The organism is Tenacibaculum sp. AWR4_210 (assembly GCF_056160945.1).
The window spans coordinates 230,687-288,357 of record NZ_JBSWYF010000004.1; the positions used below are offsets into that span (position 1 = coordinate 230,687).

A 57,671-nucleotide genomic window follows, 5' to 3' on the forward strand; every position below is an offset into this window, starting at 1 on the left:
CAGGGGCACCTATCTACACCTATGACGAGCGGGATTTCTCTGATTTTGAAATTCCCACAGGAACCTCCGCTATCGAAGAAATTTCGAACCACATTGAGCAACACGTAGGAAACATTGATCAGGTATTTCACGAAATTATTTCTGACCAAGTCCACATCGACGTTCATTGGATTAAAGCAACTCCCACCCGACCTTTTCACACCTTTGTCACGTCAGGAATGAGTGACCTTCCTATGAACACACCGGATGGTCTGGAAGAGTACGCCTTTGCCGAACTGAGTATTTGTTTACCTCAAGACTGGAAAGTTTCTGAAGAGGACTTTAAAGACGAAACCAACTATTGGCCAATACGCTGGTTAAAATACTTAGCTCGATTTCCACACAAGTACAATACATGGCTGGGATATGGACATACGATTCCCAATGGAGATCCAGCAAAACCCTTTGCTGAAAACACCGCGTTAAATACCATGGTTTTGTTACCCACCATCGTATTTGAAGAATCCTTCCATCAGTTAGAACTCCCAGAAAAAACCATCAATTTCTACAGTTTGATACCACTCTACGAGCAAGAAGTTAAACAAAAAATGAACAAGGGTATTGAATCGTTATTTCCCGGATTTGACACTTATGAAGTCACGGATATTTTAACGCTTAATCGCCCAAATACCATTCGTAAAAAACGATTTTTAGGCTTGTTCTAAAATCCTTACAACTCCTCTTACTAAGAGGAGTTTTTTTGGCCTTACCCAATGCGTATCAAGCTCATTTAGAAGCTGAATTACAATCCCTTTCCCTTTTAAAAAAATCACCTTCAAGTTGGGTTCCTAAAAAAATCCGTATCTTGAAGGCTCCTTAAATACATCATAAATCCCCTTTTACAATGAGTTACTCCGATTTACAATCCGCGAGTTTAGGACTCCGTAAAGCCAAACACCTATTAAGAAGAACTTCTTTTTCCTACACCAAAGAACTCCTCCTTAGCTTTGCTGACCTTACTCCAGAACAGGCTGTTGAACAACTGGTAAACACTACAACTAATTCATGGCCTGCCCCATATGACCCGCTCCCTACAGGGAATCCGGACGGACATTGGACTTCTTCGGCGGCTACTTTTAGTGGTCAAACGAGAAAAAAGAGAATTGTCACTGCTTGGTGGTGGTACAACGCACTCCAACAAAATTCACTAAAACAAAAAGCGAGCTTTTTCTTACACAGCTGTTTTACGGTTTCAAAATCCGTCGGTGGAACGGCTAGCGCGTCGTATTTTTTTGATTATGTCCGTTTGTTAGACCACTATGCCTTAGGAAACCTCAAAGACTTGGCTAAAAAAATCACTTTTGACAACGCCATGCTGATTTACCTTAACAATACTCGTAACAACGCTCGTAACCCCAATGAAAATTACGCTCGTGAATACTTAGAATTGTTTACCATACTGAAAGGACAACAGATTGGCCCGGAAGATTACACTACCTATACTGAAAAAGACGTTCAAATAGCCGCAAAAGTTTTTTCAGGGATTAAAATCCAGCCCAAGCGTGATGTGATTGATACCGACACCGGAATCCCGAGAGGAAAAGTCTTCGTAAACCAACACGATAAAACAGATAAAACCTTTAGTACTGCCTTTAACGAAACCAAAATTATTGCCGGTACTACGGAAGCAGCTATTGAAAAAGAACACGACGACTTTGTTGACATGGTTTTTCAGCAAGAAGCCACTGCACTTTCTTATTGCAAAAAGCTCTATCGATTTTTTATACGAAGTACTTGGGACCCGGAAACTGAAGAACAGTTTATTAAGCCCCTGGCACAAGATCTCATCACCGAAAACTTCGAGCTTTTACCCATTTTAAAAAAGCTCTTAACCTCAAAGCATTTCTACGATCAGGATGATGCCAAAGACAGTGATGAAATCATTGGAAGTATCGTCAAAAGCCCCTTAAATCTCCTCAGCGAAATTGTCTCTTTTTTCAAATTAGAAATTCCTCATCCAGAAAACAACGCTTTGGAATTCTATCGCTTTTTTAATTTCGTCCACAACTCATGTTTCACCAAGGCTGGAATGCCCTTTTGGGAACCCAATACCGTAGCTGGATATCCTGCCTATTATCAAGAACCAGATTTTGATCGACATTGGTATTCTTCCAATACCATTTTACCCCGATTTAACATCATACAAAGTTTGCTCGCAGGTAGAGACCGAAGTAATAACAACGCTCGAATTTACGTGACTTTGGACATTACTTCTTTTGTTGAACAAAACATGACCAACCCGTCATCCTCGTCGGACTTAATTACTGAATTTACCGATTTACTCTATCCCGAGGCCGTTTCGGAAGAACGCAAACGCTACTTCTCGAAAATTCTACTCGGTGATTTCCCAAGTGGATACTGGACTAGCGCATGGATTAACTACACGAGTACACGTGATAATACCATTGTAAAAACACGATTAGAAGCGCTAATTACCGTCCTTATTAACGCACCTGAATTTCAACTCATGTAACCTTCCCCTTAAATCGAACTCCCATGAAAAGAAGACATTTTATAAAACTCGCCACCGCTACCACAGCCATTGGATTGCTCCCCTCCGACGTGAAAGCCATGTTTTCAGCATTTGATCTCGCCTCAAACTGTGGCGATTTATCCAACAGAAAACTAGTACTTATCAATCTCATCGGTGGCAATGACGGCCTGAATACTGTGATTCCTCTCAACAACTACGATCAATACCGAAACCTCCGTCCTAATATTGGGATTCAAGATACTGGTTCACAAGCTTATATTAAACTCGATTCTACGCTCCCCGACAATCAACAAGTAGGTTTACACCCTGCTTTAACAGGCTTAAAGGCACTCTATGACAGTGATCAATTACGCATCATACAGTCTGTAGGCTATCCGTCTCAAAACGGAAGTCACTTTGCGTCCAAAGATATTTACTCCACTGGAAATGATGGAAAAAGCTGGAGTAACGGAAAAAACTCGGGATGGATAGGTCGATTTCTTGAAAACCACTATATCGATGATTTGACCAAAAGCTATCCGCTGGCGATACAAATGGGATCGAGCAAAACGGAGTTAGGCTTCCACGGAGCCAAAGAGCACGGGTTGTCTATCAACCTTACCGGACAAGATCCCAAAGGATTTTACACCCAGCTTTCTGCTCTTTCTGACAATGCCCTTACGCAAACTACTATCGATACGCATTTCTTAAAAGAGCTGCAATACATTATTGATACCACCAAAAAATCGAATACCTACTCCAAAGCAATTTCTGAAGCTTTTGACAAAGGTAAAAACGCTCTTAGCTACCCCGACAACAAGCTCTCAGATCAGTTAAAAACTGTTGCTCGTTTAATCAGTGGTGGACTCGAATCAAAAATTTATTTTGTGAGCATCGGTGGTTTTGACACCCATGACCAGCAAATAGAATCGGCCAATGATATTAACGGAACACACAACAAATTACTCACGCAAGTGTCTACTGCCATCACGGCCTTTATGAAAGACTTGCGTCAGCAGGCGCTCGACGATGATGTGGTAGGATTAACTTTTTCAGAATTTGGTAGAAAAATCAAAGAAAACGGAAATCTGGGGACTGATCACGGAAAGGCAGCTCCGATGTTCGTATTTGGAAAACCCATACGAGGTGGTGTTTCTGGTACCAATGTTAATCTTGCCGAGGCTACCGATGCCAATAACTATCAACTAGAAACGGTTCAGTTTGACTATCGTCAGACCTTTGCTACCCTATTACAAGATTTTATGGGATCGAGCAACAGCACTCTGGATAAGACGTTCTACAATCACTCCAGTAACCAGAGTTTTGCCGACTTAAAAGTAGCGCCACTCGTGAAAGGAGCTTTTTCTGTCGCCGCCGGATGTATCCCTGATTCCTCTGAAAGCGACACTACTTCAGGATCAGCGCAGCACTGGAATCTCTTTCCGAATCCGTTCAAATCTCGACTACTGCTATCAGCCGATGAAGAAGTGGCGCAGCTCTATTATCGCGTGTATACTGCCGAAGGTAGTTTGCTATTTGAAAGCAGTAAAGAAGTAGTAAATCAACGAACGGCATTAGAATGGCCTTCCCTAGCACCTGGCATCTACTTTTTACAAATTGAAAGTGCCTTAGGAACTGAAACCCACAAACTCATAAAAGAATAAACACCAAAAAAACTCCTCAAGATTGAGGAGTTTTTTACTTATCAAAAGGCCAGTCCGTTTCTAATTAAAGAAGTTCGTTTTTTGGAGACAACGGTTCTTGTATCGTTCCAACCAACCATCAAAATCAACTATAATTCAAGGGAAAAGGAAATCTCAGTTGATTTTATTTTGAACACCGTTATCATGTAAAGAATTAAAGCCTAAAGCCCAATACTACTTTTAAGCGCTTCCTTTACACCAATAGACTTCTTCATTCCAACGAACTGACCACACTCTTACACTTTTTAGTTATTCTGGATAGCGAACTTGATAAATCGCGAGGGGGGGGCACTAAATGGCAAGCGTTGTTTTCGTTCGTCGACAAATGTAGGAGCTCTTTGGGGAAACCACCTAAAAAAGAGCATTACAAAATATGTATGTCACTCAATAATTGACTTACAATACCGATACAAATAAGTACAAAAAACTAGCGATCAATATTTTGTAAAAAAGAGCACAAAGAGTCTTCTTTGGTCAACTGCAACTTCGATTTTAATCGCGTTTTACCAACATTGACGGTATTGGGTGTTTTTTTCGTAATTTCTGAAATTTCTCGTGTACTAAAATTGAGGCGCACCAGTGCAGCGAGCTTCATTTCATTACTCGTTAACACAAAACCTTTTTCTTGAATTTTACTAAAAAAATTGGGATGTGTTTTCCCGAACACCACCTCAAATTCCTTTTCGAGATGCTCCTGACGGTTCATCTGAATTTCTTTATACAGAGATTGCAAAAACTCTTTCTCTCGCTGTCCTTTAGCCAAACGCATTTGCTCTTTTAACTTCTCTAACAAGGACTTCAAAAAAGACTGTTTTTCACTGATAACAATACTCTTTAACAGTAATTCGTGAGTAATTTGCTTACTCTCATCTATTAACTCCACGACATCTGATGACAGTTCGTTATTTTTTTTCTCCATGTCGAGCACCTCTTCTTTTTTGCGCTGTTTAAAATGTATAAAAAACAATACTCCCAACAGCATACCTATCAGAAGACTCGCTATCGCAATCGGTAAAAACTTTCTGTTTTTATGTTGTCGTACACGTTGGTTCTCTAATAATTTCTGATAGCTTTTCAACAGAGGAATCCCTTGTTCCACCACTAATTTTCGCTGTTTTTTTTGTGTACTTCCCAACTGTAAAAAGGCCTTAGAAGTACCATATGCCTTTTTGTAATCTCCAACTTTCACATATGCTTGTTCTAAAACCTCATAGGCTTTCTTTAATTGGGCATAATCTTTTCGCTGTTCAAAAAAAGGAAGTTCTTTTTCAATTTTCTCTATCCCTGAAACAAGGGTACCTTTACGAACCTCCCAGTAGCCTCGATACATATCTACTTCGTGTAAATAAGCTTCTTGACCATTGTTTTTTGCGCTGCGTTTTGACAAGGTCAGTAGGCTATCAGCGGCCTGCAGATTTCCTGCATCCGTTTCTATCACTCCTAAATTCAACCAACAGAGTGTCATCATCAAACTGTCGTTCTTGGCCACTACATGATCCAAGGCTCTTTTGGTATAATAGTACGACGAATCTCTACTGAGCAGTAAATGTCCTAAATTAAAAAGGCAGCCTACTGCGGGTTGCTGATGCGCGTCTCCTAGATTAATGCCCTTTTTATAATAGGCATAAGCACTATCACGGAGGTTTGCATCTTCGTATAAATTTCCGAGGTTGTTATACACGCTGGCAATATCACTAATAGAATCAGCGTGTTTCTTTTGCATAATAGCCAAGGCTTTTCGGTACTTTTCTTCGGCGATGGTTGTTTGATGGTACTCTTTAAAAATCACCCCAATACCATTATAGGCATTTGCTTGGGTATAACTGGCTATGGCTTCATTTTCCAAGGCCAGGTAAAAATTGCGAAAAGCGGCCTCATTATCTCGCTTTACTACATAATAAAAATTACCGAGTTCGGTATACAACTCGGCCTTTAAAGAATCGGACAGTACTGCAACTCCTTGCAGTTCTGCATCTATTTGGGTTTGGGTAATACTGCTATCAAAACTCTTTAATCTGAATAAAAAGTCTTCTATCGCTGTCTGTTGCGCCCATAGCTGGCTGCAGCACAAACAGCAAACAATCCAATACAATACTTTTTTCATTTCACGAATATTAGGGGACATCTACTCAAACTACGAAACACTAGGAAATCTGAAGTATTGAGTAGGTCGATAAAATTAACAAACTCCTATTAAAAACAGGAAGATATCCCATGTGATTTTAGCGGTATCTGAAGCTTCCCTATACTCCATACACCTCTTAAAATCAGGGATATTTACAGCTGTACTAGCTGGCAACACTCAGAAACAAGAAATCTGTCCAAACATAAAATTTAGACAGATTCTTCGTTACCCGAATGATCGATGTTAATTCAATCTTTTATCTATTAGTTTAATTTTGTAAATTCTTCTTCCGAAATTTCCCCGTTGTTAATTTCCTGTAACTCGGTAATTTTGGTCATGATATACTCATGGATTTCTTTACTGATTCCAGCAGGTTTTTCAGCTCCAGATGGCGCTTTCCCTTTTCCAGGTAATACGTAAGAATTGTAATAATAAAAGAAATTATAGTCTAGGCGTTGGTTGGTTAAATCGTATTGACCTAATAACCAACCCAATCTCAATGCAGATCTACGCTGTGCAGGTGTTCCGTGTGAAGAACCGTTAGCACCACCAATCGTTTGAGAAAAATTATAAGCGGCAGATACGTTGCTCCAAGTAGAAGTATAACGCTTACGTAAGTAGTATCCAGCAAATCCATCTGCTTCTAACTCGGTGTTTGAGTTTCCGCGTACTGAAGGATATCCTTGTCTGAACTGTACTTGGTGCGCTACTTCGTGTGCAGCGATATAAGCTACTGCAGGTCTACCATACTCTAATCCTTTGCGCATCATGTCTTCACCCCAGATAATAAAATTGTTAGGAGGTCCGTATGATAAGGCATTAAATGTTCCCGGTCCACCAGCGAAATATAACGGTACATTAGCTAATCCAAATAAATTAGATGCACTGTTGTTTTGCTGGATTAAAAAATTAGTTTCTGCAGTGTTTACTAGGGTTTCTGTCCAGTATGAATTTGGACCAAACTGAGAAACGGTTGCACAGTCGTGGTTGTCACCTTTGAAGTCACTAGGTGTCAATCCTGCTTTTGGCGACAGGAGATCTTTACCTACTGCTTCAGTTTCGTTACTATCACAGCTCTGTGCCATTAATAACACGGCTAGTCCCGCTAGTTTAATAAAATGTCTCATAATTTTGAAGGGTTTTAGTGTGATCATTCGAGCTAATCAATGCTTTTTAAAAACGATTCCATATCTTAAACTTAAACCAATGATACAATCTATAAAAGATCGATACGAATCATTTTCAAAAAGCGAGGTCAAATATAGATGCTAAACTGAAAATCCTGTAAAATATTTGCTTACAAAATCGTTACAGCTATAATTCTGTACTTACAGAAGCTTTACAAACCAACATAAACACCTAATAACAAAACATTTAAACATCAAATATTAATTTTACTGAATCTGCAGAATTTTTTATTCCGTTTTCTGCTACCAGTAAAAAATTGTCCTTATTTCAGGTTTTAGGCATTCAATCGATACATTTTTTTCTCTTTTAAAAACGCATAAACGTTCATCAAGCTCTGCAACAAGGAAAATAAATTCGTAAAATTATTGAATCTCCCCTATTCCACAGTTCGATTTTAACTTCGATGTTTGGTCTCTTTACGAATACCCAACCAGTAATTCATATATGTCTGCAGAATTTCTATTAAACTCCCCTGTTCCCCTGAGAAATAAACCTTAAACAACAGAACATCAGTACTTATTAACAATGAATGAACGTTTTACATGAAATTTCAAGGCTAGACAAGCTCACAAAGCTCCGATATTCACAAAAAATGAGCTATTCACAAAAAAACAGATCAAAACTCACAAGCGATACTGCTTTTAACCACAAAGACCACCCTAAACCACAGAAGTTCAACACTTATTATCAATAAATACACGTTTCCAGAAAATTTTTTTTGGCTTGGCAGGCTTACAAGGCCAGGAAATCCAAAAAATGCTGAGCTATTCACAGTTCTAACTTAGCAAAACCCACAAATTAATCCACTTTTAACCATTAAAACCAACCTAAACTCCAGAAGTTCAACACTTATTAACAATAAATACACGTTTCCAGAAAAATTTTTAGGCTTGGCAGGCTTACAAGGCCAGGAAATCCAAAAAATGCTGAGCTATTTACAACTCAAACTCATCAAAATTCACAAAGGACTTCACTTTTAGCCACAGAAGCCAACCTAAACTACAGAAGTTCAACACTTATCAACAATACATACCAGTTTCCAGAAAAATTTTGAGGCTAGGAAGGCTTACAAGGCTAGGATATTCACAAAATACTGAGCTATTAACTGAAAAAACTCAGTAAAACTCGCGAGCGACACCGCTTTTAACCATAAAAACCATCCTAAACCACAGAAGTTCAACACTTATTAACAATAAACACCAATTTCAAGAAAAATTTTGAGACTAGGAATGTCTACAAGACAGGGATATTCACAAAAGATCTTGCCATTCATAGAAAAAACTCAGTAAAACTGACAAGCGACACTGATTTTAACCACAAAAACCATCTTAACAAACAGAACCTCAATACTTATTAACAATACATACCAGTTTCTAGAAATTTTTTTAGGCTAGGCATACTTAAATCACTCGGATATTCACAAATTACTGAGCTATTCATAGAAAAAACTCAGTAAAACTCGTAAGTGACCACACTTTCAACCACTAAGAATACCCTAAACCTCAGAAGTTCAACACTTATTAACAATAAACACCAATTTTTAGAAAAATTTCGAGACTAGGAACGTCTACAAGCCAGGGATATTCGCAAAAGATATTGCTATCCACAGAAAAAACTGATCAGAACTCACAAGCAACACCACTTTTAAACACAGAGACTAACCTAAATAACAGAACCTCAATACTTATTAACAATAAACACCAATTTCTAGAAAAATTTCGAGACTAGGCACGTCTACAAGACAGGGATATTCACAAAAAATCTTGCTATTCACAGAAGAAACTCAGCAAAACTCGCGAGCGACACCGCTTTTAACCATAAAAATCACCCTAAAACACAGAATATCAACACTTATCAACAATACATACCAGTTTCCAGAAAAATTTTGAGGCTAGGCATGCCTAAAAGACAGGGATATTCACAAAAGATCTTGTTATTCACAGAAAAAACTCATCAGAACTCACAAGCGACACCACTTTTAACAACAGAAATCACTCTAAACCACAGAAGTTCAAGACTTATCAACAATAAATACCGATCTCCAGAAAAATTTTGAGACTAGGTACGCCTACAAGACCGGGATATTCACAAAAGATATTGCTATTCACAGAAAAAAATCAGCAAAACTCGCGAGCGACACCGCTTTTAACCATAAAAATCACCCTAAACACCAGAACCTCAACACTTATTAACAATACACACCAGTATCTAGAAAAATTTTCAGGCTAGGCATACTTAAATCACTAGGATATTCACAAATTACTGAGCTATTCACAGAAAAAACACATCAGAACCCAAAAACAAGTTCACTTTTAACCACTAAGACTAACCTAAATCACAGAACTTCAACACTTATTAACAATAAACACCAATTTCCCAAAAAATTTTCAGGCTAGGCATACTTAAACCACTCGGATATTCACAAAAGATCTTGCTATTCACAAGAAAAACTCAGCAAAACCCAAAAACAAGTCCACTTTTAACCACTAACACCACACTAAATCACAGAACCTCAACACTTATTAACAATAAATTCAGTTCTCACATAAAATTTTTAGGCTAGGCATACTTAAATCACTGGGATATTCACAAATTACTGAGCTATTCGCAGAAAAACTCCGCAAAACTCACAAATGAGTCTATATTTAACTACAAAAACCATCTTAACAAACAGAAGTTCAGCACTTATCAACAATCAATACAGTTCTCACATAAAATTTTGATGCTAGGCATACTTAAACCTCTAGGATATTCACAAAAGACCTTGTTATTAACAATAAAATCAATAAAATGGCTCTATAGACCACCTGATGACTGCAAAAAAAATTGGCACTATAATCGATAATTAACACTCAACAGCACCACCCTAGGCATCACAAAAGTTTTAGTATCGACCACCAGATAATCAGAAAAACTATTGCTTCGCTTAAAAGCTGCATTCCATAAGTTTTTGGCGCTAATCTTAAAGGTCCATGGACTATCTTCTTGCTGATATAACAGACCTGTATTAGCCAACTGATACGTATTACGAACGCCTAATGCTACATTTCTATACTGATGATAGGTATAGTCAAAATTCCATTGAAGACTCTTCAAAAAATCATAGGTTACTTCAATAAATGGCTCATACGAACTAAAACTATTTACTTGGTTGCTCGACAAATACTTGCCATGTACACCCCTATATCCAAACTCAATACTGGGGAATTTTTCAAACAGCGTTTCGATTCCCAATTCATACGAATAGTTATGACTTTTATTCTTCACCAGTGATTGGTCTATTTTCTGAACAAACTCGGTTCCAAAATAATCAGCAGAAACCTTGTATTTTAATTTCCCTATAGTTTTTTCCAAATTAGCTCCCATACTCCAGTGTTCACTAACATTCGACAAAAGCTCAACCGTAGTAAACCTATTCACCGAATTAAAAGCCACCGTATTCGTAAATCCACGAAGTTTATTCAAATAGCTCGCATTCATAGCGAGTAAGACCCCGCGATAAAGACTGAATTGAGAATAATTAACCGACAGGTCATGGTAGAGCTCATTTTCCAAAACAGTATTTCCTCTAAAAACTGCATTATAAGTTTGTAAGTAATAATTGCCAGCCATTTTAGCAATTTCAGGCAGATTTGATTTTAGTTGATATTTCATATTCAAACTTCTCGTTTTGGTAAATGCTACTTTCATCAAGAAATCAGGTAGCAACAGCCAGTTACTTCGTTCCGATGGTTCATTTTGAGTAGTATTCCACGCATACCGATGCAGGTATGCTCCTTGCTTAATAGTAAACTTCCCCGATCGCAGTTTATAATGCATTCCCATATAAACATCGCTAAAATCCAGCATGAAATTATTTCCGAAACCACTGCTCTGAAAATCATTAGTCTCTCCAGAGTCGAGTAATTGCAAACTTGAAGTCAAAAATTTTTGTCTATTCAACTGGGTTCCTAAAGTGGTATAGAGATGGTGATTTCGATGCAATACCCAGTAATTTTTAAATACCGTGGAGAACTCATGTTTTTGGGTAGTTCTTTGCTGTTGAACACGCACTACCTGTTGGTTTGGATCTATAGGAGTAATTCCATTAAGAAGCGTACCTGTAGACAGCCAATCTGTTCCTATACTGTTTGTATCATAAACATACTTGGCAATAGCCGAATAGGTATGCCTTCCTCTTCCCTTTTTATGCCATTCCGCACTCGTATTTACAACTCCTAAAGAACTCCTATCCCCAGTCGTAATGCGATTTTCAACTCCTTTAATAGCCGAAGTGATGGCATTATTTTTGGTTCCTCGAATTCTTTTTACCTGGGTTCTAAAATACCATTGTACATCAGCATTGGGGGCGTAATCCAGGCTAATTTTTGAAATTCCCAGGGTATTATCTGTATTGATAGCCGTTCGCTGTTGCTCCACAAAGTTTGCATACGTGTTTATATTGGACTCCAAGCTCTCGATAGCAGTATCTGAAAAAATGGCATATCCTGCTAAGCTTAGCTTGGAATTTAAACTGGTGTTCAAATTGATCGCCCCGAAGTGTTCTCGATTCCTCAATTGATCGGAGGGTTCTAAAAACGTAGCAAAATCACCACCTTTCCAATCAAAATTTTCACTAAACACAGCGTTAACACCACCTTGAAAACTCAAATAGTCCTGAAAAGTAAACGTCTTAGTTCCTGTATTCGCGGAGCTTCCGATAAAGTTAATATTGGTTTTCGGTGCGTAGTAAAACAAATTGGAAGCCGCTTTGTAAAATTCATCATTGCCCTTACCTAGCTCAGCATCGCCAAAAACAAATCGCTTTTTGTTTTCCTTAAGTGCGATATTCATCGCGAGCTTATCGGCATCAGAGAGATTTTTTAGAAAAGCTACTTCGTTATAATTTCGGATCGCTTGTACATTAGCCACGGCATCTGCAGGAATGTTTTCTATCGCCAACTTTGAGTTCCCTCCAAAAAACGGCTTGCCATCGACTAACATTTTGGTCACTTTTTTACCTTGTACCTTTACATTCCCTTGTTTATCGACTTCGACTCCTGGTAATTTTTTAAGGATATTTTTAAGCTTGCGCTCCTTACCGTTGGTAAACTTATCAGTATGGTAGGTTATGGTATCGCCACGAACACTCACAGGCAGTTCGATGACCACCTCTTTTAAATCGTTACTCGCCTCTTCGAGAACGATCTTTTTCACCGAATTCTCCAAAGGCGTATAGGAAAAGCTACTGGGCTTAAATCCCATATAAGTTACGCGAATAGCATAGCGCTCATTTTTCTTTAGGTCAATAGCATAACTACCCGTATCATCAGTGATCACAAAAACCATACTCTTGGACGTATCGAAAGGTTTGGCTACCACATTGGCATAGGCCAAGGGCTGTTGTAGACTATCGGTAACCACCCCTGATAACCTTACCGATTGCCCTAGCACAGTACCCCCGTACAAGACTAAAAAAATGAGTATTCCTAATGTACGCACCTGTGATGTCTAATTTTTCTTTTTGTACTTGTAGAACTCTGGGAATGATTTTTTAAGCAATGCCTTGTACTCCTTTTCTGTTACGAGCTTTCCTTCCGGTGCTTTAATGGCCTCGGCATTCTTTAGGTTCAACTGAATCGTTTTAGCAACAAAAATTACTTGCGGATTTTTCAATTCTAATATTAAACCCGGCAGTCCATAATAGTTTTTGGGACCGAAACTCGAAGGAATATCATTCGTATACCAAGCAATCGTAGGTCCTTTTTTACTTTTTGAATTGGTCATAATAGCCTTATGACATACATAATTACCAATTTTCTTGGTTTCTTGGGTAAGTTCCCAAGTGGGCTTTACATTTTCTATGACAAAACACTTTTCCAGTACACTGCAGTCTTCCCTGCTACTTTTTTGAGTTGCTAAGGATGTATAATAAAACTCATTTCCTCCAGCACCTTGCTTTAAGACGTAATCTTTTCGATCGCCTTCATTTTCTAAATTTTCCAGTGTTTTATAATTGGCCTCTACATTGGAAAACAAGAGCTCGGCTTCTATTTCTGATCCATTACGAACCATATCTTTTAAGCTCTTGATGACCATCTGATTGGGTTTAAACTTCATTTTCTTAACGCGAGCATCAATATCCGCTATGGTAAAACTCAATTTCACGCCATAGGTTACTTTATTGGTTACCTGTGCATGGATGGCACTGCTCACAAAAAATACGACTAAAAATAAATACCTCATATTATATTAGTTAAAACCTTCGAGAACAGAATTCTCGAAGGTGTGTTTTCAGATTAATTGAATCCTCTACATGACTTGTAGGCCCCTACAAAATCACTTACTCTTGGTTCCCCATCTTCGTAAAAATGAGCCACCGTATACGCAATCGATAAAGCCTGAGCTTTACAATATTGGTGAGATTTACCGAATTCTACAACTTTTTCTTCTGTGTTCGTAGCATTTAAAAGACTTCCTGCTACCATCATAAAGGCAGCGGATAAAACTAATTTTTTCATCATTTTTTTTTAGTGTTTTGTAATCTGTTAAGAACTCCTTTAGACGCTCTCCGTTTTCCTTTTTTCAGTCCTAAGCATTCCTTTTACTCACATAGTTTAGGTATGTAACTCAAAAAATGCGTACCCCCCTAAAAATTTCTAGTGTTGGCCTAAACTTCAAAAATCCAAGTGAATTCTTTAGTTATTCTCGTACTACTCCCTAAAATTGGGCGTATGTTTACAACACGAGTCCAATGTTTTTTGTAACATCATCATCATGGAAATGGATCAACAAAAAGATAAAGGCACTTTGCAATTTATAAATACCTTCCTTTTTCATATAGCTAGCTGAGTGCAATATAGTAGTTTTTTTTTAACATAAAAAACACAACAAACTCACTTTTAAAACCATAGTATTAAAAACAAAGTTAATTACCACCATACATTTCAATAGTTACTCCTCCCTTCGCCCCTCGAAATTACGTCTTGTATAAATTTCTAATTACAGCCAAACCCACAGATTTACCCATCGTAAGCGGCTGCCTGCTTAAAACCTGTTTTCTAGTAAATATTGAAAAAGGCACATATAAACCTAACTGTTACCGTCCAGATCAACAGTGAATAAAAAAACTTCTCAATCGTTAGTTTCACTGGGGATGATGATGCTTACTATACAATCCTGTTTCCTCTGACATCGGATTAAGCAAAATATATTTTTCGAAAACTTCTAGTTTGAAGAATGATATTTAAAGCACACTAATTACGGGAAACCTCAATAAATAGTTTGCAATAGACTGTACTTTTACAACTTTATAAGAACTACTAAATCAAATGACACTTGACAAGCTTCTTTCTAATGTTGGTGCTATACACAATAACTATAAAAAACAACATTTGGAATCAGGTAATGCATTCAATGTATTCGAAATAATTAACGTTACTACTGATGAAGTTAGGTTACATTCTAAATTCATTGCTGAGCTTTTAAATCCAAAAGGATCACATGGTCAACAGGATTTATTTCTTTCACTTTTTTTAAACCAATTAGAAATTTCAATGGACACAAAATCCACAACTGTGGATACTGAAAAATTTATCGGAGCAAGAACAGCAACTAAAGGAGGATATTTAGATATTTTTTTAAAAGATGCTAAAGGAAATTCTCTTACAATTGAAAACAAAATTTATGCTTCAGATCAAGAAAACCAATTGATTCGATATCACAATTACAGCCCTGAAAACCTTTTTTATTTGACCTTATTTGGAACTCCTCCTTCTAATTCAAGTATTGGTAAACTAGGGCAAGAAGATTACAAACTCATATCATATGAAAACCACATAAAAAATTGGCTTATTCAATGTATTGAAAAAACTAAAAATCAACCTCTCCTTACCATCGGAATTACACACTACCTCAACATCATCAAAAATCTAACAGGACAATCAAACTATGATTTAATGAATAAAGAAATAACGCATGCAATAACTAAAAACCCGACAAATCTCCAACACGCTGTTGCTATATCTCAAAACATAAACGAAGCCAAAACAGAAATCCAATGGAATTTTTGGCAACAGATAATTAAACATATGGAAAATTTAGGTTTCAATTCAGAAGAAAAAGAAAAGGTTACTAAACAGAAAGTATGCAGTTATTATCGTTATGGCACAAAAGAAATTGACTATGGGTATTGGGTGAAGATTGCCAAAGTTGATCAAGATACTGACATCGTTTTTGGTATAGTACTAGATAACCATGTATATTTTGGACTTCATTTGGAAAGACATGGTAAATGGATTAATTCAGAAGGCGACAAATTCAAAAAAATTCAGAATATTGTTCTAACTACCCAAAATAACTACAAAGAAAACTCTAGCTGGCTAGGTTGGCGATATCCTGGACAAAAATTAAATTTTAAATCATTTAACTCCGCTATAATTTTTGATTTAGCTGATAAGGAAAAGGCAATCAAGATTACACGAGACATCGCTGAAGAAGCAACCTTAGACATCAATACTTTCAAAAAGTTATGGACTCCAAACTCAGCAGTAACTTCCTAATACCCGATTATGAAAAACCTATTAACTAACTATATAGAAGAGTCCATTGAGACACTGAACCAAACTCAATTCAGTATCGAATCTAATGAAATCAAAAAAATTCACATAAATAAAGATTACTTTAACAAAAAATTCTTTACTCAAAATATAACCGAAAACATAGATGATTTCATTCATTTAAAATCAATTAATACCCCCATTCTCTATTGGTTTGAAATACCTGACACAAAATATAATCAAGAGTTACGACAATCCTATGAAAAATACAGAGAGGAAACTAAAAACGGAACTTTGGAATACAGAAACACATCTGCTTACAAAACTAAAATAGACGATAATAGTACCACTTTGTACGTTGGTAAAGTAGAAAAAACCTTTTGGGGGCGATTAGTTACTCATTTAGGATATAATAAAAGCAAAAGAACGGCTGGTATGCAACTGTTCCATTGGTATGACATTATAAAATACGGAAACCTTGAACTAAATTATATCGTATTTGATAATACAATGAAAGACTTAATCATAATTTTAGAGAAAAAACTCGCAAGACAGTTAAAACCTCTTATTGGAAAATATTAAAATATGTATCTATAATATTTTTATAAAATTATCTGTAGATTAGTCCGTAATCTTTATAAATTAATACCATGTCAGATATCGATGAAATAATCAGAGCGTTAACTGAATTTAGAGATGCGCGAGATTGGAAACAATTTCATGACTCCAAAAATTTAGCATCGGCAATAGCTATTGAAGCAGGTGAGCTAAACGAATTATTTTTATGGAAAAATAAACTTCAAGAAATAGAATCTGTTAATAAGGAAAGGTTGTCTGAAGAATTAGCGGACGTATTTTCTTTCGCTTTTCTCTTAGCTGATAAAAACAATCTTAACGTCAAAGAAATTATTTTAAAAAAAATAGATCTTAACGATAAAAAATATCCCGTAGACAAAGCCAAAGGGACTTCCAAAAAGTACAACGAACTCTAATATGGACCTGACTCAAAACCACCTATATATAAATCAATACATTTTTAAAAAAGAAAAAATAAAAAGCATTGAAAAAGAACAAGAACACACCTCTAATCATCCAATCATATATATTCTCTACGATGATTTAAAAAAAGTAGCCTACGTCGGTGAATCTACAAATGTGACGAAACGTATGAACGATCATTTAAAGAACATCGATAAAAAAAGACTAAAATACCTTTACGTGATTTCTAGTCCTTATTTTAATAAATCAGCTGCTTTAGATATAGAATCGAATTTAATAAAATACATGAGTGCCGATACAGGATACTCATTATTAAACGGAAATGCCGGAATAGTTGAACATAATTACTATCAAAAAAGATACTACTTCGAAATTTTTGAGAATATCTGGAAAAATCTAAAACTCAAAAAGGTTGTAGCAAAAGATATCCTCGATATCGACAATTCGGATCTTTACAAATACTCTCCCTACAAATCCCTCTCTGTTGATCAAAATGAAGTCGTCATTCAATATCTTGAGAGGTTAAGTAATCAGAAAGAAGGTCCTGTTTTCGTTGAAGGAAGTGCTGGTACAGGTAAAACTATTCTTGCCGTTTATCTCATAAAACTACTTGTTACTCATGTAACTATTGATAGTATTGATAAAGAAAACACAGACATTCTAGAGAAATATCAAAAAATAAACTCATTTAGAAATTATCTGCAAAAGTCGCCAGAAATTGCCTTGGTGGTCCCAATGACATCTTTGAGAAAAACTCTAAAAAACGTGTTTAAAAGTATTCCGGGATTAAAAGCCAACATGGTTATTGGTCCCTCAGAAGTGGTAAAGAAAGACTATGATATTCTTATAATCGATGAAGCTCATCGCCTAAAAAGAAGAAAAGGACTAACTGCTTATGGTAGTTTTGATAATACGAACAAATCTTTAGGAATGGGACATGAGGGAACTGAACTCGATTGGATTCTCAGTAAAAGTAAATATCAGATGTTTTTTTATGATGAAGCACAATCCATACGACCTTCTGATATTTCCAAAAAAACATTTTCCAAACTTAAGAATACCGAAAATACAATTAAACTTAGCTCTCAACTAAGGGTAAAAGCTGGTATAGATTATATAAAATTTGTCAACCATTTACTAACTAAAAAAAATGTTCAGAACTTAAAAAAATTCTCTAGTCCCAATTACGAACTTGCTTTATTTTCTAATCTACAGGAAATGATTCATCAATTAGAATACAAAGAAAAAAAATATGGCTTAACCAGAATGACTGCAGGTTTTTCTTGGAAATGGGTATCATCAAATGGTTCAGACACCTATGACGCATTAATTGATGGAGTAAAGATGACTTGGAACCGTGAAACAAAAGACTGGATTAACTCGACTAATAGTCTTACAGAAATGGGGTGTATTCATACAACGCAAGGCTATGATTTAAACTATTGTGGTGTAATTTTCGGTAATGAGATTATATACAATACAAAAACCAATAAAATTGAAATCGTAAAAGACAACTATTTTGATACGAAAGGAAAAGGAGGTGTAAACGATGATGATTTACACTTGTACATAATAAATATCTATAAAACTTTGATGTATCGCGGAATTAAAGGCACGTATGTTTATTGTTGTGATAAAAATTTAGAACGTTACTTCAGTAAATTTATATCACTCCAATAGGTTAATAAGGAACTCGTACACCTGTATTAGAATTCTTCATTACAAGGCTACGAGTTCCTATAGAATAAAGCAGGTAATCTTGTTAATTACCATTTAGTAGAGCAGACATGTTTGATTACAAGTCTACCTAGAAACTCCATTTAACTAAAAACAAATACACTATTAGCACTTATCTATCGTACTGAGCAACTGTCTAAATTTTTAATTGATGAAAGTTATCTGCATTTCAATCAACAACTCCTAAACCACATCCTTGTGATTTATCCTCTCTAGTTAGGTTTAGTTGTATTTCTAATGATACTAGTAGCTAAATACGGGAGGAGATCATAATTTTGAGAAAATTCTACAAATAAGCAGTTCTAACTTGGGGAAGCTTACACATGATTAGTCCGACTGTTTATCATCCCCATTAATTTTATGGCATCAATGTTTTGTGCCTTAATGATAGTAGGAATGATTATTATTAAAAGAGTTATTACTTGTTTTTTCATAATTCTATTTTTTTAGAGTTTCAAATATAATAAATACAGACGAATACGTCTGTATTTATTATAGGTTTTTGGTATGAAATTGCATTTATGTTTGAACCTAGTATCAAAAAGAAGGAAGAGCTATTAAAATTAGCTAAAAGAGTAAAAAAATTAAGAACTCAAAAAGAACTCTCACAAGAACAATGTTATGAGATTACGGGTATTAATTTTGGTAGAATAGAAAGAGGGGTTGCAGATATTAGATATACAACACTTTTAACTCTTTGCGAGTTTTTTGAAGTTTCTATTGTCACTTTTTTTTCTATTGAAAAAGAAAACTAATGTTCAAAATATATGAGTGAAATTGATTCTTTTCAAATAGAAAAGGATTTAAAATTCTTTTTAAAAAGTTAAATATTTTTATTTTAGAAGTTAGAATAAATTTCTAATATTTAATAGAACCCTTTAAAATTGCTTTAGTTTTATGAATTTAGTTTCAATTTATATAATTGAACATTTTTTGTTCGATAAACCTCAAACTATAAACTTTGGGGGAAGAATAAAGTATACTTTTAATCTAGATAGTGACAATAAAGAAGTAATAATAGAATCGGAAATTAATAAAAATTATATTCCTAATTTTTTTGGAGATAGTATAGTTAATCTTTCAGCTATCGTTGGTGCAAATGGAACTGGAAAAACCACTATTCTAAGTATTATAAATAAATATAAAAATACTACAAAAGCAATTTTTGTTTATGATGACGGAAAAGATGTGCCAATTATAGAAAATAGAACGGGAAAGATAGATGAAAATGGAAATTTCACTAGTGAAAATCAAATAACAGTTTATTATAATTCTAATGAGCTTAGTTCAATTAAAAATGATGATATCCCAAAACTGTATTATACTTCTATACCCGATATTGAGCTTAATGACTTCTCGACTTTTTTAGAGATTAATCCAAAACCAAATCAAACTCTAACAGACTATCACTTTGAAAATATAGAAAGGAATGTAATGTTTTTGAGTAGTGATCTAAGCATAGACTTAAAAAGTAAAGATGATGAGATTCCAACTTATGATAAATTATTTCTCTTTGCTAAGCCTTTATCAAAAAGAGATTTACGAAGTGTTTATGGAGGTTTTGCTAAAGAAGGTGAAATTGAAAGATTACAAAAACAAGCTTTAGAAGACTTATGGAGTCAGTATGAAGTTATAGATGAAAATAAAAGGCATTTGACTAATGAAAATCTTAATTTCATTAAAGATGTAGAGGTAAATATCCTCTCATTTGTTATAATTGACTCTACATCAATGAAGACAGCTTATAATGGTAAGTCGGATGTTTCTTTTGAAGATTTTATAAAAGAAGAGAAATTTGAAAACAAACTAATAGGTTTTCTTAAACAGAAAATAGCATATATAGATAAATATTTATTTCAACGAATAAAAAAGCAAATAGAAACTTTAGATTTTGAGACTTCCCTTTCTTTGCTAAATACTATTGACTTTAATAAAGAGTTAAATGAGAAAGAAAATAGAGTATTAGAAGAATTGGAATCTATAAAAATAAACACGTTATCCTCTGGTTCTCATTTGACTAATATTTCAACGTTATTAAATTCTCTTGAAATACTAATTAACACTGAGTTTAATGAGGAGGATTTTATCTATCTTAGAGAAGTTTTAAAAAGAAGATTAAAAAACATTAGCTCCCCAATTTCTGGGACAAAAGATTACCTTAAGAAACATTTAGAAAAAAATATCGATGAAATAAAAAATGGCATAAAGTTAAATTTTGAGAGTCATAGAAAAAACAGAAAGGAAATAGAGACTCAAATCTTAAGTAAATCAAAACAGGCTATAAAATTGTTTTCATCTATTTTTAATTTTTATAATGTCTTAATTGAAAGCTCTGATAAAAAAGGTTTTTATTTGAATGTAGGAGCCTTAATTCAAAATTTAAAAGAGGCTGATTTTCAAGATTTTGCTAAGTTAATACAAGCTTATAGAGAAATGGTAGGGGTTTTTAATGAAAACTCTGTAATTAGTGCTCAAATACTTACTTTTAAACCTTCAAAAAGACTATCGTTTGGTGAAAAATCAATGTTAAATTTATTTAGTACTTTTTATGATTTTACATTGAATAAATACGGTTATTTAAGAAAGAAAAAGAATTATATTTTATTGCTTGATGAAGCTGATTTAGGCTTTCATCCATTATGGAAAAGAAAGTATGTAAGCAAACTTATAAACGTACTTCCAGATCTTTTTGAAAGATTATTTGTAAAACTAGATAGACATCCTTCAATAGAAGAAGCAGAAAAAGAAAATTTGAGTCCAAACATTCAAGTTATTTTTACAACGCATGATCCTTTAGCATTATCGGATATCCCGAATTATAATGTTATATACATTAGAAAAGACAAAGGTTCAAAATCTACAATCTTAGATTATTCTGTTGAAGATTTACGACCTGAAAAATCATTTGGAGCTAATATTTCAGATCTTATTTCACATTCATTTTTTGTTGAAGGAGGATTAGTTGGTGATTTTGCAAGCAAAAAAATTAATGAGACTATTGATTGGTTAAAAATTCAAAATGGGAAGAAAACTATGACTGATTATAAAATAAATGACGATCCAGAATATCATAAAAAAGTTATTGAGTTAATAGATGAACCGATAGTTAGACATAAGTTAAGAAGAATGTACATTGAAGCTACTAATGATAAGGATGCAATAGAAAAAGAAATAGAACGTCTTAGAAGTAAAATAGGGAGATAATAATGATTAATATAAATACCCCTAATACAAAACATGCTCTAAATATCCATAAAAAAGGTTTGAAAGGAGAAATCATTAAGAGAGCAAGAAAACGATATAAAGAAAGAAAAAATTCAATTAAAAGAATCCCTTTTCGAAAACTGATCGTTTTTTTGGAAGAAAATGAGAATAAAATATTATCTAGTGAACTATCAATCGTAAAAGAACTGCAAGAAGCTTTATTTAATAAGCTAGGTGATGTTGATAATCTTAATAAAGACCTAGAATATATATTTAATTATAAATGGTTTAGAGGTTATAAAAAGAATAAATATGATGGCTTTAAGCTCGCCAAAGCATTGTCTATTGATGTTTGTCCATATTGTAATAGGAATTATACAACTTCTCATACTGTTGAAAGTACTACGAAAAATGTATTTCCTGAGTTCGATCATTATTACCCTAAGAAAAAATACCCATTATTAGCAGTTTCTTTTTATAATTTAATTCCAAGTTGTAACATATGTAATACTCATTATAAAGGAGAAGATGATCCAGATGATGAAAATATATATTACCCATATTCAAAGTATGATGCTGTAAAGCATTTTAATTTTGACTTTTCACCAAATGATTATAATAGTTTATTAGGGAAATCAACTAATTTTGAAATAACAATCTGTACATCAAATACATCTTCTGAAAGAATAAAAGATCAAATAACGGATTCATTAAAATATTTTGATATTACCGGTATATATGAAAATAACCATAAGGGCTTAATAAAAAGCTTGATAAATAAACGTATTAACTACTCTGACTCCTATATTCAAAGCTTAATTGATAATTTTAATATAACCAAAGAAGAAGCTTATCACATTCTTTTTGAATCGTTTTATGAAAATGAAAAGTTGTCAAAGCGTCCTTTTAGTAAATTAAAAAAGGACATTTTTGATGAGATAGAATCTCTATCTAAATAATATAATTCTATCTTAATTATGTCTTTCATATAAATCCCTTAGAAAGTATTGTCCGCTTTCTGCAAAATGATTGCATATTTTGTTTGCATATGCATTAAGTTTTGGAGATTCTTGTTTATAATAAAATTCAACAAATTGTATTATTTCCTCCTGCATTATTGAGGCATAATAAATATCATTAAAAATAGATTCTATAAATATTTCACAGGCATATATTCCACTTTGTTCAGTATCACATACTAATTTTAATCTATTCAAATTTTTAATTAACTCATCTAAGTCTCTTCTTCCATGCTGAGCAAATTTTGAAGTCTTTTTTATTAGGTAGTAATTTTCTTCATCTAATTTATCAATGAACTTCATTAAATACAACAATGTTGGAATATCTTTGGGGTCTTTATTATTATCATTTTCAAGTACAGATAAAGTTAACTTCCAAATTTTAAAGATTTTTTTTCTAAATAGGGTTTTATCTTTTTCTGTATTTAATTCTTCAAAATATTGATCGAATTTAAAAGATAATGAATGAATAATATTTTTTATTTTCTCTGTATCCATTTTTTTTAAAATCAATGAAATAAGACTATCGTATTCTAAATCTTCATAGTCAAAAACGTAAAATATTGTAATATGTAATTCTATTAAAGATTCCCCCATAGTGCTATCAACTATTTGCCAATCCTCAGTTATAGCTTTTCTATAGATATCTTTAAAAATGTCATAATCCAATTTTGAAGTATTGTACTCTAAAAGATGACATCCAAAATATGATTTAACGGTTTGAATATCTTTTTTAGGGATTTCTTTGATTAAATTATTAGTCCATTCATAATCAAGAAAAAGAAAATTTCTTCTTTTCCAGCCAAAATGCATGTAGAACTCTTGAACCCCTTTATTCATTAAATTTTCATATATGTTTTTCTCCGTTAATGACCATTTTGGAGATTTATCCTCAACATCGTTATTTTTTATTCTTGCATTTCTAAGAGAGTAATTGATAAAGCAGCCAATAATTATACCTGTAGTAGAATTGATTACATGAATAGCAGAACCTAATTTTCCTTTGTATTCTTCATTTAAATCTGTTGATATATATCTTTCTAGAAAAGAAATTATTATCTCCCTAGCTTTTGGTAACAGGTCAGCAGAAAAAGATTTACTGTCTTTTCTCATTCCCTCAGAAAGTAGCCTGCAAAAACTTTCAATAACAGAAGTATGACTATATTGATACCTGCTGTTTTTAAGTTTTAATAGGTCAGTTCCAAATTTTTGTTGGGAAGTATAAATTTCAATAAAATCTAATATGTTCTCCCAATTTATTTCCTTGTCTTCTTTCCAAGCATCAACTAATGCATAAAAAATACTTGAGATATGCCTATAAGGAACATCATAAAAGAGTTTATAGTTGTTGTAAAACAAACTAGGGTTTTCTTTGATAATTGTATTTAAATTATCTGTCAATCCTTCAACTGATGGATTGTTAAAACTTCTTTCAGGATCGAATGTTTTTAGTTTTCTTACTATCTCATCTGCTGAATAGGAACGTATTTCTTCTATGCTAATGGGAGAAACACTGCCAGAAGTGATATAAACTTGTGGTTTAGGTTTAACTAAGTCCTTAGTTTTTTTTAGTTTTTTTGAAAGTTCTTCGTATTTTTCTTTAAAGTAAGCATTAAAATTTAAAGCGGAATACCATCTTAATTTATACTCATCTAAATATTCATTTTTATTATAATACCTCTCATTTTGTGAGCCATTTTTAATTATTTGATCTAAAATTTGTTCTTCATCCTTTGCTAGGTCAGAAGAGATTTCTTCTAGAAAAAAATAGAGGTCATCGCTCCAAAAAGAATTAGAGAATAGCATTTGCTCATCTTGATTTTTAATGAGTTCGAAAAATATCTCCTTAGTTTCATTCCAGTTCTTTGAAATTAAGAATAAAGATATTTTAGTAAAATGCCTATGTTTAAACTCGTTACTTAAAAATTTATTTACGATATTTCTTATTCTAATGGGAGATATAGTACCAATATTTGTACAACAATTTTTTAGAAAGGAAGTATAAATGGTTTGGATAGAATATGAATTTCGATCTGTTTCATTAAATATGCTCTTAACTTCAAAACTACTAATGTATTTTGATTTTAGATGTATTAGTAATTTTTCGGCTACATATAAAATAATGTTGTCTGAGCAGTATTGAGCTATAGGCTTGTAAAAAACTTCACTTTTACAAGCTTTTTTTAACCTATAGGATCTTATTATTGGATGAAACTTACCTGTTTCATAAGTAGATCTATCTTTATATTTCTCATCGTCGGATATTTCAAAAACCAATTTTAAAATTTCTTCAATATCTAATTTATATTTTTCAGCATCTTCTTCATTTTCAAAATAAGATTGAATAAATCTAAATATAGCATCACTTTGAAGTGTGTTATCATACTTTGTTTTTAAGAATATAGGAAAAGAACTTATAATGTTTTTGGTAATATAATTTTTAGGTAAGTTGGTTAAAATAACTATTACTGTATACCAAATTCTATAATTGTTAATCTCTTTAACATTAATAGAATAATAACAGATTTCTTCTATTATTTTGATTAAAATTCTTGATTTTAGTTCTGGAACTAGTTTTTTGTCTATTTGAATAGATAAGTATTCTAAGTATTCTGACTGATTCCAGTAGGCATTATCATGTAATGTTTCTGGTAAGAAGAAACCATTCTCGTAAAGAGGATCTAACCAATCAATACTTTTTAAATTATTATAAAAGTAATTTTCTTTTTGATTATCATTAAATATGTTCTTTATCGTATAAAGAATCTCACTGGTTGGTTTCTCAAACCTTAGTATTCTTTCAATATGTTTTAACTGATCTATGAAATTACCTATTAATTTTAATAATACAATTTCATATCTTAACCAGAGAGTAATAATTTCTTTTGAATTTCTTGGTAAATTATAAGCACCACTTCTATGAGAATATTTAACAAATTGAGTGGCTACATTAATATATTCTAGGGCAAACGGATCGTTAATAGGTAAGTCTAAGGCTACTAAAATTGAAGCAACATGCCCTCTAATCTTTTTCAGTTCTCCTTCTAAAGTTAACTCCTTTTGTTTTTTTTGTTTTTCTTCTTTTGGAGCTAGGATATCTCTAAATCCTCCATCAATTTCCCTTGCCGAGTGGGCTATCAAATAGCCTCTTGAAGGTATAGAATCATCATTGATTATTTTTAGAACACCTATATAAAAACCTGCGATTTCTTCTCCAATATTTTTTAATCCTTGATATATCTTTTCTTGATTAGCATCTAATTCTATAGCCATTTATTTTAATGCTTTATATTATCTTTTAGTTTTTGAATAAAGGTAACAATAAAGCTTCAAAAAGTTAAAGAACTTTTTTAATGATATAATTTTTTAAGGATTGAAAATGATTAAAAGAAAATAGAATCTTTTTAATTAAAGAATTATCTTTGAAAGAGATTCTAATAACTGTTTTTGAATTAGCTGTCTAGTTGCTGACTAAAAAAAGAATAAAAAAACCCTAATCAACTAAAAATCAATTGATTAAGGCTTTAAATTGTGGAGACGCCGAGAATCGAACTCGGGTCCAAACAAGCAGCTCAAAGGCTTTCTACATACTTAGTCTTTAGTTAATTTTCGACTAAAAGCTGATTAAAGACGACCCACTTTTAGCTTAACTTCTTTAGCTTCGGAACCCTATCGAAGTACTAGAATTCCTATGTTTACTTTTACGATGCCCATAAGTAAAACGCCGTAAACCAAGGCTTTTTGTGGACATTTAGCTTGCACACCTAGTGTGCCGAGGCTCTATCTTACTGTGATTCAGATTAAGCAGCTAAAGCGTAATTATCTTCGCCGTTTAAATGGTTGAAATAAGTTTAACGAGTTGTCATCTCACTCCTCGATATGCTTACATTATCACTGACCTTGCTGTCAAAACCAGTCGTCCCCTTTATTGTACTATACCCGCAAAAGCCATACCATGGCCGTCGCAAAGTCTTAAAGTTTCTTGAGTGGCTAGCAAATTTAGCGAGTGCAAATATAAACAAAATTAGTACTTGTAAAATCCTTTTAAATAAAGTATTTTCGCAGGAGTTTGTTTAAACTACAACATTTAACGCAAAATTGTTTAATTTTAATACAAAGTGATATGAAATTCGGAATTATTCGTGAACGTAAGAACCCTCCTGATAGACGCGTTGTTTTTTCTCCTGAAAAACTGCAAGAATTTCAACAACAGTTTCCTCAAGCAGAAATCGTAGTTGAAAGCTCTCCCATTCGCGTGTTTTCAGATGATGCCTATAAAAACGCCGGTTTTGAGGTTACCGATTCATTGGAAGATTGCGATGTGCTCCTCGGAGTAAAAGAGGTGCCCGTTGAAAATTTGATTCCGAATAAGAAGTATTTTTTCTTTTCGCATACCATTAAAAAACAACCGTATAACCGAAAGCTGCTGAAAGCAATGCTGGATAAAAACATCGAACTGTTCGATCACGAAACTATCGTGAAAGAAAACGGTGCCCGCCTTATCGGTTTCGGACGCTACGCCGGACTCGTAGGTGCCTATAACGGATTTAGAGCTTTCGGACTCCGCGAACAGTTGTTTACACTGCCTAAAGTAGAAACACTTCCCGATTTAGAAGCCGTAAAAGCCGAACTCGATAAAATTACCCTTCCCCCTATTAAAATTGTACTCTCAGGAACTGGAAAGGTAGCCTATGGAGCCAAGGAAATTTTAGATCACTTGCAAATTAAACAGGTAAGCGATGCCCTGTACCTCACTAGCAAATTCAGTGAGCCTGTGTATTGTATGATCGACGTTATGGAGTACAATAAACGCAAAGACGGTAAAGTTGGTGATAAATTTGAGTTTTATAAGGACCCTAGTGGCTATGAGAGTAATTTTATGCCCTATGCCCAAGAAACCGATTTCTTTATCGCTGGACATTTTTACGGTGATGGAGCTCCGTATTTATTTACGAAAGACGATGTAAAAAATCCTACCTTTGCCATCAAGTACGTAGCAGATATTTCATGTGATATTGACGGACCAGTAGCGACTACTATTCGCCCTTCAACTATCGCAGATCCAATTTACGGATACCACCCGGAAACCGGTGAAGAAATAGCGTATACCAATCCAGAAGCTATTACCGTTATGGCTGTAGACAACTTGCCTTGTGAGTTGCCAAAAGATGCCAGTGATGGCTTTGGAGCTATGTTCTTAGAACACGTAATTCCGGCCTTCTATAACAACGATGCCGACGGAATTTTAAAACGCTCGCAAATGACCGATGCTGCAGGGAAACTCACCCAGCGCTTCGCGTACTTGCAAGATTATGTAGACGGAAACGAATAAACCACCCTATACGATCCCGCCTTAGTTGCGGGATCTTTTTTTTATGATACCAGACAAACAGTTTTTAGTAGATACCGCAAAAATGAAAATGCCCTTCGGCAAGTACAAAGGCTACTACCTCGTAGATATTCCCGAATACTATTTGGTGTGGTATAAAAACCAAGGATTTCCAAAGGGTAAACTCGGTACCATGATGGCCTTGGTATACGAAATGCAACTCAACGGTTTGGAAGACATACTTAGAAAACTCAGGTAAGTATACGACGATCTATTCGATAGGTTTCAAAGCACCAAACAAGTGCTATTCCCAGCGTATAGGCCAACACATCGCCCCAACTAAAGGTAGCGCCAAAAACCAACTGTGCCCAGCGTTCTCCCTCCCACCCCATAAAGGTGACAAAAGAAGTTAGCTGCAAGCCTTCTATACTCAAGGCAAGCAAGTATACTCCTACCGCCGTTCTGTTAACAGTACTGCCACCTACCAATGCCACGAGGTAATACAACCAAATAACCACGACAAAATCGCCAAGGGTATGACGCAAAAACCCCGTAGTTTTCTCAAGCCCATACAATACTCCAAACAACATGAGAGCCATGCTCCCCAATCGCCATTGTTCTCTTCTTATCATCCTTTATATCCTATTAAATTTGTTCGAATCGCTAAGCTCGCACGCACTGTATCGAGTGGTAGTTCCAACAAAGGTCTAAAGTCCGTATTCGTAAAAGGTCGGCATTGCTTTCCCCGCTGATAGCTCTCCCAAAAATACCGGTAATACTCCGGAAATAAGAACAACCCCAAACCGAGGCTCCCCACCAAATAAAGACTCCACTTGCCATTGCCGTAACACAAAAACTGCAAGGCCAACTCATCTTCTACCTCCGTACCGATGTTGAACAGCACGTGAAAAACATCGTGCTCCTCAACTTTCGGCACCATCGAAAAGCCATGCTGAGCTAAAAAAGCTCCTAAGGCATAGCCCAAACTGTTTGAAGGTAGTGTTAGCAATTCTCCCTGATTGATTGTCCAAGCGTCCTTTCTCTTTACTTTAACATACATTTTTCGGGTGTTTTCAAACAACCACAAAATCAATTTTCTTCTCATAACTTATTTTTAAAGTACTTTGAATTTCAAAGTGTTTTTTCAAAAAAAATAGACTACTCTTTTTTCAGCAATCTTTCCAAGGCTTCGATATGCTTTTCAAAGGCCTCTTTTCCCGCGTCAGTGGCATAGTACCTCGTATTGGGTTTACGTCCTACAAACTGCTTTTCTACTCGGATATACGTCGCTTTTTCCAAGGCTTTAGCATGACTGGCTAAATTGCCATCGGTAGCTCCTAAAATTTCTTTTAACGTTTTAAAATCGGCAAACTCGTTGACCATAAGAACCGACATAATTCCCAATCGTACGCGATGATCAAACGCTTTATTTATATGTGCGAGTATATTTTTCAATGGTATCTTCCTTCCGCTTAGTTTAATGAATCTGCTACTTCTTAGGTTCTGCTTATGCGATCGTATTTAAAATACATGGCAATTCCGTATACGATGTGTAATACGCCAAACCCCAATACCCAAAACCAAAATCCATATCCGGGTAAACTTACGCTCAGCAGTCCTAAAACAATCTCAGAAAGTCCTAAATACTTGATGTACCCCAAGGTAAATTTAGAAGCACTCACCAAAGAGAACCCGTAAAAGAGTAACATTAAGGCTCCCGATTGTCCATAACGACCTTGCCATAAGCTAATGCAAATATACAGTCCTCCTGCCAATAAAGGCACTAACATATGACCTAATAAACTGCGCGTTTTCGCATCCCAAATAGATTCTCTATTCTTTTTTGCCTTACGCGTTGTTAGCCATATTCCGGTTCCAACACTCAAGATAGCCACGGTGGCCAATATTCCCAAACACTGCCAAAATATAGTACTTCCCAATACCAATATACCTTTCGACTTTTCTTCTACTAACCAGTAAGCATAGGCTGCACCGATCAATGCATAAGATCCTGCCAGTACCCCTGACAAGCCATTGAGCGATATAAATCGCGATGATTTTTGCATGATGCTTCTGATTTCTTGCAGGTCGTCTAGGTATTTTTCTTTAGTCATAATTAAAAGTACTTTGCATTACAAAGTTAAAATATAAATATCAATACACCAAAAAAAACGGGAGAAAAGCATTGGCTCGTCTCCCGTTATCAGTATCTATATACGTTTTTAAATCAATCGGAATTCGATATACACATCTCCATCCACTACTAAAAACAATTTTTGACAGTTTTTACTCGGTGTAATTTTAATGTATCCTACACTGTTTTTATACACCACACTCGGCTTTTGTGCAAAACGATAACTACTCAACCCACAGAGAACGGTTTGAAATGAGAGCAAATTCTTCACCTGTAAGGTCAGTGATTCTCCCTCTGTGGTTTTCAACAAACCATTGGTAGGCGCGATGAGTTCAAGATTTGTTTTTAAGAACTCCGTCGTATAAATGGGTTGTTCGTAAAACTCTTTTTTACTCATCTCACTTCCCATTCTCCAGCGAGAAAGCTCTGGGTAATGTGTTTTTAAAAAATGTTTTTCTGGAATTTTAAAATAGTAGGTATCAAACTGAGGTTGCCAGCGGCCGTTAATCACGGAACCTGCTGCCCACGTAGCATCGATCGCCATCCATTTATCTTTTATAAACACCGCATTCCACGCGTGGTTTGGTCTGGCCAAGGGCGCACCTATCTCCATGTAGGAGTTGCGTACATATCCTTTCACCACCTCGTTTTGTATGCCGAGTTCACTCAATATTTTCGCCAAGGTTTGAGCATAGCCTTCACAAACGGCCTTGCGTTCTTTTAGGGTTTTGACGACAATACTGTCTTTTATAGCTCGTAATTTCTGTAAGCGTTCTTCTTCTGATCGGTATCGAAATCCTACCGACTTTCTAATGCCTCGTCTGTACGCATTAAAATTGTACTTGATATTTTTTGCAACCCAAATAAAGGCCGCTTTTGCCTGTACTTCGGGGTCGTCAAAATCCACAGCGATTTTGTCGGCGATTACTTTTGCCGAATTTGCATTGCTGTACAGCTGCACTTTTTGCGCGATGCTCTTATAGCTTTGCGCATACGTTTGACAGCTTAAAAAAATAAGTAGGTAGAATAGCCGCTTCATATTCATCAGAAAAATTACAACTTTAGCAAATAAACAAAAACTATGCCTATAATGCCAAGACAGTTTTTCTAATTGCTACTAAATTACTCAATAAACCTTCTAAATGTTTTAAATCTAACATATTTGCTCCGTCACTTTTGGCATTTGCTGGGTCAAAATGCGTTTCGATAAACAAGCCATCAACATTGTTTACCACTCCTGCTCTAGCGATGGTCTCTATCATTTCTGGACGACCTCCGGTCACACCACTCGACTGGTTGGGTTGTTGTAGTGAATGGGTAACGTCTAATACTGTAGGAGCGATGGCACGCATGGTAGGAATCCCTCTAAAATCTACGATCATATCTTGGTATCCAAACATGGTTCCTCTATCGGTGATCCAAGCCTTTGAATTTCCACTATCGTGAACTTTTTTCACTGCGTGTTGCATGGCTTCTGGACTCATAAATTGTCCTTTCTTCAAATTTACTACTTTTCCAGTTTCAGCAGCAGCCACCACTAAATCTGTTTGACGCACTAAAAAGGCTGGAATTTGCAATACATCTACGTATTGGGCTGCCAACGCAGCATCACTTACCTCGTGGATATCGGTAATGGTAGGCACCTCAAAAGCTTCTCCTACCTTCTTTAAAATTTCCAATGCTCTTTCATCACCGATTCCAGTAAAACTATCGATTCTACTGCGATTTGCCTTCTTAAAACTCCCTTTAAAAACATAGGGAATCTTCAATTTATTGGTAATTTCCACCACGCGTTCCGCAATACGCATTGCCATATCTTCTCCTTCAATGGCACAAGGTCCTGCTAGTAGGAAAAAGTTGTTTGAATCTGTGTGTTTTATACTCGGTATCTCTGATAAATGCATAGTCATTGTTAATTTCCTACAAAAATAAGAAATTAAATTAGCTATCTTTAAGCTTTAAAATCAAATTAACATGAAGAAACACACCGTTCTTTTTATCGGATTGAGCATGGCTTTATTTGCGTGTAAGCAAAATAGCAGCAACGACAAAAAAGACCTCCCCGAATCCACTGAAACCCAAGAAGTGGCAGTGACTACTACCCAACCGGTGATCGATTCACTAGTAATAAAAAAACACCTCTACACGCTAGCCTCTGATGAAATGGCCGGAAGATTACCGGGTACAGAAGGTATGGAGAAAGCTACTCAGTACATAGAAAATGAATACAAGCGTATTGGTTTAAAGTTTTACGGCGATCTTACGAGCTACCGTCAAGAATTTGAGCACAACGGTATTAAGATGTCCAATATTATCGGAGTCTTGGAAGGCAAATCTAAAAAAGAGGAATTTGTAGTCGTTTCGGCCCATCACGATCATTTGGGTGTCAAAAAAGACGGTGAAGGCGATACTATTTTTAACGGAGCCAACGACGATGCCTCAGGAGTTGTTGGAGTACTTTCCTTGGCTGAATACTACGCTCAAAAAGGAAACAACGAACGTTCGATCGTTTTCGTTTGTTTTACTGCTGAAGAAATGGGACTTGTTGGATCAAAACACTTCGGAAAAGATATTGACGCGTCTAAGTTCGTTGCTGGAATTAACCTAGAACTCATCGGTAAAGAACCAAAAACAGGACCTAAAACGGCATGGTTAACAGGTTTTGACCGTTCTGATTTTGGTAAAATCATACAAAAAAACCTAGAGGGTACTGGCTACAAACTCTATCCAGACCCCTATCCAAAATTCAACCTCTTTTTCCGTTCTGACAATGCTTCATTGGCACGCCTAGGGGTACCCTCACACACATTTTCAACAACGCCTATCGACGTCGATGCGGATTACCACAAAGTATCGGACGAGGCGGCTACTTTAGATACTCGTGTATTGACAGAAACGGTTAAAGCTGTAGCTAAAGGAACTGAAAGTATCATCGAAGGAAAAGATACTCCCACTCGTGTAGTGATTACCGACTAGCTACCAAAGAATTAAACAATCTCAGTAATAGCAAGGGCTCTCCCTTGCTATTTTTTTTGTTCTAATTTCTTTCGATTACCAATTTACTATTTTTGATGTTACTTTTTTACGATATGCTATATTTTTGATTGTATTTTTTAATATATTCGCTATAATTTAATACAAAACCCTTCAAAACCATGAAAAAAATACTCATGAGTATAGGAATCGTATGCCTTATGATTTCCTGTTCGTCGAATGATGCCCTAGAAGTAGAAAACCAGGTAACGCAAGATGCTCTAAGTAAAACCGAAATCAATTCTCTTATCAAAAAATCACTAGAAACTACCGGTGATTTTGAGTGGACCAAACAAAATGCACATACCATTTGGAGTGCATTAAAGCACGGTGAACAGATTTTAACGGTTGGTTATGGAACCTCAGCCACTGACTATCAAAGAAGTGCTTCTTCCAAAAATATCAAAGAACAACTCGTAGCTTTAATCTCTCAATCAGAAAAACAAGGTTCACGTGCCAAAAACGAGTTATTTTCCGATGAAAATATCAATGTACTCGATATCAAGGTCGAAAACTTAGCCACGATAGAAGCCTTACTCAAAGACAGTCGTGTACGCTATGTTGAACCTGCCGGATACACTGCCTTTACAGCAGGAGCCGAAAAAATGGCTTCTTCTGCAGGATGTGGTTACCGCCAAAATACCATAAATGCTAACGATTACAGAACCATCGCTCCAGGAGCCAAATTACCTTGGGCCTTTGATGCTCATAAAATTCCACAAGCTTGGAATCACAGTACAGGAGCCGGAGTAACCGTGGCTGTTATAGACACCGGATTATCACCAGAGCAAAAATGGATGAATCAGTACTTTAACGATGGCTATTCATCGGGAAGATTTGTACAGAAGTACGGAACCTATGTAGACTCGTGGTGGGCTTGGTCAAACAACTACGATGGTGTCAATGACAAATGCGGTCACGGAACCAGTATGGCTTCGGTTGCCACTGCTCCAAGAAATAACGACAATTTACCTGTAGGAGTTGCTTACAACGCCAACTTAGTGAGCTATAGAGCAGTTGCCAACGTGGTTATTGATGATTATCACGAAAAAAGAGGTATTGCTGAAGCACTGACGGCTTTAGGAAATCGAAGTGATGTCAAAGTTATTTCGATGTCGCTAGGATCGCCATTCAGCATCAGTCGCGTAAAAGACGCTGTAAAGTATGCCTACAACAAAGGAAAGATGATTGTCGCTGCTGGAGGAACTTCCACTTCTTTTACTACTTGGTACGGCGTTATTTTCCCGGCTTCTATGGATGAAACGGTTGCCGTAACAGGAGTTCAGGAAGGCGTTTATGACAATTGTGACGTTTGCCACAAAGGATCGAAAATCGATTTTACCATTCAAATGCAACGCAGAAATGGTACAGACAATAAAATTCCGGTGTTGAGTTACTACAACGGTAAAGAAAATTACGTAGGAGGATCGTCGATAGCAACGGCTACGACTGCTGGAATCGCCGCTTTAGTATGGTCGAAAAATCCAGGCTGGTCCAGAGCTCAGGTATTGCAAAAAATGAAGCAAGCCTCAGAGTTTTATCCAAATAAAAATGGAGACTACGGATATGGTAATATTGATGCTTTGAAAGCAGTGCAATAAACCACCTACATACACATGCATGAAAAGCTTCGAAGAAATTCGAGGCTTTTTTTAATAAGGTACAATTTTTGTTACTTTAGCTCCTAAAACGGAATCATGAGAACATTCAAATATATCTTTCTATTCATTTTTATAAGCTGCTCGTCCACGAAAGTCGTGTACGATTACGACAGTGCGGCCAATTTTGCGAAGTACACCAGTTTTAATTACTTTGAAGATGCCGGGAACGGCTTGAATGGACTAGATATCAAACGCGTACAACAGGTGCTCGATCAACAATTAAAACTCAAGCGCATTACGCAGTCAACATCACCTGCCATACTCGTCAACTTTTTTGTAGAAAAACAACCGGTTCAAAATCGTAATACTATCGGAGTGGGTATCGGTGGTGGCGGAAATATAGGCTTTGATATCTCTGGAGGTATTCCTATTACTACCGTAAAAATTAAAGAAGTATTTACCCTCGATTTTGTAGATGCTGAAAAAAACGAATTGCTTTGGCAAGGAGTTATTTCTTCTGAGGTCAGAGACAATTTAAAGCCTGAAGAAAAAGAGAGACACTACCAACACATTATCAGTAAACTATTGAGTAAATACCCTCCTAAAAAATAAAAATAGCAGCTTTCGCTGCTATTTTTTTTATGTCTAGTACTCTAATTTTTTTAAGTAATCCAACTTCATTTGCCAGATGTCGAGTTCGTCTTTAAATTCTTGAATTCCTCGACGTACATTTTGTACTAATGGGTTGTCTTCCGAAGCGTTTGAGATAAAGCTCAAGTTGTTTTCTAACTGTTGCATTTCTCGGACATTCTCGTCAATCTTACGTCGGATAAACAACTGCTCACTATCGAGTTTTCTATAATCTTCTTGGTCTAGATAACCGTCTACCACGTTTTTAAATTTCAAAAACTCGATATCTGCTCTGCTCATATCTAGCTTTTCTAAAAACGCATCTACCGCCTTGTTAAATTTGTCATTTAAATGACGCGCGTTTCTCGGTAGGTTTCCTAATTTTTTCCAATCGGCGATGGCTGCCAGCACTTCATCCAACGATAAACTTGCCTTTTCTTTAAACGCATCTAAAAATTCTTTTTTCGCATCAACTACGACTAAAAGTTCTTTATTAAGTTCGTTCTTGCGTTCGTGCAAACGATCAAAATAATAATTACAGGCACTCTTAAAACGCTTCCATATTTCATCGGAGTACTTTCTTGGCACATGTCCTATTTTCTTCCAATCTGACTGAATGCGTTTCATGGTATTCGTCGTAGTATCCCAGTCATCGCTTTCTTTTAAACTCTCAGCGAGTTCTACCAACTCCATTTTCTTTTTAAGGTTGTCACTTTGCGCGCTTTTTTCCTGTTTATAGAACGCGTTTTTAGCGGTGTTAAACTTCTTGGTAGCTGCTTTAAACTTCTGCCAAATAGCTTCGCTTTTGTTATAAGGTAACTTCCCGATATCAAAGTACTTTTTGCGCAACGCTTCAATTTCCACGATGCTCTTTTGCCAATCGTTGTGGGTTTTGTTCCCCGACACATCGAAGGCGTTAATTTCATCGACAACGACTAATTTCGCATCGATCATATCTTGATACTTTGATTTCAACTCTTTGAAATACTGATGACGTTTGTCGTGAATTTTTTTCGTAGCCTCACTAAAACGCTTCCACACATCTTCTCGGTGCTCTTTACCAACCGGTCCAATTTCTTCTTTCCACAAGCGGTGTAACTCTTGTAATTCTTTAAAAGCAACATTGATGTCTACCAACTCATTTAAAGCTTCCGCTCGCGTAATGAGTTTTAACTTTTCTTCCAGGTTGTGTTTGAAATCGAGTTCTCTGAAATCTTTATTCAAATGTAGTAAATCGTAAAAACGCTCTACGTGGTGGTGGTAGGTTTTCCAAGTATCGTTGTACTTGGTTTTTGGCACTGCTCCAATATTTTTCCAACGCTGTTGAATTTCTTGAAAATCGTTGTACATAGACTTGACGTCTCCGTGCTCGATTAGTGATTTCAATTCTTCAATCAGCTCGTTTCTTCTTTCTAAGTTATCTTTCAGTTGCTTTTCCAACTGATTGTAATAGCTATCTCTTTTGGTTTTGTACTCTCCAAGTAACTTATTGTATTCCGATTTTACCGGGCTAGAAAACTGAAAGTCTATAGAATTTCCACCCTCTGCTAAAAACGCCTCTTTTTTATCGGCCAACAACTTGCCGAACTTCGTATTGAACGCTAATTTTAACGCATCTACATTGGCTTTTAATTGTTGTATCGGGTGTGCTTTAAGTAATTTTTTTAACTCATCTACCAACGCATCTAGTTCCATGGCTGCGTAGTCGAGCATAGGTATCTCATGTTTTTCATCTGCTTTTTCCGCTTCCTGAGCTACTTCGTTCTCAATATCAGAGACCGCTTTTTCAGCTCCAGTCACAACAGTTTCTTCATGATTTGTTGGTTGTTCAACCTTTTCTTCGTTGTTTTCTAACATATCTACAATGTTTAAGTTCCTTTCGATTAGAGCTTAAATATAAGCATTCTAAAAGAAATGCAAACTTTATTTTTTGTTTAAATTATTGATTTGAGTTCCATATTTCCCAAGCTTTCTCAGCTTGTTGCTCTAACATTTCCAACCCATTTTTGATTTGAGCACCGCGCAATCTTCCATTTTTTAAAAATGCAGTCTCTGCCGGATTGTATATCAAATCATAGAGCAAATGCCCTTCTCCAATGCCCTCGTATGGGATATCAGGACATTGTTCTACATCCGGAAAAGTTCCGAGAGGTGTACAGTTTACTATCAGGGTATGTGTCGCAATTAGCTCAGGAGTCAACGCGTCGTAAGTAAGTGATTTCTCAGAGGCCGATCGCGAGACAAAAGTATAAGGAACCCCCAATTGTTTTAAGGCATAGGCAACCGCTTTTGAAGCGCCACCCGTTCCTAAAATAAAGGCTTTGACTGCTCCTTTTGGCAGTAAGGGAGCTAGTGACACTCGAAATCCATAAACATCGGTATTGTATCCTTTTAAGCCACCGTTCTCTAGCAGCTGTACGGTATTCACAGCGCCAATTTCACGGGCTTCCTCATCCAACTCATCTAGAAAATCAAAGATGGCTAATTTATAAGGAATCGTCACATTCATTCCTCCTAGCTCGTGAACCTGTGTTGCCAAAGTAGCTTTTAACTCCGAAATTTCTGCCAAATCAAAATTGACATATTCGCAGTTTTCCAGGCCTAATTTCTGAAACTTCTCCGTAAAATATCCTCGTGAAAAAGAATAAGAAATATTTCTTCCTATCAAAGCAAAACGCTTAGTTAGCACGTTTTCTTCCATAATAATCAATTAATAATATCAATGCTATACCGATAGCTATAAAAGTGATGGCTAGCCAGGTAGCTCCCAGTTGCATGTCGGGAATATAGCGTTCGTAGTTTTCTATAATTTTATTGCCTTTTTTGTCAAGTAGGTATACGCCTGCCTCCATTTTATGAATCGTCGTTTTCCAAGGCCATACATTTCCTAAAGATCCCGTAATAAACCCGATAATGATAGCAGTAACCAGCTGATGCCACCTTTTGAGCACATAGCCCAAAACATGAGAAATTGAGACCAACCCAAAGGCCGATCCTGCTGTAAAGACCGCAATTACTTTTAAATATCGCTGCTTAACAGCATCTTGGAGCACCGAGAAATCTCCTTGGAGTAAACTGGTAATGACGCCTCCAAACACATTGACACTATCTACTAAAAGCAATACGTAGTTACCGAGTAAAATTAAGATAAACGAACCCGATAATCCCGGTAAGGTCATACCAGAGACACCGATGATTCCGCAGAGAAAAACGAACCACAAATTATCGTTTTCCTTGGCAGGTGTCATAAAACTTATCGCAAGTCCCACTCCAATTCCCAACAAGAGGCCGATACCATTTTTTAAGCTCCAATCAGCAAAATCTTTAGCTATGTAATAAATAGACCCGATGATCATTCCAAAAAACCACGACCACACATAGAGTTCGTAATTCTTTAAAAAATAATCGAGGAGTAACGATACGCTAAAATAACTACACATGCTCCCCGTCATCACGAGTACTAAAAACTCCAAATTAGTATAGCGACTAAAACTTTTAAACCGACCGTTAAACAGCAGTTTAAACGCCTTGCCATTAACGCGTTGGAAGGTAAAGATGAGCTCTTCGTAGAATCCCATAACAAAAGCTACCATACCTCCAGAAACTCCTGGAACTTTATTGGCACCTCCCATGGTTAAGCCGCGAATAAATAGCCCTATCTTTTCACGTAGTGATCGTTTATTGTGCATTTCCAATTCCTTAGTAGAACGAAGTTACACAATTTCTAGCTCTTTTCAACAGCTAATTTTTCTAGGAGTAAAATCAATCCAAAACCGACTACAGCAAGTCCTATTGCCGCGAACAACTGCGGATCTCCTTCAAAAGAAAACGGCGATATCGAAAGTTCGTTAAAAGGCACCTGCTCTCCGTGAGAGTTAGTACGATAGGTCAGAACTTTTTTCCATGGCCATATTTTATTTAAAGATCCCAAAATAAAGCCCGTAAGTACTGCCAGTGTGTAATTTTTATAATGGGCAAATAACCATTTCAAGATTCTCGAAAAAGACAATAAACCAACAATCGCTCCTAATCCTACGACAGCAATGGTAAACAAATCACGTTGATTTACTGCTGCGAGTATCGCCTTATAAGCTCCGAGCAATACCAAAATAAAAGACCCCGAAATTCCTGGTAAAATCATGGCACAAATTGCCAAGGCACCTGCGAGAAATAAAAATAGCGGGGATGAGTTTTCCGAAACCATAGGGTTGAGTGTGGTGATATAATAGGCCAACACTGCTCCTACGAGCATCAACACCACTGAAGCGACATTCCAGCGTTCTATTTGCTTTCCGATATACAATACACTTGCCAATACCAAGCCAAAGAAAAAAGACCAGAGCAATACCGGATGTGCTTCCAACAACCAGGAAATCAACTTCGCCAGAGAGGCCACACTAATGGCAACTCCGAGTAAAAGCGCTGCTAAGAAATTTCCGTTCACCTGTTTCCAAGCCGTTGCTAGCCCATCGTTTTTCAGTGTTTTAAGTACACCTAGGTTTACAGAACTTATCGACTGTAGCAACTCTTCGTAAATACCTGAAATAAAAGCTATCGTTCCTCCTGATACTCCTGGTACTACATCTGCAGCTCCCATGGCCATTCCTTTTAGTCCTATGATTACATAGTCTTTAATAGATCGTTTCATATTAGTTTGGTTATTTTTTAGTCTTTTTCTTCGATTTAAAATGCATCATTCGATTTTTAGGTTTTTTAGGAAGGCTGTCTTTTTTAGCTTCCTTTTTCTTTTTTTTCTTTAAACCTAATTTTTGTCCTAACTCCTTTAAGTTATTAAAATTTACTTGATATGACAAACCGACTCCTTGCGTATAGCCTTCGTCCTCTGCTGAATACTGTACGTCATTTTGCCTGTTAAATACAGTGCCTCTAAAATTTCCTTCCTCATTTAGTAGCACCTCAACCTTAACCTCTCCCACCACACTGGTTTGAGTGTTAGCTCCAACGGGAACTCCTACTTTTCCGTTGACCAGTACGCGATCACTGAGTTGTGTACTCACCGAAACATCTACCTGATCATCACTATTTACATTGTTAACGTCTCCTCGATTTCCCTGCGTATACCCAACTCCAAACTTCACCTTACTTCCATCACTGTTCAGCATGTCTGATAAAATACTCGTCGCAATTTCAGAGGCGGTTCCGGTAAGTCCGTTGGTGGCACTAGTTCCGATAGCCTCTTCGTTATAAAAAGTTCCGAATGCCAATAAAAACGAGAAATGCTGCATTTTGGTATTCAAATCGTTCTCATTGAGTAAAAATTCCAACTCGGAACTCACTGTAGAATTCGCGTTGGGAATTTTAATATCAAATTCCTGTTTAGAACTAAACAAGCCTCCCGTAATTTTGGTGTACAAATCAATCGGGATTTTTCTACTCGAATTAATATTGTCTAATACCTGTGCTGGATTTGCTTTGGTTCGATACACGGCTGTAATATCCAACTCAGCATCAAAAGGACTTCCCGTCCAAGAAATTGTTCCTCCCTTTTGCACCACAAAAGGCTTGGTAATTCCGGCGTATTTAAAGTTATACAACCCTTTTTCTACCTTAAAGTCTCCGAACATATTAAACTTTCCTCGGGTATTGATATCTATCTGGAGGGTTCCTTGTCCACTTCCTTTCAATTCACTTCCCGATACTTTATCGATTACTACCTGTGCTTCCGCATCTTTGGTCACGTCGAGACGCATTTTTAAATCGAGTCCTTTAATATCTTCGATGAGTTTTTCCTTTTCTACCGTTTCTGTAGCGCGCTTTTCAAAATGAATCAACTTGTAATTGTCTATCATTTTAACATCACTCAGCGGAATTACAAACTTAGTATTCGGTTGGGTACTTCCTTCCACAACGATATCTAAGTTACTCGTTACCCCAGTAATTTCGGCTGTTCCCTTTAAAAATGCCGTTCCGTAATAGGGTATTTCATCAGACTCCTTCGTGTCTAAAACCAGTAAGTTATCGGTTGTTAAATCTAAATCCATAAACCACAGGTCGAAATTACGATGCGCGATATACCCCGATAAATTTCCGACGGTATTGTGTTTGGTATCTTCCAAAATTACATCCGACAAAATAAACTGCTGTCCTTCGAGTACTATTTCAGAATTTCCTTTTAAATCGAAATCAACATTTAAGTACGGAAACGCTAAACCGGCTTCTTCCAGTACCAATTTCCCGTCAAACTCCGGATTTCGGATATAGCCTTTTGAGGTAAAATCACCCGACACTCTCCCCCGAAGTTTTGAAAGCACTTCTTGTCCTAGCGGACTAAATGCTGCAATCTCATAGTCTCGCAGTGCTACCGACAAGTCCATCGTTGGACGTTTTTGGCTGAAGTCGAGTGTTCCCTGCGCAGTAATACTTTTGGCGTTCTCGTTTTCTAAACTCATGTAGGCGCTGTACTTCTCAAAGGAGTTTTCTCCTTTTATTTGCAAAGACAGGTTTCCTTGTTCAAAATCATTAATACTGAAGTCTTGAATGCGCATTTCTGCCTTCGGATCTAGTATTCCTTCTTTTTGCTTTAAGGCAAACAAACCATCTACCTTTCCTCTCAATCGCAGGCTGTCAATACTGGGTAAGAAACTCTGTAATTTTACGGATCGGAAACTCGCTTGGATATCTTTGTAATCCTCTCCTTTGATGTCTCCGCGGAAGCCTATGTGTTGTTCCCCAGAAATTAACTCGACAGGAGCTACGCTAAAATCCTTTTTTTGCAAGTCAAAGGTCACCTTACTCTCTTTGTCGTTATTAGGATTCACCACCCAGTCAAACCCCTGGTAGTTGAGTGTTGATTTTTGTACTCCTACCACCCATTTCTGATCGGGGTTAATGGTAAAGTAAAAGTCAAAATTAAATTTTTGATCAAAATTCTTCCCCCCATTAAACAGCGATTTAAAAAACAACGTGTCCTTCTCAGTCCTGTTCAACAAGTTGAGCTTTTCAATATCGTAGTATTTACTATCTATCTTCCCGGCGGTTAAGTGAGTATTGTACAGTGCATTTTTGTTGTCTAATCGGAGAACTACTGTTTCCAGGAGATTGCCATAGGCGTTGATAACCGGCGTTGAAAAAGTCAACTTTACCGAATTTCTATCCGAATTAATACGTCCTTTCAATCTCGTATTTTTCCCTATGGACATCTGCGGTAAAAACACATCGATGATCTGGTTGTAAATAGTAAAGTCAAAATCTAAAAACTGGTTGGGAGTTACCTTAAAGGGCTCGTAGTTTGTATACACACTTCCCAGAGCATTTTGCGTCACAGACCACAACTCATTAAATAAAAACTTCCCTTCCAATTTCCCTCGTACAATATCTTCCGAGTTGACTTCAATGGTTTTGATACTGTCTTTGACAATAGAACTAATGTCGAATTTCTTAAATCGATAAGCCTGCTTTTGGTTGGTATATACAAAATCTTTAAAGGACGCCTTTCCTATAATATCATCGAACGTATTTCCAGAAATATTCAGTCCTACCTTTCCTTTTAACCTCGCAATACTATCGCGGGTAAAGAGGTTAGTCGCTTTCAAATTTACATGGGCGATATCGGCCTCAAAATCGAACTTATTAATCGCCGAAGAGAAATCTGCTAATCCTTCAAAAGTCATTTTGAAATTCTCATCATCCGCACTCAAAAACCCGTCGAACTTTTTGTTTTGAAATTGTCCGTTTACACTGAGGTCTTTGTATTCATAGTCGTTAAATTCCAGGTTGGTTATTTTCCCGATAATGGTCGTATTGACATTCTCTACATTAAAGCCACTTCCGTTCACATCGGCAATCAAGGAAATTTTTCCTAAGAGCGGATCGTTGGCAAATACACCGATATCAAAATCTTTAAACTCCACTTCCCCCACGTATTCCGCTTCATCTATGTTCTCGATATTCGTAAGTTGCAGATCGGAGATGGTCGTTCCGATAGCCGATTCAACATTTAGGGTGGCTTCCATTTGCTCCGGAGTTACTTTTACCAATCCTACCATGGTAAAATTCCCCAAACGCTGAAACTCTGTAGGCAAGGTTTTTCCTAACAAATTGGGCAATACGCTTTTTAACTGAAAGTAATTTGCGGTAACATTGGCCAAATCAGCATCAAAAACAAACCCACGTTCGGTACGCAGGGCATTCACAAAGCCCATATCACCGATGATCTTCATTCCATTTTTTGAATGTAATCGAACCTTGGTAGCACTAAAATTATTTAAAACACCTTGAATTTTACCGGTAAAATGCAACATATCATCTCCGCTGAGTTCGCGGTATAACTTGCTCAAATCTTTTACCGACATACTGCTTTTGTCAAACGTCGCTTTGATTTGCACCTTATCGTTAAAATCAACAAAGTCTTTTCGGTTATAGCTCAGTTTGACATTGGCCGCCAATTTGGAATTGTTGTCCGTGCGCAATACCAGGTTATTAAACAGCATCTTCGTTTTGGTATAACTAAAATCGGTACTCAAATCAGTAACCACCACTCCTCGGTTGTCTGTAAAGCCCATGTTTCGTATGTCTGCATTCACATCGGGCCCCACAACGGCGAAGTTATTTAACGATGCCGAGAGCTTCGACGCTCCAAACTGAAGATCTTCGCTGCGATTTTCATCGCGTAATCGAAAATCCATATCGGCTAAATTAATCTGTTCACAACGCAATATAAAAGGAGTCGCAGTGCTGTCTTTAGGCTTATTATCATCAAAACTTTCGATAAATACCGACAGGTTATCATTGGATTCCCCTTTGTAGGTTTTCATATGAAAATGAATTCCGCTCAACGAAGCTTCTCCCAAGTCCACTTTATTCTCCAACACCTTTTTGGCGTTTAACAAAGAGGTCTTTAAGTTTTTCACAAAAATTAAGGTGTCTTGATGGTGATCTCGGATTTCAATTCCTTTCAATTGTACGGTTCCCAACCAAGAAAGGTCAAGTCGCTTTACAACGATATTGGTTCCAAAAGCTTCATTCACGTAATCTGTTGCCTTTTTGGCCAACCTACTTTGTACTGGCGGTAAGGACAGTACTACAATGAGCAACAACAAAAAAAGCACTACGTACTTAACGATCCTCCCCAATATTTTCTTTGCTCTCTTGATACCCGCGAATTTTGATAGTAATAATTTAACAAAAGTAACTAGCTAATACCAAAAATCTTGCCCAAAATGTAAAGAAAATTCGATTTTAACGATTTTCTAACTCATTATGAATATTTTTGCAGGATAAATCTCTTGAAATTGGATAAAAAGAACGTTTATATATTAGGAATAGAGAGCTCTTGTGACGATACAAGTGCCGCAGTTTTACACGATGGAAAAGTATTGAGCAATATCGTAGCCAACCAAGAAGTGCACGCCAAATACGGTGGTGTTGTTCCTGAATTGGCCTCTCGAGCCCATCAGCAAAACATCGTCCCTGTAGTACAGCAAGCAATTGCCCAAGCGGGTATTGAAAAATCAGATTTAAGTGCCATTGCCTTTACCAGAGGCCCTGGACTTATGGGATCTTTATTAGTCGGAACTTCCTTTGCCAAATCACTGGCTTTAGGACTTGACATTCCGCTGCTTGACGTCAATCATATGCAGGCACATATATTGGCCCATTTTATCAAGGAAGAAGGATGTAAAATTCCTCCTTTCCCTTTTATCTGTCTTACCATTAGTGGTGGACATACCCAAATAGTAAAAATAACAGACCATTTCGAAATGGAAATCTTAGGTGAAACCATCGACGATGCCGTTGGAGAAGCCTTTGATAAATCAGCAAAAATATTAGGACTCCCCTATCCTGGAGGTCCTTTGGTCGACAAGTACGCCCAACAAGGGAACCCCAAAGCCTATAGCTTTAGTAAACCACGTGTGGGAGATTTGGATTTTAGCTTCAGTGGACTCAAAACAGCTATTTTGTATTTTATCCAACGAGAAACCAAAGCCAATCCAAATTTTATCGAAGAAAACCTCTACGATATCTGTGCCTCAATACAACATACGATTATTGAAATTTTAATGGACAAAATTAAAAATGCAGTAAAAACTACAGGTATCAAACACATTGCTATTGCAGGAGGTGTTTCGGCAAATTCCGAAATAAGAAAGCGTTTAGAGCTCGCAGAAAAACACTGGGGATGGAACACTTATATTCCAAAATTCCAATACACCACAGACAACGCGGCAATGATTGCCATCACTGGATATTTAAAATACCTAAACAACGATTATTCGGATGCGAGCATCACTGCTCAAGCACGTTTAAAAGTTACTGAATAATTCATGAACACATTAAAAACCAGAGCCGAGCTCGCCTTGTTTTATTTTCTATGGTGGCTCGGATATTTTGCCTTTTCTCGCTTTTTATTTCTGATCTTTTACATGGAAAAAACTCGAGAAGTTGGTCTACTTACAAGTATCAAGACTTTCGTTTACGGAATCCAATTAGATCTTTCTTTTACAGGATACCTGTCCTTGATTCCTTTTCTCATCCTCATGCTAACGGTTCCGTTCAGAGCAACGGCAACTCGTTTTTTACTGAAAGCCTACAGTTACCCTATCATCGCCTTGACGAGTTTACTCATCATAATTGACACTGTACTGTATAAATCATGGGGAGTTCGAATCGACAGTACCTTATTTAACTATATCAGCACGCCAAAAATCATGCTCGCCTCGGTATCGGGAACCTTGCTCGTTGTGGGTATTTTTATATGGCTCAGTTTTACTGCAATCAGTTGTTATACCCTTAACAAAACACTTCAAAAACCACTATCGCAGTTAGCCCCTGGAAAACTCTGGGAGCTCCCAGTATTTTTAGTTGTGATTGCCTTGTTAATCCTTCCTATTCGCGGCGGTTTTCAAACAGTTCCCATCAATCAAAGTAATGTGTATTTTTCCAATAATATGTTTGCCAATCACGCCGCCATAAATTGCATTTGGAATTTAGGAAATACGCTGACACACAAAACAGAAGACCACAATCCATACACGCATTTTGACACCAAAATTGCGCAAGAGATTATCGAAAAACGTCGAACTCCTTTGTTACAAAGTACCGACAGTGTGCTGTCAGGTAACAAGCCTAATGTATTGTTGATTATCTGGGAAAGCCTATCTGCCAAAGCAGTAGGGTCGCTAAACGGTACCGAAGGAGTGACAGAGCACCTCGATCAGCTGGGTAAAGAAGGCATCTTGTTTTCTAATTTTTACGGAAATGGTGACCGTACCGACAAAGGACTTCCTGCCATCTTGAGTGGCTATTATCCGCAACCTACTCAGAGCATCATCAAAACTCCTCATAAAACAAGGTCCTTACCTATGCTCACTGCCGAAATGAAGAAACTCGGGTATACAACCAGCTTTTACTACGGAGGTGATACGAACTTTGGGAATATGAACACCTATTTACGAAATGGTCAAATCGATCAAATCGTCGAAGGAAACGAGTTTGACCGTGCAGATTGGAACTCTAAATGGGGGGCTCACGATCACATCATGCTCGAACGTTGTATGCGTGACTTAAAAGAAAAACAATCAGCACCATTTTTCACCATTGCTTTAACATTAACTAGCCATGAACCCTACGAATTCCCAGGTGAATACAAATTTGGGAAACGCACAGAAACGGACCTGTACAAAAGCGCACAAGCCTACACCGATGCAGCTATCGGTGCCTTTATAGCGGAAGCAAAACAGCAAACTTGGTGGGACAACACCCTAGTGATCATCGTAGCAGACCACGGACATCCATTACCTAAACACGAGGGGTATTTCAATGCTCCAAAGAAGTTTCAAATCCCAATGGTATGGTTGGGAGGTGCTTTAAAGCAAAAAGGAGTGGTCAATACCACTGTGGGCTCGCAAATCGATATTCCTTATACCTTACTCGACCTGCTCAAAGGTGATAAAGACGCTTTTTCGTTTGGATCAAACTTGTTTAATCACAACGAGCAACACTACGCTCATTACATTTTTAACAAAGGATTTGGTACCGTGAGTAAGTCAGGAGTATATGTTTACGATTACGTAAGCAATAAGCCCGCCCTTACCCAAGGAACGACCGACGATTTAGAAAAACTAGGAAAAGCCATTTCTCAAGAGGCCTATCAGGATTATCTCGATAAATAAGAAACTATGAATCCTTGTATTCGTTTATTCTCCAAAATTACCCGTTTAACACCAGAGGCTATTGAGGCCCTAACCAAAGTTGGTTATGAAAAGTATTCGGTAAAAAAGGGTGCCCCCCTCATTCGGGTACATCAGGTCTGCCAAGAGTTATTTTTTATTGAAGAAGGCCTGGTAAAGTTGCGTTTTTTTAAGGATGATAAAGAGTTTATCATGCGTTTCTTTAAGGAAGGAGAGGCGGTTACCGACTTGGCTAGCTTTTACGGAAACACCAGTGACAAATACGAAATCATAGCCCTCGCTACTACAAAAGCTTTCGCTATTCCATTACAGGCATTAGAACAATTGTGTACACAGCATCCGTCCATAAATACCGCTTATCGCAAATTTATGCTAATGGCTAACCTCAACATGATCCAACGTATTTCAGAAATGCTCGAACAGGATGCGAGTATTCGTTATAAAAATTTCTCTCAACAAAACGCCGAACTCCTACAACGTATAAACTTAGGAGATGTGGCTAGCTATCTCGGTATCACCCAAGTTTCTTTGAGTAGAATTCGAGCTAAATAAGTGTTTTTATCATTTGTTAAAGGATTCAAGTCGTCAAAAGATGAATTTTGACACTAAACTTTAACACATATGAAACAAGCAAAGCTCACCATCGTCCATGAACACCTTCGTTATCCCAAAGTAAGCCTATGTGCCACTAGCTCGGCGAAATTCATCCATATTGCTGCTGAAATCGATCGTAGTAGCACTCCTTTTTATTGGCGAACATCTTCGAAAAAAAAGGCTGCCATTGGTTTGAGTACAGAGGCTCTTCAAAAACTTCAGGCACAGCACCCAGCTATGAAATTCTCTCTATTCAAAGCAAAATTAAGGCCTCCAGGTAGAGGGCGATATATTCGAGAACACTACGCCGAACATCAGTTTGCTGCTTACGACTTCGTCATTTTTATCAGCGTCGATTCCGAAAACTCTCGACAAACTCTTATGAGTTCCCCAACTTTTCAACAGCTCGTACAAAAACTCAATCAGCTCGCTCGTAAAACTACGATAACACAGGCTTCCAACATTCGTCAAATTGGACCTGTTCCTCCCCTTGCAGGCCACACTTTTCTCTTCAACTATTTCAGCGCAGAAAACACAGCTCAAAACCTAGGTATCTGGGAATATACCGCCTCTTGGTTTGAGAAGGAAACCCAACTCAAAAACTCTGTGCTACTCTTACCTGATAGTTCGAGTTCTTACAGTATCATCAACCATTGTTCCTGGCCGAGCATTTGGGACATCCTCCCTAAATTACTATTTAAATCGTCCTTTCGTTCGTATGTATTGGACAACTTTTATGCAAATAATGTGGGAGCACAACCCATACTCTACCGTTTAATTTCTACCCAAAAGCATTGATTATCAAGTATTTTTTAATTACCTTTAAGGGACTAGTCAGTCAAACAGAAGGCTAAAGAAAACAACTAATTAATTTATTAACTTACTTACGCGATGTCTAATCTATCAAACCTCCGTCCCCCGAAGTACAGTGATAGGATACAGTTACCTGTCCACTTCGACGTCGAAAAGATGCTTCAAGAATTCGAAGCTTTAAAGAAAAATCACTTAACGAGTTATGAGTATTACGATGTAATACCACTGAGAGCACCTGCTCATATGGTAAATCCCAGTCTACCTTTTCCACCTCCGGCAAATGATTATGCCGATGGTTCTTGGACCGACTGGCTCGATACGGAAGCCTTAAAAAACTCAGCGTATCTTACAGAAATCATCGATTATTTTAAAACCCATACCACGGTCACTTTGGTTCGTTTACTTCGACTTGCTCCTGGAGCTATTGTCAAAGAACACACAGACCCAACACTGGCTTTGGAAGTTCCTAAATCGGTTATTCGAATTACCATTCCCATATTGAAAAATAACCAGGTTACCTTTTACCTCAACAATAGTATTGTGACTATGCAACCTGGAGAATGTTGGTACCTCAAACTCGATGACCCGCACAAAGTGGATAATTTAGGAACCACAGAGCGCGTAAATTTGACCATCGATCTAATACCCAACAAATGGTTGCGAACGCAACTCAATCTAGAAGAATCAGAAAATGCGGTTAAAGAACGTCAGTTTGAAGCCTAAAAAAAATCCCCAAAGCTCTTGCCTTGGGGATTTTTTTAGACCGTATTTCTAACTTACTTCTTCGTTTTAATACTACAACCAATCGCTTTTGTATAGGTTGTTTTTGGCACAGATCCTCGGAGTAATGCATGTACTGCTTCATCGACATAACGCGTTGTAACAGCTTCTGGATTTCGAGAACTATCATCAATAGCTCCGATATAAGAAACCACGACAGCCCCTTCCTTTTTGGTTAAGATATAAACATGCGGTGTTCTCGTAGCTCCAAACTGAGGGTATACTTCCTGCTTTTCATCAAACAAATACGGAAACGTAAACTTCTTTTCCGCTGCACGTACCTTCATTTCTGCAAATCCATCACCAGGTGAAACCGCAGGATCATTTGGGTTGATGGCGATTACGGGATATCCTTTTCCTTTAAACTTTCTGTCCAATGCGAGAATTCTATCTTCATTTGCTACCGAATACGGGCACATATTACAGGTAAATACGACAATGAATCCCTTAGCGTTCGGAAAATCGGCCATCGATACCATTTTTCCATCCGTATTTTTCAACGAAAAATCACTTACTACATCACCTACCTTATACCCAGTATCTACTTTTACTGCAAAGGCCAAACAAGTTACAAGGGCGACTACAACTCCTATTGATTTTAAAATTTTCATGATTGCTTTATTTTAAAAAATTAATTAATTCGTTTTCTAAGGCACCTTTTTTAAAGGTTTGCTCATAAAACTTTCTCTTTTTCGCATCGTAAATGAGCGTAGCGGGAATTGACCCAGTCCAATTAGGATCTACCTTCGGTATCCATTGCTGTTCTTTCGGATCGTCTAAGTGAATTACTTCTGACTGCAATTGGTGCTTTTTAATAAACTCCAAGAGGGCCGTATCTCGGTGTTTTGGAAAATCTAAACTCACCAATATCACTGCTACCTTTTTCTTTTTATAGCGTTTTGAAATTGACTCAAACAAGGGAAGTTCCTCTACACAGGGCTTACACCAAGTTGCCCAAAAATTTACGATATAGGTGCTGTCACTTTGAGTGGTCAGGTGAGGTTTTAAGCCTTCAAAATCGACACTAGAAAGCGCTGTTACCTCTGCGTATTTATTAGACTGTCCGTAACTGATCGTCGTTAGGAAACCTATCAAAATTAGAAATTTATTCATACTAGTTTATTGCTTCTCTAAAAATAATGAAAAATTTTAGTGGATACAATTAAAAAGCCTTGGCAAGAATACCAAGGCTTTTAGGGTGCTGACTACTCTTTGCTTAGTCAAAAATATCATTTAATAGCTTTGCCAAACGCAAACCTCCTTTTTGTAATTGTTGACGCACTATTGGAAAGTACACATACGAATAGCGATACCCGAGCTTCTCTCCTACTTTCGCCGATTTGTACACTTTCTTCGTTAAGCTATGCGTATCATTCACCCAATCCAAAACAGAACCTGCTTGCAATGCTTTAATTTGGTGCTTGCTTAAATGCTTGGCATTATCTGCGAGCTCTACATAACTCATATCCCATTTTTTTATCAGATTTTCATCCCATACTCTGTGTAAATTGGAACCGCGTCCATGCCACTGCACTTGGATGGTGTTTCCTCCTTTGTCTTCTTTCTGACCTATGTGCATAGGTTGATGTAAATCACCGATAAGGTGCACCAACATTTTTAAATAAAAGCGCTTGTCATCCACCGATGCATTCTTGTCTTTTAAAACTTTGATACAGTGTTGAATTCCGGTTACTAAATCGCCTTTCGGATTTTTAGCTGCTGTTTCATAATTCCCATCCAAAGGCATATTCACATAGTGCCACGGATAAAATTTTCTGTAATTCTTATCCGACTTAATCTCATCTGCATAGGTAGACACAAAGGCCAAACTCTCTCCTTCAAGTAATTCGTCAATCGCTCTTTTTGCTTTTTTAGTCAAATGCTTTTCCGCAATTTTACCCGTAGCTCGATGTCCTGTTGGACCCCAAACATCATCCGTAGCAAAAGCTCCGAGTACCCAAATAAAACTGAGGGTTATCGTTATAATACGTTTCATCATTTTTGAATATTTTTTGCTAAGGTACATAATAGCTAAAAACAACATTTGGATTTATATAACTTTTTTTCATATATTTATGATATCAAAATAATATCAAATTAATTAATATGGAATCAGAAAAAATTATCAAACCAGCCAACGGATATCTCATACTACTCGTTGTTTTTACTTTAATCATCGGTGGAATTGCATTTGCCATTCGCGAAGAAAACCCAGCATACATAGTATTCATTGTACTAGGATTGTTTTTTTCTACCGGATTTATTCTTGTCAACCCAAATTCTTCTAAAGTAATTTTACTTTTCGGAAAATACATCGGTACCGTAAAACAAAACGGACTGTTTTGGGCAAATCCATTTTATACCAAAAAGAAGATCTCACTTAGAGCGAGTAATTTTGACAGTGAGCGTTTAAAAGTAAATGACAAACTCGGTAATCCGGTTATGATCAGTACCATTCTTGTTTGGAAGGTTACCGAAACCTACAGAGCCGCTTTTGATGTGGACAATTACGAAAATTTCGTACGAGTACAAACGGATGCTGCCGTTCGTAAATTGGCAAGTATGTATCCTTATGACAACTTTGCTGATGAAGGCCACGAAGAAGAAATTACCTTGAGATCGAGTTTAAACGAAGTAAGTGATGCACTTGAAAAAGAATTGGAAGAGCGTTTAGCCATTGCAGGAATTGAAGTTCTTGAAGCTCGAATAGGATATCTTGCCTATGCACAGGAAATTGCCAGTGCCATGCTAAAACGCCAACAAGCAACCGCTATCGTTGCCGCCCGTCATAAAATTGTAGAAGGAGCTGTAAGCATGGTAGAAATGGCCTTAGACGAACTCAATAAAAAAGATATTGTAGAACTTGACGAAGAACGCAAAGCAGCCATGGTAAGTAATTTAATGGTTATATTGTGTGGTGACAGAGAAGCCACTCCTGTAGTGAACACCGGAACGTTAAATCAATAAATAATCACATACTATGAAAGAATACAAAGTAATCAATTATAAAGTAGGATTGACCAAAAACAACCAACGCTTAGAAGAAGCCTTAAACACCTATGCAAAACAAGGATGGCGAGTATTGCATGTAGCAGAACAATCTGCGCGAATTATTTTTGAACGCGATAAAAACAGATAGTCATGAAGGTTTTTAAGGAGGTACAGCGATTTACACAACCTTGGTTGCTGATCCTACTCGGTATTAGCACCCTTGTTCCCAGTGTTATTCTGTTCCAAGCGTACTTTAACGAAGAAGTTTCACTTTTTCGTTTACTAGGACTACTGGCTTTACTAGTCCTTGCTACGGGAAGCATTTTTTTATTCAAACTGAGCACACGCATAGACGAGCTCGGCATACATTATCAATTTTTTCCCTTACACCGAAAAAAGAGACTCATCGCTTGGTCAAGTATTGCAAGTGCCGAACTTCGTACCTATGACGCCATCGGTGAATACGGGGGATGGGGATTGAAGTCGGGAGCTCTTTGGAACACCAAAGGAGGGCTTGCCGTGAATGTTTCTGGTTCCCTTGGTATTCAGCTCGTACTGAATTCTGGTCAGAAAATCCTCATCGGTACGCAACAACAAGAAGCCGTTAAGCAAGTCTTAAAAAACTATATAAAAGATTCAAAAGAATGATTCGATTTATTCTATACATTAGTGCACTGATACTCCATTCAGTTAGTTTGTTTTCGCAAGTTCAACGCGAAGACATAACTCTCATGAACGGACCAATCACCTTGTCTGGAACGCTGAGTTTTACGGAAACAACGCAACCGCTAGTAATTTGGGTTCACGGGTCTGGAAATATCGATAGGAATGGAACGCAAAAAGGGCTTTTACCGCTCCGCTACATCCAAAAATGTAGAGATTCGTTAAACGCTCGAGGCCTTGCTTTTTTCAGCTATGACAAACGAACTGCGAACAGCGCTAACAAAGACCTGTTAAAAACAACCTTATTTGACGATCTGGTAACAGATTTACAAATTGTGGTTGACCACTTAAAAAAAGAGAAGCGTTTTTCTAAAATCGTGTTAATCGGTCACAGTCAAGGATCATTAGTTGCCATGCTTGGAGCTAAAAACAGTGATAAGATTATATCTTTGGCTGGACCAGCAAGTCCTATTCAAGAAATCATCGTGCAGCAAATCGCAAAAAATGCAGCCATATTAGCTCCTTTTGCGAAAAAACACTTTGAAGAACTTGAAAAAACAGGTACTATAAAGGAAATTAATCCGATGCTAATGAATATTTTTGCAAAACCAATGCACGCCTTTTTGCGTTCTTGGATGCACTATCATCCTACTAAAGTTGCTCGTACATTACAACAACCTTTATTGATTATTCAAGGAGAAAAAGATCTTCAGGTGGCTGTTCAAGATGCACAACTTTTAAAAGACGCGGTACCTAAGGCTACATTGGTGCTCATTAAGAACATGAATCACGTTCTTAAAACCATACAAAAAGACTCGGATAACATGACTTCCTATACGGATCCTTCGTTTCCCTTGTCTGTAACTTTAGTTAACGCCATCGTTAAATTTGTAAAACAACCCTAATGTCAAAGAAAAAAGCATTTGCATTACGCATACAAGAAGACATGTTAAAGTCCATTGAAAAATGGGCTGCAGATGAATTTAGATCTACCAATGGTCAAATTGAGTGGATGCTAATGAAGGTGCTAAAAGAAGCCAATAGAGCTCCTAAGAAAAAAGAGTAAGCAATTCCAAAACAACTATTTTTCAGACCTTCCTTTCCCGAGGAAGGTCTTTCTATTCCTTAACATTTTTTTAAGAAGTTTAATTAATATTTTTACCTGATTACAAACGTACTAATTAAACTTACACATGAAACAACAGTTATTATTTGTTTTATTTTTTACCACAATCCTAGGATTCAGTCAAGAGTTTTCTATGGATTTAGTAAAGAACATGAAACCGAGAAATATAGGTCCCGGTGGTATGAGCGGACGTGTTACTGCCATTGATGTAGTACAAAACAACCCTGATATCATGTATGTCGGAACGGCTTCCGGAGGAGTATGGAAATCTACTTCAGGAGGTATTAAATGGCAGCCTATTTTCGAAAAGGAAGTGACCGCTTCTATTGGAGCGGTAGCCATACAACAATCAAACCCCAGTGTTATTTGGGCGGGAACAGGTGAAGGAAATCCTAGAAATAGCCTCAACGGCGGTTATGGTATTTACAAATCACTCGATGCCGGAAAAACATGGAAAGCCATGGGCTTAGAAAAAACGCGTCACATTCACCGCATCCTCATCCACCCCAATAATCCGAACATCGTGTACGCGGCAGCTATAGGATCGCCGTGGGGAGTTCACAAAGAACGCGGCGTGTACAAAACCATCGACGGTGGAAAAACTTGGAAACAAATCTTATTTACCAATGAAAAATCAGGAGCTGCTGATTTAGTTATGGACCCTGCGAACCCCAATAAAATCATCGCAACTATGTGGGAGCACAAACGCGATCCGTGGTTCTTTAAATCTGGAGGTTCAGGAAGTGGAATGTACATCACCCATGATGGTGGAGATACTTGGAAGAAAATTACAGACAAAGAAGGTTTTCCTAAAGGAGAACTCGGAAGAATTGGCGTTGCCATAGCGCCTTCAAATCCAAACACCATCTACGCGCTAGTAGAAGCTAAAAAAAATGCACTGTATAAAAGTGTAGATGCCGGATTTACTTGGAAAAAAATAAACGATAAAAAAGGAATTGGAAATCGACCTTTTTATTATTCCGAAATTTATGTAGACCCACAAAATGAAAACCGATTGTATACCATTTTCACGTATGTAAATGTTTCTGATGATGGTGGAAAGAGTTTTAGACAACTGATGCCTGCCTATGGTGTGAGTAACGGTGTACATCCCGATCACCACGCTTGGTGGATTCACCCTAAAGACGGTTCTTTTATGATCGATGGTAATGATGGTGGACTCAATATCACACGTGATCACGGTAAAACGTGGCGATTTATTGGAAATTTACCCATTGCGCAATTTTACCATATTAATGTCGATAATGAATTCCCGTATAATGTATACGGTGGTATGCAAGACAACGGATCGTGGAGAGGCCCCGCCTATGTTTGGAAAGCTCAGGGGATACGTAACTCTTATTGGCAAGAAATTAGTTTTGGAGACGGCTTTGACGTAGTTCCTGATAAGGATGATTCACGTTATGGCTGGACCATGAGTCAACAAGGATTCGTTTCTCGCTACGACCATGTAACAGGTAACAATTACACAGTACGCCCTACACATCCAAATCCTGAAGTTCGCCTGCGCTTCAATTGGAATGCGGCCATCAATGGTGACCCTTTTGACAATGCTACCTTGTATTTCGGAAGTCAATACGTACACAAATCAAAAGATAAAGGACTTACTTGGGAAATTATATCACCCGATTTAACGACCAATAATCCAGCTAAACTAAAACAATCAGAAAGTGGTGGGTTGACTATGGATGCCACGGGGGCCGAAAACCACTGTACTATCCTAGTTATCGAACCTTCTCCCTTAGAAAAAGACATGCTTTGGGTTGCCACTGATGACGGTCAAGTACAGCTTACACAAGACGGTGGTACTACTTGGAAAAACGTTTCTAACACGATCAAAGGACTTCCGAAAAACAGTTGGATTACTCAAATCAAAGCTTCCAACAAAAACAAAGGTGAAGCGCTATTAGTAGCGAACGATTATCGACGCTTTAATTATACACCGTACGCATATAGAACTAAAAATTACGGAAAAACTTGGGAGCGTATCGTAGATGCCGAAGATGTAAAAAGCTATGCGCTGTGTATCATCGAGGATCCTGTAACTCCGAACCTCCTATTTTTAGGAACAGATGACGGATTATACGTCTCTATAAACTCTGGAAAAAACTGGACAAAATGGACCAATGGATTTCCTACCGTATCTGTAAAAGATTTAGTTATCCATCCTAGAGAACACGATTTGGTAATCGGGACTTTTGGACGTGCTGCTTGGGTACTCGACGATATTCGCCCCTTGAGAGCCATGGCTACAAAACCAAGCGTACTACAAGAGAAACTCACGGTATTTTCACCTCCAACGGCCTATTTAGCTGCGTATCAACAACCATCGGGAAGTAGGTTTGGCGCAGATGCCCTATTCAATGGTCAAAATAGAGGTCGTGGAGCAAAAATTTCGTATTTCCTTCACCCACCGAAAAAAGCTAAAAAAGAGCAATCAAAAGCGAAGAGTACTACTGAAAGTACTGATAAACCCATCGTTAAATTCGACTCTATTACCTTTGATATTTATAAAGGAACCACACTTATCAGAACGCTCAAACGCAAAGCTCCGAAGAAACACGGGGTGCATAAAATTACCTGGAATATGGATGAAAAGGGTGTTGCGCGTCCTTCACGAGTACTGCGTAACTCAAAAAGAGAACCAGGAGGTGTACGCGTATTACCAGGTGACTACCGCGTAAAAGCGACCTACGGTGATCAGGTATCAGAGACAACGATAACAGTAAGCTACGATCCTCGCTTGGAGATGTCAACCTCAGCCATGACTGAAAAGTACCAAA

Annotated in this window: 46 protein-coding genes and 1 other RNA gene (2 of these 47 running past the window's edge); 26 read left to right on the forward strand and 21 right to left on the reverse strand. The window is 37.0% G+C overall.

Features of this window, described 5'->3' with window-relative positions; translation table 11 throughout:
• The 3 genes from ACXAG7_RS09000 to ACXAG7_RS09010 all read left to right on the forward strand — a co-directional run.
• Window positions 1-704: the 3' portion of a suppressor of fused domain protein gene (locus ACXAG7_RS09000; RefSeq protein WP_476666628.1), read on the forward strand. It extends 31 nt beyond the left edge of the window; the window shows 704 of its 735 coding nt (coding positions 32-735); its start codon lies beyond the left edge, outside the window; its stop codon occupies window positions 702-704.
• A gap of 179 nt (window positions 705-883) precedes the next feature.
• Entirely contained in the window at window positions 884-2,512 is a 1,629-nt protein-coding gene (locus tag ACXAG7_RS09005; protein WP_476666629.1) for a DUF1800 domain-containing protein, read from the forward strand.
• 23 nt (window positions 2,513-2,535) lie between these two features.
• Entirely contained in the window at window positions 2,536-4,176 is a 1,641-nt protein-coding gene (locus ACXAG7_RS09010) for a DUF1501 domain-containing protein (protein WP_476666630.1), read from the forward strand.
• 466 nt (window positions 4,177-4,642) lie between these two features.
• Here ACXAG7_RS09010 and ACXAG7_RS09015 read toward each other — a convergent pair whose 3' ends face one another.
• The 5 genes from ACXAG7_RS09015 to ACXAG7_RS09035 all read right to left on the reverse strand — a co-directional run bounded on the left by ACXAG7_RS09015 (window position 4,643) and on the right by ACXAG7_RS09035 (window position 14,031).
• Window positions 4,643-6,319: a tetratricopeptide repeat protein gene (locus ACXAG7_RS09015; RefSeq protein WP_408044972.1), complete on the reverse strand. Its 1,677-nt coding sequence runs from the start codon at window positions 6,317-6,319 to the stop codon at window positions 4,643-4,645.
• Window positions 6,320-6,603: 284 nt separating this feature from the next.
• Window positions 6,604-7,467 (reverse strand): neutral zinc metallopeptidase, encoded by an 864-nt coding sequence (locus tag ACXAG7_RS09020; RefSeq protein ID WP_408044973.1) that lies wholly within the window; start codon window positions 7,465-7,467, stop codon window positions 6,604-6,606.
• Window positions 7,468-10,360: 2,893 nt separating this feature from the next.
• A complete protein-coding gene (locus ACXAG7_RS09025) occupies window positions 10,361-13,009 on the reverse strand; it encodes a carboxypeptidase-like regulatory domain-containing protein (protein ID WP_476666631.1) in 2,649 nt (882 codons plus the stop codon).
• A gap of 9 nt (window positions 13,010-13,018) precedes the next feature.
• Entirely contained in the window at window positions 13,019-13,753 is a 735-nt protein-coding gene (locus ACXAG7_RS09030) for a GLPGLI family protein (RefSeq protein WP_476666632.1), read from the reverse strand.
• Window positions 13,754-13,806: 53 nt separating this feature from the next.
• Entirely contained in the window at window positions 13,807-14,031 is a 225-nt protein-coding gene (locus tag ACXAG7_RS09035; RefSeq protein WP_476666633.1) for a hypothetical protein, read from the reverse strand.
• Between the two features lie 807 nt (window positions 14,032-14,838).
• On the opposite strand from ACXAG7_RS09035, the gene ACXAG7_RS09040 reads away from it, so the two are divergent.
• The 7 genes from ACXAG7_RS09040 to ACXAG7_RS09070 all read left to right on the forward strand — a co-directional run bounded on the left by ACXAG7_RS09040 (window position 14,839) and on the right by ACXAG7_RS09070 (window position 22,964).
• Window positions 14,839-16,068, forward strand: coding sequence for a PDDEXK-like family protein (locus ACXAG7_RS09040; RefSeq protein WP_476666634.1), 1,230 nt, complete (start codon window positions 14,839-14,841; stop codon window positions 16,066-16,068).
• Window positions 16,069-16,077: 9 nt separating this feature from the next.
• Window positions 16,078-16,647 (forward strand): hypothetical protein, encoded by a 570-nt coding sequence (locus tag ACXAG7_RS09045; RefSeq protein WP_476666635.1) that lies wholly within the window; start codon window positions 16,078-16,080, stop codon window positions 16,645-16,647.
• A 68-nt stretch (window positions 16,648-16,715) separates the two neighbouring features.
• Window positions 16,716-17,057, forward strand: a complete 342-nt coding sequence (locus tag ACXAG7_RS09050; RefSeq protein ID WP_476666636.1) for a nucleotide pyrophosphohydrolase — start codon at window positions 16,716-16,718, stop codon at window positions 17,055-17,057.
• Between the two features lies 1 nt (window position 17,058).
• Window positions 17,059-18,744, forward strand: a complete 1,686-nt coding sequence (locus ACXAG7_RS09055) for a DNA/RNA helicase domain-containing protein (protein WP_476666637.1) — start codon at window positions 17,059-17,061, stop codon at window positions 18,742-18,744.
• A gap of 578 nt (window positions 18,745-19,322) precedes the next feature.
• Window positions 19,323-19,556: a helix-turn-helix domain-containing protein gene (locus ACXAG7_RS09060; RefSeq protein WP_476666638.1), complete on the forward strand. Its 234-nt coding sequence runs from the start codon at window positions 19,323-19,325 to the stop codon at window positions 19,554-19,556.
• 142 nt (window positions 19,557-19,698) lie between these two features.
• A complete protein-coding gene (locus ACXAG7_RS09065; protein ID WP_476666639.1) occupies window positions 19,699-22,005 on the forward strand; it encodes an AAA family ATPase in 2,307 nt (768 codons plus the stop codon).
• A gap of 2 nt (window positions 22,006-22,007) precedes the next feature.
• A complete protein-coding gene (locus tag ACXAG7_RS09070) occupies window positions 22,008-22,964 on the forward strand; it encodes a hypothetical protein (RefSeq protein WP_476666640.1) in 957 nt (318 codons plus the stop codon).
• A gap of 12 nt (window positions 22,965-22,976) precedes the next feature.
• On the opposite strand, the gene ACXAG7_RS09075 is transcribed toward ACXAG7_RS09070, so the two are convergent.
• Together ACXAG7_RS09075 and ssrA are read right to left on the reverse strand one after the other, a co-directional pair.
• Window positions 22,977-26,297, reverse strand: a complete 3,321-nt coding sequence (locus ACXAG7_RS09075; protein ID WP_476666641.1) for a hypothetical protein — start codon at window positions 26,295-26,297, stop codon at window positions 22,977-22,979.
• A 256-nt stretch (window positions 26,298-26,553) separates the two neighbouring features.
• Window positions 26,554-26,948, reverse strand: a transfer-messenger RNA (tmRNA) gene (ssrA, locus tag ACXAG7_RS09080).
• 199 nt (window positions 26,949-27,147) lie between these two features.
• Here ssrA and ACXAG7_RS09085 point away from each other — a divergent pair.
• Entirely contained in the window at window positions 27,148-28,356 is a 1,209-nt protein-coding gene (locus ACXAG7_RS09085) for an NAD(P)-dependent oxidoreductase (protein ID WP_476666642.1), read from the forward strand.
• Window positions 28,357-28,399: 43 nt separating this feature from the next.
• Window positions 28,400-28,612 carry a DUF3820 family protein gene (locus tag ACXAG7_RS09090; protein WP_408044983.1) on the forward strand — a complete coding sequence of 71 codons (213 nt, stop codon included), beginning with the start codon at window positions 28,400-28,402 and terminating at the stop codon, window positions 28,610-28,612.
• Here ACXAG7_RS09090 and ACXAG7_RS09095 read toward each other — a convergent pair.
• The 6 genes from ACXAG7_RS09095 to kdsA form a co-directional block, all read right to left on the reverse strand.
• On the reverse strand, window positions 28,605-28,985 hold the full coding sequence (locus ACXAG7_RS09095; protein WP_408044984.1) for a ribosomal maturation YjgA family protein: 381 nt from the start codon (window positions 28,983-28,985) through the stop codon (window positions 28,605-28,607). The genes ACXAG7_RS09090 and ACXAG7_RS09095 overlap by 8 nt on opposite strands.
• Complete coding sequence (locus tag ACXAG7_RS09100) at window positions 28,982-29,458, reverse strand: Coq4 family protein (protein ID WP_476666643.1); 477 nt, start codon at window positions 29,456-29,458, stop codon at window positions 28,982-28,984. The genes ACXAG7_RS09095 and ACXAG7_RS09100 overlap by 4 nt, the downstream gene beginning before the upstream one ends.
• A gap of 53 nt (window positions 29,459-29,511) precedes the next feature.
• Window positions 29,512-29,808, reverse strand: a complete 297-nt coding sequence (locus ACXAG7_RS09105; protein WP_408044986.1) for a winged helix-turn-helix domain-containing protein — start codon at window positions 29,806-29,808, stop codon at window positions 29,512-29,514.
• 41 nt (window positions 29,809-29,849) lie between these two features.
• Window positions 29,850-30,467, reverse strand: a complete 618-nt coding sequence (locus ACXAG7_RS09110; RefSeq protein ID WP_408044987.1) for a hypothetical protein — start codon at window positions 30,465-30,467, stop codon at window positions 29,850-29,852.
• Between the two features lie 108 nt (window positions 30,468-30,575).
• Window positions 30,576-31,526 carry a transglutaminase domain-containing protein gene (locus ACXAG7_RS09115; RefSeq protein ID WP_408044988.1) on the reverse strand — a complete coding sequence of 317 codons (951 nt, stop codon included), beginning with the start codon at window positions 31,524-31,526 and terminating at the stop codon, window positions 30,576-30,578.
• Between the two features lie 46 nt (window positions 31,527-31,572).
• Window positions 31,573-32,391 (reverse strand): 3-deoxy-8-phosphooctulonate synthase, encoded by an 819-nt coding sequence (gene kdsA / locus ACXAG7_RS09120; RefSeq protein WP_408044989.1) that lies wholly within the window; start codon window positions 32,389-32,391, stop codon window positions 31,573-31,575.
• Between the two features lie 70 nt (window positions 32,392-32,461).
• Between kdsA and ACXAG7_RS09125 the strand changes: the two genes are divergently transcribed.
• From ACXAG7_RS09125 to ACXAG7_RS09135, 3 genes are all read left to right on the forward strand, one after another.
• Entirely contained in the window at window positions 32,462-33,463 is a 1,002-nt protein-coding gene (locus ACXAG7_RS09125) for a M20/M25/M40 family metallo-hydrolase (RefSeq protein WP_476666644.1), read from the forward strand.
• 179 nt (window positions 33,464-33,642) lie between these two features.
• Window positions 33,643-35,121 (forward strand): S8 family peptidase, encoded by a 1,479-nt coding sequence (locus ACXAG7_RS09130; protein WP_408044991.1) that lies wholly within the window; start codon window positions 33,643-33,645, stop codon window positions 35,119-35,121.
• Window positions 35,122-35,217: 96 nt separating this feature from the next.
• Window positions 35,218-35,733, forward strand: coding sequence for a DUF4136 domain-containing protein (locus ACXAG7_RS09135; RefSeq protein WP_408044992.1), 516 nt, complete (start codon window positions 35,218-35,220; stop codon window positions 35,731-35,733).
• 33 nt (window positions 35,734-35,766) lie between these two features.
• On the opposite strand, the gene ACXAG7_RS09140 is transcribed toward ACXAG7_RS09135, so the two are convergent.
• The 5 genes from ACXAG7_RS09140 to ACXAG7_RS09160 all read right to left on the reverse strand — a co-directional run bounded on the left by ACXAG7_RS09140 (window position 35,767) and on the right by ACXAG7_RS09160 (window position 44,843).
• Window positions 35,767-37,608 (reverse strand): DUF349 domain-containing protein, encoded by a 1,842-nt coding sequence (locus ACXAG7_RS09140; RefSeq protein ID WP_476666645.1) that lies wholly within the window; start codon window positions 37,606-37,608, stop codon window positions 35,767-35,769.
• Between the two features lie 82 nt (window positions 37,609-37,690).
• Window positions 37,691-38,452, reverse strand: coding sequence for a shikimate dehydrogenase family protein (locus ACXAG7_RS09145; protein ID WP_476666646.1), 762 nt, complete (start codon window positions 38,450-38,452; stop codon window positions 37,691-37,693).
• Entirely contained in the window at window positions 38,430-39,440 is a 1,011-nt protein-coding gene (locus ACXAG7_RS09150; protein WP_476666647.1) for a DUF368 domain-containing protein, read from the reverse strand. Before ACXAG7_RS09150 ends, ACXAG7_RS09145 begins: the two co-directional genes overlap by 23 nt.
• A 35-nt stretch (window positions 39,441-39,475) precedes the next feature.
• Window positions 39,476-40,399, reverse strand: coding sequence for a polyprenyl-phosphate transporter (locus ACXAG7_RS09155; protein ID WP_408044996.1), 924 nt, complete (start codon window positions 40,397-40,399; stop codon window positions 39,476-39,478).
• 10 nt (window positions 40,400-40,409) lie between these two features.
• Window positions 40,410-44,843, reverse strand: a complete 4,434-nt coding sequence (locus ACXAG7_RS09160) for a translocation/assembly module TamB domain-containing protein (protein WP_476666648.1) — start codon at window positions 44,841-44,843, stop codon at window positions 40,410-40,412.
• Window positions 44,844-45,002: 159 nt separating this feature from the next.
• On the opposite strand from ACXAG7_RS09160, the gene tsaD reads away from it, so the two are divergent.
• The 5 genes from tsaD (at window position 45,003) to ACXAG7_RS09185 (ending at window position 50,030) form a co-directional block, all read left to right on the forward strand.
• Window positions 45,003-46,031 carry a tRNA (adenosine(37)-N6)-threonylcarbamoyltransferase complex transferase subunit TsaD gene (gene tsaD / locus ACXAG7_RS09165; protein WP_476666649.1) on the forward strand — a complete coding sequence of 343 codons (1,029 nt, stop codon included), beginning with the start codon at window positions 45,003-45,005 and terminating at the stop codon, window positions 46,029-46,031.
• Window positions 46,032-46,034: 3 nt separating this feature from the next.
• Complete coding sequence (locus ACXAG7_RS09170) at window positions 46,035-47,882, forward strand: LTA synthase family protein (protein ID WP_476666650.1); 1,848 nt, start codon at window positions 46,035-46,037, stop codon at window positions 47,880-47,882.
• A gap of 6 nt (window positions 47,883-47,888) precedes the next feature.
• Window positions 47,889-48,452: a Crp/Fnr family transcriptional regulator gene (locus ACXAG7_RS09175; protein WP_476666651.1), complete on the forward strand. Its 564-nt coding sequence runs from the start codon at window positions 47,889-47,891 to the stop codon at window positions 48,450-48,452.
• A 69-nt stretch (window positions 48,453-48,521) separates the two neighbouring features.
• Window positions 48,522-49,292 carry a hypothetical protein gene (locus tag ACXAG7_RS09180; protein WP_476666652.1) on the forward strand — a complete coding sequence of 257 codons (771 nt, stop codon included), beginning with the start codon at window positions 48,522-48,524 and terminating at the stop codon, window positions 49,290-49,292.
• A gap of 93 nt (window positions 49,293-49,385) precedes the next feature.
• The gene (locus tag ACXAG7_RS09185) at window positions 49,386-50,030 is read left to right on the forward strand and encodes an aspartyl/asparaginyl beta-hydroxylase domain-containing protein (RefSeq protein ID WP_408045001.1); all 645 of its coding nucleotides are present in this window, start codon (window positions 49,386-49,388) and stop codon (window positions 50,028-50,030) included.
• A 53-nt stretch (window positions 50,031-50,083) separates the two neighbouring features.
• Here the strand turns inward: ACXAG7_RS09185 and ACXAG7_RS09190 are convergent, their stop codons facing one another.
• From ACXAG7_RS09190 to ACXAG7_RS09200, 3 genes are all read right to left on the reverse strand, one after another.
• On the reverse strand, window positions 50,084-50,698 hold the full coding sequence (locus ACXAG7_RS09190; protein WP_476666653.1) for a thioredoxin family protein: 615 nt from the start codon (window positions 50,696-50,698) through the stop codon (window positions 50,084-50,086).
• Between the two features lie 7 nt (window positions 50,699-50,705).
• Complete coding sequence (locus ACXAG7_RS09195) at window positions 50,706-51,200, reverse strand: TlpA disulfide reductase family protein (RefSeq protein WP_408045003.1); 495 nt, start codon at window positions 51,198-51,200, stop codon at window positions 50,706-50,708.
• 103 nt (window positions 51,201-51,303) lie between these two features.
• Window positions 51,304-52,083 carry a S1/P1 nuclease gene (locus ACXAG7_RS09200; RefSeq protein ID WP_476666721.1) on the reverse strand — a complete coding sequence of 260 codons (780 nt, stop codon included), beginning with the start codon at window positions 52,081-52,083 and terminating at the stop codon, window positions 51,304-51,306.
• Window positions 52,084-52,193: 110 nt separating this feature from the next.
• Between ACXAG7_RS09200 and ACXAG7_RS09205 the strand changes: the two genes are divergently transcribed.
• From ACXAG7_RS09205 to ACXAG7_RS09230, 6 genes are all read left to right on the forward strand, one after another.
• Window positions 52,194-53,054 (forward strand): SPFH domain-containing protein, encoded by an 861-nt coding sequence (locus ACXAG7_RS09205; protein WP_408045004.1) that lies wholly within the window; start codon window positions 52,194-52,196, stop codon window positions 53,052-53,054.
• A gap of 13 nt (window positions 53,055-53,067) precedes the next feature.
• Window positions 53,068-53,226 (forward strand): DUF4177 domain-containing protein, encoded by a 159-nt coding sequence (locus ACXAG7_RS09210; protein ID WP_408045005.1) that lies wholly within the window; start codon window positions 53,068-53,070, stop codon window positions 53,224-53,226.
• 2 nt (window positions 53,227-53,228) lie between these two features.
• Window positions 53,229-53,726: a hypothetical protein gene (locus tag ACXAG7_RS09215; protein WP_476666654.1), complete on the forward strand. Its 498-nt coding sequence runs from the start codon at window positions 53,229-53,231 to the stop codon at window positions 53,724-53,726.
• A complete protein-coding gene (locus ACXAG7_RS09220; protein WP_476666655.1) occupies window positions 53,723-54,646 on the forward strand; it encodes an alpha/beta hydrolase in 924 nt (307 codons plus the stop codon). Before ACXAG7_RS09215 ends, ACXAG7_RS09220 begins: the two co-directional genes overlap by 4 nt.
• Complete coding sequence (locus tag ACXAG7_RS09225) at window positions 54,646-54,807, forward strand: type II toxin-antitoxin system antitoxin (protein ID WP_408045008.1); 162 nt, start codon at window positions 54,646-54,648, stop codon at window positions 54,805-54,807. Before ACXAG7_RS09220 ends, ACXAG7_RS09225 begins: the two co-directional genes overlap by 1 nt.
• Window positions 54,808-54,934: 127 nt before the next feature.
• On the forward strand, window positions 54,935-57,671 hold the 5' portion of the coding sequence (locus ACXAG7_RS09230; protein ID WP_476666656.1) for a WD40/YVTN/BNR-like repeat-containing protein. Its footprint extends 458 nt past the window's final position; the window shows 2,737 of its 3,195 coding nt (coding positions 1-2,737); it begins with the start codon at window positions 54,935-54,937; its stop codon lies beyond the right edge, outside the window.

Coding starts and splice junctions, on each gene's coding strand:
- ACXAG7_RS09210 (WP_408045005.1), top strand. CDS start 53,068: ATGAAAGAATACAAAGTAATCAATTATAAAGTAGGATTGACCAAAAAC.
- ACXAG7_RS09030 (WP_476666632.1), bottom strand. CDS start 13,753: ATGAGGTATTTATTTTTAGTCGTATTTTTTGTGAGCAGTGCCATCCAT.
- ACXAG7_RS09085 (WP_476666642.1), top strand. CDS start 27,148: ATGAAATTCGGAATTATTCGTGAACGTAAGAACCCTCCTGATAGACGC.
- ACXAG7_RS09155 (WP_408044996.1), bottom strand. CDS start 40,399: ATGAAACGATCTATTAAAGACTATGTAATCATAGGACTAAAAGGAATG.
- ACXAG7_RS09175 (WP_476666651.1), top strand. CDS start 47,889: ATGAATCCTTGTATTCGTTTATTCTCCAAAATTACCCGTTTAACACCA.
- ACXAG7_RS09075 (WP_476666641.1), bottom strand. CDS start 26,297: ATGGCTATAGAATTAGATGCTAATCAAGAAAAGATATATCAAGGATTA.
- ACXAG7_RS09020 (WP_408044973.1), bottom strand. CDS start 7,467: ATGAGACATTTTATTAAACTAGCGGGACTAGCCGTGTTATTAATGGCA.
- ACXAG7_RS09005 (WP_476666629.1), top strand. CDS start 884: ATGAGTTACTCCGATTTACAATCCGCGAGTTTAGGACTCCGTAAAGCC.
- ACXAG7_RS09225 (WP_408045008.1), top strand. CDS start 54,646: ATGTCAAAGAAAAAAGCATTTGCATTACGCATACAAGAAGACATGTTA.
- ACXAG7_RS09215 (WP_476666654.1), top strand. CDS start 53,229: ATGAAGGTTTTTAAGGAGGTACAGCGATTTACACAACCTTGGTTGCTG.
- ACXAG7_RS09045 (WP_476666635.1), top strand. CDS start 16,078: ATGAAAAACCTATTAACTAACTATATAGAAGAGTCCATTGAGACACTG.
- ACXAG7_RS09050 (WP_476666636.1), top strand. CDS start 16,716: ATGTCAGATATCGATGAAATAATCAGAGCGTTAACTGAATTTAGAGAT.
- ACXAG7_RS09130 (WP_408044991.1), top strand. CDS start 33,643: ATGAAAAAAATACTCATGAGTATAGGAATCGTATGCCTTATGATTTCC.
- kdsA (WP_408044989.1), bottom strand. CDS start 32,391: ATGCATTTATCAGAGATACCGAGTATAAAACACACAGATTCAAACAAC.
- ACXAG7_RS09185 (WP_408045001.1), top strand. CDS start 49,386: ATGTCTAATCTATCAAACCTCCGTCCCCCGAAGTACAGTGATAGGATA.
- ACXAG7_RS09060 (WP_476666638.1), top strand. CDS start 19,323: ATGTTTGAACCTAGTATCAAAAAGAAGGAAGAGCTATTAAAATTAGCT.
- ACXAG7_RS09110 (WP_408044987.1), bottom strand. CDS start 30,467: ATGACTAAAGAAAAATACCTAGACGACCTGCAAGAAATCAGAAGCATC.
- ACXAG7_RS09040 (WP_476666634.1), top strand. CDS start 14,839: ATGACACTTGACAAGCTTCTTTCTAATGTTGGTGCTATACACAATAAC.
- ACXAG7_RS09190 (WP_476666653.1), bottom strand. CDS start 50,698: ATGAAAATTTTAAAATCAATAGGAGTTGTAGTCGCCCTTGTAACTTGT.
- ACXAG7_RS09015 (WP_408044972.1), bottom strand. CDS start 6,319: ATGAAAAAAGTATTGTATTGGATTGTTTGCTGTTTGTGCTGCAGCCAG.
- ACXAG7_RS09200 (WP_476666721.1), bottom strand. CDS start 52,083: ATGAAACGTATTATAACGATAACCCTCAGTTTTATTTGGGTACTCGGA.
- ACXAG7_RS09125 (WP_476666644.1), top strand. CDS start 32,462: ATGAAGAAACACACCGTTCTTTTTATCGGATTGAGCATGGCTTTATTT.
- ACXAG7_RS09145 (WP_476666646.1), bottom strand. CDS start 38,452: ATGGAAGAAAACGTGCTAACTAAGCGTTTTGCTTTGATAGGAAGAAAT.
- ACXAG7_RS09065 (WP_476666639.1), top strand. CDS start 19,699: ATGAATTTAGTTTCAATTTATATAATTGAACATTTTTTGTTCGATAAA.
- ACXAG7_RS09195 (WP_408045003.1), bottom strand. CDS start 51,200: ATGAATAAATTTCTAATTTTGATAGGTTTCCTAACGACGATCAGTTAC.
- ACXAG7_RS09070 (WP_476666640.1), top strand. CDS start 22,008: ATGATTAATATAAATACCCCTAATACAAAACATGCTCTAAATATCCAT.
- ACXAG7_RS09035 (WP_476666633.1), bottom strand. CDS start 14,031: ATGATGAAAAAATTAGTTTTATCCGCTGCCTTTATGATGGTAGCAGGA.
- ACXAG7_RS09205 (WP_408045004.1), top strand. CDS start 52,194: ATGGAATCAGAAAAAATTATCAAACCAGCCAACGGATATCTCATACTA.
- ACXAG7_RS09220 (WP_476666655.1), top strand. CDS start 53,723: ATGATTCGATTTATTCTATACATTAGTGCACTGATACTCCATTCAGTT.
- ACXAG7_RS09090 (WP_408044983.1), top strand. CDS start 28,400: ATGATACCAGACAAACAGTTTTTAGTAGATACCGCAAAAATGAAAATG.
- ACXAG7_RS09100 (WP_476666643.1), bottom strand. CDS start 29,458: ATGAGAAGAAAATTGATTTTGTGGTTGTTTGAAAACACCCGAAAAATG.
- ACXAG7_RS09180 (WP_476666652.1), top strand. CDS start 48,522: ATGAAACAAGCAAAGCTCACCATCGTCCATGAACACCTTCGTTATCCC.
- ACXAG7_RS09055 (WP_476666637.1), top strand. CDS start 17,059: ATGGACCTGACTCAAAACCACCTATATATAAATCAATACATTTTTAAA.
- ACXAG7_RS09115 (WP_408044988.1), bottom strand. CDS start 31,526: ATGAAGCGGCTATTCTACCTACTTATTTTTTTAAGCTGTCAAACGTAT.
- ACXAG7_RS09170 (WP_476666650.1), top strand. CDS start 46,035: ATGAACACATTAAAAACCAGAGCCGAGCTCGCCTTGTTTTATTTTCTA.
- ACXAG7_RS09140 (WP_476666645.1), bottom strand. CDS start 37,608: ATGTTAGAAAACAACGAAGAAAAGGTTGAACAACCAACAAATCATGAA.
- ACXAG7_RS09010 (WP_476666630.1), top strand. CDS start 2,536: ATGAAAAGAAGACATTTTATAAAACTCGCCACCGCTACCACAGCCATT.
- ACXAG7_RS09095 (WP_408044984.1), bottom strand. CDS start 28,985: ATGATAAGAAGAGAACAATGGCGATTGGGGAGCATGGCTCTCATGTTG.
- ACXAG7_RS09135 (WP_408044992.1), top strand. CDS start 35,218: ATGAGAACATTCAAATATATCTTTCTATTCATTTTTATAAGCTGCTCG.
- ACXAG7_RS09150 (WP_476666647.1), bottom strand. CDS start 39,440: ATGCACAATAAACGATCACTACGTGAAAAGATAGGGCTATTTATTCGC.